We start from the raw sequence: 55,281 nt of genomic DNA, 5'->3' as shown, positions 1-55,281 counted from the left end.
GCCCGTGGCGCTGGCGAGGGCATCGTCGGTGCCGCCGATGTCGGGGGCGTCGATGCGCCGGTAGCGGGCCTGGATCAGGCCGAAGGCGCCGAAGGCGAAGTGACCCGCCGCCACGACGGCGAGCAGCACCGAGCCGTAGGGCTGACTCCTGAGGGCGCGGAAGGCGCCAGAGAGCCCCTCCGCCTCCGAGGAGGCTTGCGTCCATGCGGCGCTGAGCAAGAAGCCGCCGATGATCAGGAAGGCGATGCCGCGGGCCGCGTAGCCGAAGCGCCCGATGCGGCAGGGCCAGTCGCCGGCGGCCGGGGGCAGCGACAGGCGCTCGGCGACGTCGCCCTTCCAGGCCTTCACGCCGTAGCCGATGCCGGTGCCCGCGACGCCGAGCCCCACGAGGCCGACGAGCCAGGGTCCGAGGGGTTGCGAGAGCAGCCAGGCGGTCCAGTCCTTGACGCCGTCGCCGCCCGCCGAGGCGCGGCCGATGCCGAAGGCGAGCCGGCCGGCGGTGAGCGCGAGGCCTGCGTAGGCGACCGCGCTGACGACGTGTCCCGCGCGCACGAGCAGCGCCTTCGGGGAGCGTCCGCGCCGGTCGGCATCGGTGACGCCCTCCACGACGCGCCACACCGCGAACCCCGCCAGCCCCAGGGCGATGAGGCCGACGAGGACCACGCCGAACGGCCCGTGGAGGACGGTGCGCAGCGCGCTGCCGCTGTCGCCCGCCTGTCCGCCCCGGCCGAGCGCCGCGAGCACGGCGAGGCCGCCGACGAGGCAGTAGACGGTGCCGCGCGCGCCGTAGCCGACGCGGGCGAGATGCGTGAGGGCGTTGTCGCCGAGCTGCCAGCTCATCGGACCGCGGTCCCGGCCGTCACAGGGCCGCCCTCTCCTGCTTGCCGGTCAAGGCGACGTAGAAGCCGAGCCCATCCTGTGCGGGCAGCGTCTGGAGGCGCTCCAGCAGCCCCTTCCGCTTGGCCTCGAGGAGCAGCCGGCCCGCGGGCTGGAACAGGGTCTCGCCGCCGCCGTCCGGCGGCGCATCGAGGCGGATCGCGACGGTCTTGCCCTTGGCGAAGCGGCTGCGCTCCAGCATGTCCTTCAGCGAGGCCTCCGCCGTCGGGCGGTTGGTGCCGCGCAGGTCCAACACCGAGTCCGCGTCCGTCACGCCGAGGGCGCCGCGCAGCTTGGCGGCGTAGAAATCTTCGAAATGGGGCAAGGGCGATCCTTTAGGGGAAACGACCGGACGAAGGTTCAGCGAGCCAGGCCGGCATAGATCGAGGCGACCCGGAAGGCACCTTCGAAGCTGGGCAATGTAAGTGAATTCAGCGGACCGAGGGGCTGCATACTCCAACCCGTCTTGCTCTCGCGAAACCAGAGCTCGACTCGCTCTTCGTCCTCATAGACGATCAGGAAGGCGCGAAGGCTCGGCAGCGCGCGGTAGAAATCCGTCTTGCGGCCCCGGTCGACGCTTATGGTCGAGGGCGCGAGCACCTCGGCCACGATGACCGGATCAGAGGCGTAGCCGTCCGGCAGGGGTGGGCCGCAGCGGATTACGACGTCCGGAATCGGCGCGAAGTCGTCCATGGCCTCGCTGAGCACGGCGATGCCGGGGACCGCGAAGCAGCCTCTGGGATCGGCCAGATTGCCGAGATGCCGAATGAGGTTGGCGACGATCCTCTGATGCCGCTCGCTCGGAGGCGCCTCCAGACGCGGCTCGCCGCCCAGCAACTCCCAGCGCTCCTGTTCGGGCCGCGCGTCGAGCCAGTCCCGGTATTCCGGGACGCTCATGCGGCTCTCGCGTCGCAGGGCGACGGCCATCGCTCGACCTCCGGCTGGGAGGAGCGATGGTAGCACCGCCCCGCCGCCCCGCAACAGCGGAGCGGCGGGGGGATCGTGCCTTCCTCAGCCGTGCACGAGCACGTTGCGGAACTGCCAGGGGTCGCTGGTGTCGATGTCCTCGGGGAACAGGCCGGGACGGTCGGTGAGCGGCGTCCAGTCCGTGTAGACGCCGACGACGGGGCCGAGATACGGGGTCTGCACCTCGAGGCAGCGGCGGAAGTCGACCTCGTCGGCCTCCACGATGCCGGCCTCCGGGTTCTCCAGGGCCCAGACCATGCCGGCGAGCACGGCGGAGGTCACCTGAAGGCCGGTGGCGTTCTGGTAGGGGGCGACGCGGCGGGTCTCCTCGATGGAGAGCTGCGAGCCGTACCAGTAGGCGTTCTTCTTATGCCCGTAGAGGAGCACGCCGAGCTCGTCGATGCCGTCGACGATCTCGTTCTCGTCGAGGATGTGGTTCTTCTCCTGCACCTTGCCGGCGTTGCCCCACATCTCGTGGAGCGAGAGCACGGCGTCGTTGGCCGGGTGGTAGGCGTAGTGGCAGGTCGGGCGGAACACCGCCGTCTCACCCTCGCGGACCGTGTAGTAGTCGGCGATCGAGATCGCCTCGTTGTGGGTCACGAGGAAGCCGAACTGCGCGCCGGCCGTCGGCACCCAGGTGCGCACGCGTGTGTCGGCGCCGGGCTGGAGGAGGTAGATCGCGCAGCGCGAGCCCTTTTCCTGCTCGCGGGCGTTCTCGGGCTTCCAGGTCTCGTGGGTGCCCCAGCCGAGCTCGGCGGGCTGGTTGCCCTCGGAGACGAAGCCCTCGACGGACCAGGTGTTCACGAACACGCCCATGGGCTTGGGGTGCTTGGCGCGCTGGGTGTCGCGCTCGGCGATGTGAACGCCCTTGACGCCGAGCTCCCGCATCAGCGCCGCCCACTCCTCGCGGGTCTTCGGCTCCGGGGTCGCCGAGCCGGTGTCCTTGGCGATGTTCAGGAGGGCCTGCTTCACGAACCAGGAGACCATGCCGGGGTTCGCCCCGCAGCATGAGACCGCGGTCGGCCCGCCCGGCGACTGGCGGCGGGCCTCGAGGATGTTCTCGCGAAGCGCGTAGTTGGTCCTGTCGCCCTGGCTCTTGTCCTTGTCGAAGTAGAAGCCCGTCCAGGGCTCGGCGACGGTATCGATGTAGAGGGCGCCGAGCTCGCGGCACAGCTCCAGGATCGCCCGCGAGGAGGTGTCGACGGAGAGGTTCACGCAGAAGCCCTGGCCGCCGCCTTCCGTCAGAAGCGGAGTGAGCACGTCGCGGTAGTTGTCCGCTGTCAGCGCCACCTTTTCGAACCGCAGCCCGTGCTTCTCGGCGAGCCCCCTGTGGCTGTCGTCCGGGTCGATCACCGTGAAGCGCGACCGGTCGTACTCGAAGTGGCGCTCGATCAGGGGCAGGGTGCCGCGGCCGATGGAGCCGAAGCCGATCATCACGATGGGACCGCTGATGCGTCCGTGAACGGGCCAGGTCGTCGGCGTGTCGGTCATGATCGGTGGGATCCTCGCAAGTGTCGCGCGGCCAACAGGGCCGTCCGCGGGGTTAAACGGCGCGCTCTAGCGCGCCTCCGTGACGGTCGGGAGACGGGCTCAGTGGCGTCTCGGGCCCGACGGGTCAACCGCCGCACCGCGCCGCGCTTCGAGTCGGCATGAGCCCGGCGCATGTCGCGGATGCCCACAAGGCGTAGCACGCCGCCCCACGTTTACCGATACTGCACCGCAGCGTGCAATATTGCAGTGCAGTGCATTTGCAGAGAGGAGCCTGCCATGCTCGCCATCGTCGCCTCCCAGCTCGGTTCGCCCGTCCACGAGGCCGAGGACCGTGATCCCGGCATCGTCACCCTGTTCGCCCTGGTCGTAAGGGGCCTGCGCCGCGAGGCCCGCACGGCCTTCGCCCGGCGTTGCGCCCTCGTCCAGGAGGGCGGCTTCAACCCGGCGGCCTGATCCCCGGCCGCATCTGCCGCGCTCATTGCCAGGGGACCGGGCGGGCGCTAGGCGGCGTGTGCGATCTGCACCACGCCGGACGACCCCTCATGACCGATCCCCGCGCCGCCCGTCGGACACTCCTCAGCGCTGCCCTGATCAGCCTCGTGCTCGGCGCCGGGAGCGTGTCGGCGCAGGAGGCGGCGCCGGAACCCGAGGCCGCGGCGCCCGCGGAGAAGCCGAAGCCGAAACGTCCGGCCCCGAAACCGGTGGCGAAGTCCGCGCCGAAGGCCGAGGCGAAACCCACCGAGAAGGCCAAGGCCGCCTGGCCCGAGGGCGCCAGCGCCGTGAGCGAGGTCTACGGCGACTGGACCGTGAACTGCTCCCGCGCCGAGTCCGGCTCGACCTGTAGCCTGATGCAGTCGCAGGGCGACGCCAAGACCGGCCGGCGCAGCTTCGCCGTGGAGCTGAAGGCACCGAAGGAGGGCCGGGCCGAGGGCGTCATCCTGATGCCGTTCGGCTTCGCCATCGAGCCCGGCGTCGCCTTCAAGCTCGACGACACCAATCTCGGCAAGGGCGCGCCCTTCTCGACCTGCGCCGGCGACGGCTGCCTCGTGCCGATCAGCCTGCCGACGCTGGCGACCGACACCATGCGCACGGCCAAGACGCTCGCTATCGCCGCGCAGAAGCCCGGCGAGAAGGAGCCGACGGTGATCAACGTGCCGCTCGCCGGCTTCGCCCCGGCCTTCGACCGCATGATCGCGCTGGGCGGCTGAGCGCACGCCACTTCGGGACGGGCCGCGTCGTCCTCGGGTTAAGCGCCCGTTAGCCGCGTTTGGCCATGCTGGCCCCATTGTGTGGCCCTAGACGGCATTGCGCGGCGGCCCCGTTCGGCTCCGCGCTTCGCTCTCGTGTGTGGCGTTCGCGGATGAGAGCGTGTCTCGCAGAGGCGGGGAGGAAGCGGCGCGGGGACCCTCGCAGGGTCTTCGCGGGCGGCTTGCTGCGCGCCGTGGCGCGGTCCTTGTCTCCCTGCCTCGCCCTGCTCGCCCTCGTCTCGCCCGCGCTGGCCGCGAAGCTCCTCTCGATCGAGGGCGCGGAGACGGGCGGCTACGGCCGCATCGCGCTGACCTTCGATTCGCCCGTCACCGTCAAGGCGAAGATCGCCGGCTCCGTGCTCGTCATCGGCTTCGGTGAGACCGCCCCCGGCGGCTCGGAGCGGCTCGCCACCGCGATGCCGAACTACGTCTCCGTGCTCCGCCGCGACCCGGACGCCACCGGCCTGCGCATCGCGCTCCAGAAGCCCTACCGCCTGAACGTCCAACAGGCGGGCGAGCGCACCTATGTCGATCTCCTGCCCGAGACCTGGTCCGGCCTGCCGCCGCCGGTTCCGCAGGCGGTCGTCACCGACCTCGCCAAGCGCGCCTACACCGCCGAGCAGGTCATCAAGGCGGCGACCCCGGTGCCGGTTGCCAAGCCTCTGGCGATCGAGGTCGCGCACCTGCCGACGCTCACCCGGCTGACCCTGCGCCTGCCCGAGGACATCAAGACCAGCCAGCGCCGGGAGGGCCCGGCGACCCTCGTCACGATCCCCGGCGCCTGGAAGATCGAGCAGTCCGATACCCGCGGCCGGCTGAGGCCGGCGGTCGCGCGCTTCTCCGTCGACGGCGACGGGACCGCCTCGACGCTGACCGTCGAGCCCGCGGAGGGCTACACGGTCTCGACCGACCGGGACGATGAGGGGCTGTCGATCGATGTCGCTAAGCAGGAGATCGGCAGGAAGGACGCTAAGGCCGAGGCCGGCAAATCGGAGGCGCCGAAGCCCGAGACCGGCACGACCGAGCCCGCGAAGGCCGAGGCCGGCCCCGGCGATGCCAAGGCGCAGGCCCGCGGCGGCGCGTCCGGCCGCGCTTCGGAGGCAGGCTCGGCCAGGACCGACATGGAGGAGCGCTCCCGCGCAGGCGTTCCGTCGGGCGTGCGCGAGGCGGTGGGCGACCTCGTCTTCCCCTTCGGCAAGGCGCCGGCGGCCGCCCTGTTCGAGCGCGGCGGCACCACCTTCCTCGTCTTCGAGACCGCCGGGTCGGTGGCGCTGCCCGCGAGCGCGGCCACGGCCGGCATCGCCGGGCCGCCGAAGCGGGTCGGCAGCGTGCAGGTGCTGCGCTTCCCGGCGCCCGCCGGAAAGCTCCTCGACCTGCTCCCCGTGGGACCGCTCGCGGCGCCGACCGGGTGGGAGCTCCTCATCGGCGACTCCCTCGGGCCGAGCGACGCCCTCGTCGTCACGCGCGCGCCGCTCGGGGCGGGGCGCATCGGCCTCGGGGTGCGCCTGCCCGATCCCGGCGCCGCGACCTGGCTCGACCTCGACGGCGAGCGCGTCGCGGTCGTCACCACCCTCGGCCGGCGGCCGTCCGGCGTCGCCAAGCGCCAGCGCTTCGTGGATTTCGAGCTGCTTCCGAGCCGCCTCGGCGTCGCGGTGCTCGCCCAGGCCGACGACCTTCTCGTGCGTCCCGACCTCGACGGCGTCAGCATCGGCCGCGAGGGGGGTCTCGCGGTGTCGGCTGTCGAGCGGCCGGCGGAGACGGTGGCGAGCGACGTCGAGATGCTGGCCGTCGAACGCAAGACCTGGGACGAGGCCAAGCGCGGCGACGTGCGCGAGAGCCTGCGCCGCCTGTTCGAGGCGGTCGTCGAGCAACCCCTGTCGCTGCGCGGCCCGGCGCGGCTCGCCTACGCGCGCACCCTAATCGCCAACGGCTACGACCCGGAGGGCCTGACGGTCCTCGACGCCATCGCCGCCGACGATCCGGTTCTCGGCGCCCAGCGCGAGATCGCGATCCTGCGCGGCGCGGCCATGGCCCGCCTCGGCCGCACCGCCGAGACCCGCAAGATCCTCTCGACCAAGGCGCTGGCGCGGGACCCTGAGGCGGCGCTCTGGCGGGGCCTCGCCGAGGTCACGGCCGGGCTGTGGCTCGACGCGGAGGGGCTGCTGCGCGCGGGATCGCCGATCCTCGACCGCTATCCCGACGATCTCCAGGTGGTGCTCCGCACCGCCGCCGCCGAGGCTTCCGTGGAGACCGGCGACCTCGAGGCCGCCAAGCGCCAGATCGCGCTCGCCGCCCGGCTCACCCCCGATCCGCTCACCCGCGACCGGCTGAAGATGGTCACGGCGCGCATCGACGAGGGCATGGGCCAGACGGTGCCGGCGCTCGCCGCCTACGACAAGCTCGCGGAGAGTGCCGAGCAGCCCGTGGCGGCGGCCGCGACCCTGCGGGGAACGCTGCTCGCCCATTCGACCGGCCGCTTGAAGGCCCCCGACGCCATCGAGCGGCTGGAGCGGCTAGCCCTGATGTGGCACGGCGGCTGGATCGAGGCGGAGCTGTTCACCGGCCTCGCACGCCTCTATCGCGAGACCGGGCGCTGGCGGGAATCCTTCGTCGTCACCCGCCGCGTCGATCTCGCCGGCCCGGAATCGGCGACGGCGCGCGCGCTTCACAACGAGGCGCAGGCGATGTTCGACGACCTGTTCCTCTCCGACCTCGGCGCGAAGATGACGGGCGTCCAGGCGGTGGCCCTCTACTTCGACTTCAAGGATTTCGGGCCGGTGGGGCGCCGCGGCGACGAGATCGTGCGCCGCCTCTCCGACCGCCTGATCGCCCTCGACCTGCTCGAATCGGCAGCCGAGCTTCTCCAGCATCAGGTGGACCATCGCCTCGCCGGGCCGGCGCGGGCGAGCGTCGCCACGCGGCTCGCGGCGGTGCGCCTGATGGACGGGCAGCCCCTCAAGGCCCTGGAGACCCTCGACGCGACCTATCTCCCCGAGCTTCCGAGCGAGCTGCGCCGGGCCCGGATGCTGCTCAGGGCCCGCGCCCTCTCCGACCTCTCGCGCACCGATCTCGCCCTCGAGACCCTGGAAGGCGACGTGGGGCCCGACGCGCAGCGCCTGCGCGCGGACATCCTCTGGGCGGCGCGGCGCTGGCGCGAGGCCGGCGAATCCCACGAGATGCTGCTCGGCGAGGTCTGGCGGGGCGGCAAGCCGCTCGACGACGCGGCCCGCGCCGACGTCATACGCGCGGCCATCGCCTACGGGCTGGCCTCCGAGAGCCTCGGCCTGGAGCGCCTTAAGGCGAAGTTCGCCGGGCCGATGGCCGAGAGCGCCGACGCGCGCACCTTCGCCCTGCTCACCGCGCCGAACGCGATCCGCAACCCGGTCTTCCGCGAGATCGCCCAGCGTGCCTCGACCGCCCAGACCCTCGCCGCCTTCATGGACGAGTACCGCAAGCGCTACCCCGACATCGCGCTCCCCGAGCGCGGCCGCCGGGCCGCCGGCGCCGAGGCGCCGCCGCCGGGCTAGCGTCCCGAGGACGCGAGGGGCCGGGCCCGCCCGCGGCGCTTGCCGTGAGCCGCCGGCAACCCATCTCGTCCGGGGCCCGAATGCAGGGTCCCGTCGCGCGAGAACGCAGGCCGCCTTGACCCGTCGCATCCTCGTCACCGGCGCCAGCATCGCCGGCAACACCGCCGCCTGGTGGCTCGGCCGATCCGGCTTCGACGTGACCGTCGTCGAGAAGGCGCCGGCTTTCCGCGAGGGCGGGCAGAACATCGACGTCCGCGGCGTCGGCCGCGAGGTGCTCCGCCGCATGGGCCTGGAGCGGGCGGCGCTCGACCTCGGGACGGGCGAGGAGGGCACCGTCTGGATCGACGGCCGGGGCCGCGCCAAGGCGCGGTTCATCGCCGCCGAGCTCGAAGGGGAGGGGCCAACCGCCGAGATGGAGATCCTGCGCGGCGATCTCGCCCGCCTCGTCTACGAGCCCGCCCGCGCGCACGCCGCCTTCCGGTTCGGCGACGGCGTGGAGCGGATCGAGCCGGAGGGCGGCGGCGCCGTCGTCACCTTCCTCGGGGGCGGCCGCGAGCGCTACGACGCGGTGATCGTGGCTGAGGGCGTGGGCTCCGCGACCCGCGAGCGCGTCTTCCCCGGCGAGAACGACCCGCGCTGGATGGACCTCACCATCGCCTACTTCACGATTCCCGCCGTGCCCGACGACGACCGTTTGTGGCGCTGGTACAACGCGCCCGGCCGCCGAAGCGTGTCCCTGCGGCCCGACCGCCACGGCACGACCCGCGCGATGCTCTCGATCCAGAAGCCGCCGGAGGGCGAGCACCGCTGGGATGCGGACCGGCAGAAGGCGTTCCTGCGCGAGCGCTTCGCCGATGCCGGCTGGCAGACGCCGCGGGTGCTCGCCGCGATGGCCGACACCGACGACTTCTACTTCGACGTTCTGCGCCAGGTGCGGATGCAGCGCTGGTCCGCGGGGTGCGTCGCCCTTACTGGCGATGCCGCCTGGTGCGCGACGCCGCTCGCGGGCATCGGCGCGACGCTCGCCGTCACCGGCGCCTGCGTCCTCGCCTCCGAGCTGGCGCGGACCGATGACATCCCCGGTGCCTTCAGCGCCTACGAGCGGATCATGCGGCCGATGGTCGAGCAGGCCCAGGGCGTGCCCAAGATCGCGCCGCGGGTGATGCATCCGCAGAGCCGGCTCGGCATCCGACTGCTTCACGGCGTCCTGGATCTGGCGAGCAAGCCGCTCGTCCGCAGCGTGACGGCGAAGCTCTTCTCCGGGCGATCGGCCGAGCCCGACCTGTCGCGCTACGACGAGGCCGCCGCTTCGGCGCCGTGACCGGCGGCCCTCATGTCCCGTAGCTCTGCACCAGCGAGCCAGCGACGAGGGTCCAGCCGTCGACGAGCACGAAGAAGATCAGCTTGAACGGCAGTGCCACGGTCGCGGGCGGCACCATCATCATGCCCACCGCCATCAGTACCGAGGCGACGACGAGATCGATGATCAGGAAGGGGATGAACAGCAGGAAGCCGATCTCGAAGGCGCGCCGCAGCTCCGAGATCATGAAGGCCGGCGTGACGATCTCCAGGCCGATCGATTCCGGCCCCTGCGGCACCGGCGCCTTGGCCATATCGAGGAAGAGCTTGAGGTCCTTCTCGCGCACGTTCTTGAGCATGAAGGTCTTGAAGGGCGCCGAGGCCCGGTCGAAGGCGACGCTCTGCGTGATCTGGCCGGCGATCAGCGGCTCGACGCCCGCCCGGTAGGCCTCCTTGGCGGTCGGGGCCATCACGAAGGCGGTGAGGAACAGGGCGAGGCTGACGATGATGGCGTTCGGCGGCGCCGTCTGGGTGCCGAGCGCCGAGCGCAGGATCGACAGCACCACCACGATGCGGGTGAAGGAGGTCGCCATCACCAGCACGGAGGGCGCCAGCGCCAGCACCGTGATGAGCGCGACGAGCTGGAGCGCACGCTCGGTGGTGCCTCCCGTCCCGAGATCGAGATTCAGGCTCTGCGCGTGTGCCGCCACGGCGGTGAGCGGCAGCGCCAGGAGCGCCGCGGCGAGAGCGGCCCGGAAGCGTCGATTCGGGAGGGTCATCCTGCGGGCAACCTGCGGTGCGCGTCGGGAGGGCGCAAGCGGGGCGGAGGGCGTCATGGGCGGGACGGCGGCAGCACGGCGCCGCGCCGCGCCTCCAGCGTCTGCCAGACGAGGAGCGAGGGCAGGCCGAGCGCCACGTCGGGCACGCGCTTGGCGAGCGACAGGGCGATGGCGGTGCCCGGATCGATCCCGAACAGCGCGCCGATCACCACGAAGCCCCCCTCCTGCACGCCGAGCCCGCTGGGGACGGGGAAGGCGGCCGACTTCACCGCCTGGGTGAGCGCCTCGATGACGAGCGCCTCCTGGGGGCCGACGCCCTCGACGCCGATGCAGGTCAGGGCGATCCAGATCTCGGCGGCGCCGAGCATCCAGGCGAGGAGATGCAGGAGCGCCGACTGCACGATCCGCCCCGGCCGGCTCCAGACGCTGTCGAGCGCCGCGTGCACGCTCGGGCCGCCGTCCGTGGGCGCGTCCCGGTCGCGGATCAGGCGGCGCAGCAGCGCCGCGACCCGCGTCTCGATGTGCCGGGCGGCGCTGCTGCGCTGGATGACGAAGAACGCGCCGAGCAGCACGGCCGCGACGATCACCGCGTGAAGGGCCCATTGCGCGAGCTCCTGCGCCGGCGCCCCGTCGACCCGGGCGAGGAGGGCAACGCCGCACAGCGCCAGCACGAGCTGGGTGCCGGCCTGGATCAGGAGGTCGGCGAGGATCGAGGCGGCGGCGAGCGAGCCCGTCACGCCCCAGAAGGTGAGGAGCCGACCGCCGACCACCTCGCCGCCGACCGAGGCCACGGGCAGAAGCGTGTTGATGCCCTCGCGCACGAAGCGCAGGATGACGTAAGCGCCGGTCTCCGCAGGGCAGAGGCCGCGCAGCAGCCGCGCCCAGGCCAGCCCGCAGAGCAGGACCAGCCCGGCCCTGACCGCGACGATCGCCAGGAGCCCGGCCGCCCCGATCCGTCCGAAGGCGGCGGCGATGGCGGAGGCGTCGTTGCTCGCGACGAGCCAGGCGGCGAGCGCCAGCCCGACGACGGTGCCGGCGAGCGGCAGCCGGCGCAGGACGGCGCGGCCGAGCCCGCCCGTGGCCGGCGGCGCCTGTCCGCTCTCGCAGCCCCTGCTCATCGGATGCCCCGGCTCCGGGAGATGTCCCGACTCAGCCGGGCGTCCCGTCGGCCGGCGGCGGTTCCGCTAGGCGGTCATTGGGGCTGAATTCGGGGAGGATCGCCCGCGCGATCGCCTCCGTGGACGCCTCGGGCTCGATCAGCAGCACCCGGCCCGTCGCCACGCTGGCGCCGGTGGCGACGGCGAGGAGCCGCTTCGGGCAAGGGCCGAGGCAGCCGGTCTCGACGATGCGCAGCTTCGCCCGGCGGCCGGGCGCCGCCTTGCCCGCCGCCTTGAGGCGCGCGGCGACGCTGCGGGCGCGCAGGCCCTGGCGCTTCGCGCATTTGCGGCAGACCAGCACGACCTCGGCGAGCTTGGTCTTGGCCGAGCGGCCCTGGGATCGATCCTTCGGCATGGCGCGCTGTTACGCGCTCGACAGCCCGGCCGGCAAATGCCGCGGCGCCGCAAGCGGCCCTGTGCCGCGCCTTAAAAAGGGCCTAAAAACCGACCACCCGGACCGCTGAGACGAGACGCGCGGATCGGAACGACGGGCGGCCCGCCGGGGCCGGCTCTCACAGGCAGCGGATGGACGTCCAGGACCGAACGCAGGACCTCAAGCAGGGCGATCGGCTTCGCGGCATGATCGAGCTTGCGCGCCGCTCCGTGCCGGACCTGCGCCGCAACGCGGAGACGATCGAGCCCGTGGGGCGCGGCCGTGGGCTCGCGCTCTTGCGCCAGGCCCGCGAGCGGCTCGACTGGCGCCGCAAGCCCGGCGTGGTCGAGGCGGCCGACGAGGACGAGGGCTACCTCCACACGCGGCTCGTGAAGGGCTTCCTGGCCTTCGTGCTGGTGCCGACGGCGGTGATCGGCCTCTACCTCTTCGCCTTCGCCTCGAACCAGTACATCGCCGAGGCGCAGTTCGCGGTGCGCGGCAACGTCGAGCCGATGGGCGAAGTGATGCTCGGCGACTACACGAGCCTCATCCAGAAGCACAACAGCCAGGACAGCTTCATCGTCCGCGACTTCATCCTGAGCCAGACCCTGGTGCAGGGGCTGGAGAAGGATGTCGGCCTCTCGAAGCTGTTCTCCCGTCCGGAGGCGGATTTCTGGACGCGCTTCCGGCCGCCCGAGCCCGTCGAGGAGCTGACGAAGTACTGGCGCGAGCGGGTCGATGCACGCATCGACATCGTGTCGGGCGTCATCATGCTCGGCGTCCGCGCCTACACGCCCGAGGACGCGCTGATGCTCGCCCGCGAGGTGGTGCGGCGCTCCGAGAGCCTCATCAACGATATCTCGAAGCGGGCACAGGCCGACATGGTCACCCACGCGCAGAGCGACGTGGACAAGGCCGGCGAGCGCCTGCGCACGGCCAACCTGAACCTGCAGCGCTACCGCAACCGCTGGGGCATCATCGACCCGATCAAGGCGGCCGAGGCGACGCTCGCGCAGATCGCGACCCTGCGCAAGGAGAAGTTCAAGGCCGAGAACGACCTGCAGGTGCTGCGCGGCTCGAACCTCGACGAGAAGTCCCGCGCGGTGCAGGTCCTCGTGGCCAGCGTCGCGGCGCTCGACCAGCAGATCAAGCAGCTCCAGGACCAACTCACCAGCGAGACCGCGACCACCGCGGACGGGCGCAACATGGCCGAGGCGCTGCTCGAGTACGAGGGCCTCGTCGTCGAGCGCACCATCGCCGAGAAGCTCAACGAATCCGCGATCACCATGCTCGACCGGGCGCGGGTCGCGGCGAGCAAGCAGCAGATCTACCTGACCACCTTCGTGCCGCCGATGCTTCCCGACGACTCGCTCTACCCCCGGCGGGGGCGCGCGCTCTTCACGGCCTTCTTCGCGTTCTTCGTGGTGTGGAGCTCGTTCTCCCTCGTCGCCAGCGGCATCAAGGACCAGCGCGTCTGACGGACCTTTCGGGTCTCGCGGCCGCCTGCTAAGCGGCAGGGCCCGACGGCCGTTTCTCGGGTCCCTGTCCCTGCCGCCAGATCCCGTTCGGGAGCCGGGCGGCATGTCGTCTCGGTGATAGAAGCGTTCCTGCGACCGCGATGTCCGATTTCGCCGATCTCATCGCCCGCGCCGTGCATCCCGGCATGACCCGCGAGGAGCGGGAGGCCGTCTACACCGTCGTCCGCGACGCCGTGCTGAAGCTCCAGGACCGGGAGGGGACCTCGCCGGCGGACCCGCGCTTCGCCTATCAGCAGCACGTCATCGAGGAGACCATCCGCGACGTGGAGGCCGACCTCGCCCGGCACGAGGCCCTGCGCAAGCTGGAACAGGCGCTGGCGAGCCAGACCGCGGCCCATGCCAGCCAGCGGCGGCGCTAGCGCGCTTCGCCGCCCTCAGCCGTAGGCCGCGATCGCCCGCACGCTGCCGGGCTCCGCCACCTCCAGGCCGGAGGCGACGTACTCGTTGAGCTTGTTGCGCAGCGTCCGGATCGAGATGCCGAGGATCTTGGCCGCGTGGGTGCGGTTGCCGAGGCAGTGGTCGAGGGTGTCGAGGATGAGGTCGCACTCCACGTCCGCGACCGTGCGCCCGACGAGCCCGCGGGTCGCGGCCTCGGCGACCTGGGCGGCCCGGGCGGCCGGCCCCTGCGCTTGCGTGAAGGCCTCGCCCTCGGGGTTGAGGATTGCCTCGGCGCCGATCTCGGCGCCGCTCGCCAGGAGCACAGCCCGGTGGATCGTGTTCTCGAGCTCGCGCACGTTGCCGCGCCAGGGGTTGGCGCGCACGTTCGCCTGCGCCTCGCGGCTCAGTGCGCGCACGGGCAGGCCGTTCACCTCGGCGTATTTCCGGGCGAAGTGCGAGGCGAGTTCCGCGATGTCGGCCGGGCGCTCGCGGAGCGGCGGCAGGCGCAGGTTCACGACGTTGAGCCGGTAGAGCAGGTCCTCGCGGAAGGTGCCCTTGCGGACCTCCTCCGCGAGGTTGCGGTTCGAGGTCGCGAGCACGCGGATGTCGACCTTCACCGGCGCCGTGCCGCCGACCCGGTCGATGACCCGCTCCTGGAGGGCGCGCAGCAGCTTCGACTGCAGGCGCACGTCCATCTCGGAGATCTCGTCGAGGAGGAGCGTGCCGCCATTGGCCTCCTCGAAGCGGCCGATGCGGCGCGCGACGGCGCCGGTGAAGGCGCCCTTCTCGTGACCGAACAGCTCCGATTCGAGGAGCGCGTCGGGGATCGCCGCGCAGTTCACCGAGACGAAGGGCTTGCCCGCGCGGTTCGACTTGGCGTGGACGTGGCGGGCGAGCACCTCCTTGCCGGTGCCGCTCTCGCCGGTGATCAGCACCGAGGCCTCGGAGCGGGCGATCTGGTCGGCGAGCCGCACCACCTTCTCCATCGCGGCGTCGCGCCAGACGAAGGAGCGGCTGTCGGCGGCGACCGCCTCGATGACGGCGGCGATCAGCTCCGGGTCCGGGGGGAGGGGGATGTACTCCTTGGCGCCGGCCTGGATGGCGGCGACCGCGGCCTTGGCATCGGTGGCGACCCCGCAGGCGACGACCGGCGTGCGGATGCGCTCCTCGGACAGCGCTCCGACGAGGTCGCGGATCGCCAGCGCCACGTCGACCATCACGAGGTCGGCACCCTTGGCGCGCAGCACCGCGAGCCCTTGGGCGATGCCGTCGGCCTGAGTCACCGCCGCGCCGCGGCTCATGGCGATGCGCGAGGCGGTGACGAGCTCTCCGTTGAGCCGTCCGATCATCAGAAGCCGCATGGCTCACTCCGTGTCTGGCCTCGGGCAGCGCATCGTCGCGCCCGAGAAAATCGAGGGTGTCAGTGATCGCCCTTGACGATCTCGGTCATGGTCACGCCGAGGCGCTCCTCAACGAGCACCACCTCGCCGCGGGCGACGAGGCGGTTGTTGACGAAGATGTCGATGGCCTCGCCGATCTTGCGGTCGAGCTCGAGCACGGTGCCGGGGCCGAGGCGCAGCAGGTCGCCGATCGGCATCTGCGAGGCGCCGAGCACCGCCGAGACCACGACGGGCACGTCGAAGACCTGCTCGAGATCGGCGGCGCTCTTCGGGGAGGTCGGCCCCTCGCGGATCGATTCCGGGCTCTCGAAGCCGTCGCCGTCGCTGAGCTGGGGCAGGTTGAAGTCGTCGGACATCGGGCTCACGCTGCTGGATTCAGGCCGATTGCGTCGAGGAGGGCGGCCTCGATGCGGTGGCGCTCGCGCACGACGCCGCCATCCGCCCACTCGATGCGGGCGTCGCCGGGGAGCATGTCGGGGTCGCCGAGCACCACGAGGCGGCCCTCGAAGCCGCGCTCGCGGGCGAGCCCCTTCATCAGGGTCTCGGTCTCGTCGACGAGGCCGTCGCCGACGCGCACGACGAGGTGGGGCACGCCGCGCAGATGCTGGAGGGCGGTGCGGGCGGCCTCGCCGATGGCGGAGAGCGGGTTGCCGTCGATGGCGTCGCCGGCGACGCGGCGGGCGAGCATCACGGCGAGCTCGACGGCCTGGGCCTCGCGCTCCGCGTCCGCTTCGTCGGCGCGCGACAGGAGCCCGGCGGCGGCGAGACCGAGGCGGGTGATCGCGTCGGCCATGCGGGCCTGGACCTGAGCCTCGGCCTGCGCGCGTCCTTCCTGGAGGCCGCGGGCATGGGCCTCGGCGGCGGCCTCGGCGATCTGCTCCTGCGCGCGCAGCGCCGCTCCGCCCATGTGGGGGCGGCGGAAATCCGTGTCGAAGAGGAAGGGCCGGGCGTTCAATAGACCAGCTCCTCTTCGGCGCTGTTCTTGGCGATCATGATCTCACCCTTGTCGGCGAGGTCCTTGGCGAGCTCGGTCATCTTGGCCTGCGCCTCGTCGACGTCCTTGAGGCGGATCGGGCCGATGGAGCCCATCTCGTCGGTGAGGTTCTTGGCGGCGCGCGTCGACATCTGGCCCATGAAGAAGCCGCGCACGCGCTCGTCGGCGCCCTTGAGGGCGCGGCAGAGGGTCTCGTTGTCGACCTTGCGCATCAGCGTCTGGACGCTGCCGGGGTCGAGCTTGAGCAGGTCCTCGAAGGTGAACATCAGCTCGCGGATGCGCTTGGCGGCGCCGCGGTTGCCCTGGTCGAGGGCGGCGAGGAAGCGGCCTTCCGTCTGCCGGTCGAAGGCGTTGAAGACGTCGGCCATCAGCTCGTGGGCATCGCGCCGGGTGGTCTGGGCGATGGTCGAGACGAACTCGACGCGCAGCGTCTCCTCGATGTGGCGCAGGGCCTCCTTCTGGACGGTCTCCATGCGCAGCATGCGGTTGAGCACGTCGATGGCGAACTCCTCCGGCAGGATGGTGAGCACCTTGGCCGCGTAGTCGGCCCGCACCTTGGAGAGCACCACGGCGACGGTCTGCGGGTACTCGTTGCGCAGGAACGAGGCGAGGATCTCGGGGTCGATCTGGGCGATGCTCGCCCAGACCCGCTTTCCCGAGGCGCCCTTGATCTCCGCCATGATCGAGGAGACCTGCTCGGACGGGAAGATCTTGAGCAGCAGCGATTCCGTCCGCTCGAAGTTCGAGGTGATGCCGCCGCCCGACGAGAGCCGGGAGACGAAGTCGATGATGAGCTTCTCGACGGTCTCGGCCTCCAGTGAGCCGAGCTGCACCATGGCGTGAGAGACCTTCTTGACCTCCTCCTCCTCGAGGAGCTGCCAGATGGGGGCGCCCTCGGCCTCGCCGAGCAGCAGCAGCAGCGCGGCCGCCCGCTGCGGTCCGGGCATCGCCGCGAAGGCCGCGGCGCCGGCGCCGCTGAGGGCCGCAAGGGGTCCCGCCGACATCCTAGCGCGCTCCCATCTCGTTCGAGGCTGCGGTCATCGCGCTCACGATTCCTGGATCCAGTTGCGCAGCACCTCGACGGTCTCGGACGGGCTCGCCCGCACCATGTCGACCACCCGCTGCACGGTCTCGGCCTGAACCTGGCCGTTGATCTTGGCGAACTCGACGAGCTTCGCGGTGGTGTTCTCCCGAGGCGCGATGGTCCCGTCAGGGCCCGCCACCGCGCCGAGCGCCGCCTCGAGCGCCGCCACGCCGCCGGGCACCGCGATCGAGATCGGCGCCGGCGGATCGGCGGTGATCACCCGACGCACGAGGGGCCGCACCACGGTCAACACGACGATCAGGGTCAGGACCGCGAGCACCGCGAGCTCGATGAAGCGCAGCAGGTCCTCCTTCGTCGGCGTGAGCATCGACTGGATCAGGCCGGGCTCGGTGAACTCGGGCACGGAGGGCGCCTCGGCGAAGCGCAGGTTGACGACCTCGATCTGGTCGCCGCGGGCCTTGTCGAAGCCGACGGCGGTGCGCACCAGGGCGGCGATGCGCTCGATCTCGGCGGCCGGGCGGGGCTGGTAGGCGGTCTTGCCGTCGGCACCCGGCGCGTAGACGCCGTCGACGAGGACCGCCACGGAGAGGCGCTTCACGCGGCCGCCCTCGACCACCTCGGTCTTGGTGACGCGGGAGATCTCGTAGTTCGTGGTCTCCTCGGTCTTGTTGGAGGTGTCCTTCTGCGAGGCCGGCTTGTCGCCGCCGCCAGCCCCGGGCAGCTCGTTGCCGACGCTGACCTGCCCTTCCGAGCCCCCGGTGAGCGCCTGCTCGTTGCGGGTCTGGCTGGAGCGGACCACCCGGCCCTCCGGGTCGAAGGTCTCCGAGCGGCTCTCGATGCGGTTCATGTCGAGATCGGCGCGGACCTGCACGCGAGAGCGGCCCTGGCCGACGACGCCGGCCACGATCTCCTCGATCTGGCCGCGCAGACGCCGTTCCAGCGCGGTCTGCTTCTCCTCGGCGTCGGCGCCGGGCTGCTCGCCGCGGGCGCCGTCGGCCAGCAGCCGGCCCTTCTCGTCGACGATCGAGACCCGCTCGGGCTTCAGCCCCTCCACGGAGGAGGCGGCGAGGTGGCGGATGGCGCGGACCTGTCCCGGATCGAGTTCGCCCATCAGCTTGAGCACGATCGCCGCGCTCGGCGGCTCGCGGTCGCGGGAGAACAGACGCTTCTCCGGCAGCACGAGGTGGACGCGGGCGGCCTGGACTTGGCCGATGGAGCGGATCGAGCGGGCGAGCTCGCCCTCCAGCGCGCGGAGGTGGTTCACCCCCTGCACGAAGTTGGTGGAGGAGAAGGCGTCGCCCTTGTCGAAGATCTCGTAGCCGATGCCGCCCTGGGCCGGGACGCCCTTGCCGGCGAGGTCCATGCGGATGCGGGCGATGTCCTTCCTCGGCACCAGGATGGTCTGGCCGATGTCGCCGCGGGTCTCGTAGGCGATGCCCCGCGATTCGAGGTCGCGGACGATGCTGGCCGAATCCTGCATCGCGAGGTCGGAGAACAGCACGCCCATGTCGGGCCGCGACACCCGCAGGATCACGAAGGCGAAGAAGCCGATCATGGCGAGCGTCACCGCCACCATCGCGGCGAGCCGCGCCGGCCCCAGCTTCGTCACCAGATCGAGGACCGGCTTCACCGTTCGACGCGCCCGAACACCGCGGCCCTGCCCGGCGGGCGGCTCGCTCGGCAAAAACTGCCCGGTGCGTGGTTAGCGGCCGGTTAACGAAGCGTGACCTTCGGCATCGATAGGGCCTGAAATGGCGAAGGCCGCGCCGGTGGGTCCGGCGCGGCCTTCCAGGAAGCCGTCGATTCTGTCGCGGGCTGCGCGAGGGCCCGCCCGCCTCAGTGGCGGTAGTGCTGGATGCGCGTGGTGCGCAGTCCCGCGAGCCCGTGCTGGTCGATGGAGAACTGCCAGCTCAGGAATTCCTCGGTCGTCAGCGTGTAGCGCTGGCAGGCCTCCTCGAGGCTGAGGAGACCGCCTCGGACCGCAGCGACGACCTCGGCCTTGCGGCGGATCACCCAGCGGCGGGTGCTCGGCGGCGGGAGATCGGCGATGGTGAGGGGGCTGCCATCGGGCCCGATAACGTATTTGACTCTCGGGCGGTGCGGTTCGGTCATGATACGCTCTACACTCGACTGACCTGTCGAGCCTGACGCTACGTGAGGCCGCTTAAGAGAGTTTGAAACGCACCTCTCGACTTCGATCCAATGCATGGGCGTTCATGTGGATAAGCCCGAGCTGATCGAGCGGACGCTCGACACCGGCACCTTGGAGGAGCCGATCGCCAGCACCGGTTCGCTGCCGCTGAGATCGACGCTGGTGACCGTGCCGGAGACCGCGGTGTCGACGGCCACGCTCGATCCCGTCGCGTCGAGCGCGTCGATCTTGATCGAGTACTTGCCGTCCGAGGAGGTCATGCCGGAGGCGTTCTTGCCGTCCCAGGTGAGCGTCTGAGAGCCCGCGGTCAGCGCCTTCGTGAGCGTGCCGACGACGTTGCTGTTCGCGTCGAGGATGGTGATCGTCGCCTTTGTCACCGCGCGGGGCGCGGTGAGGTTCCAGGTCGCCGAGCCGTTGGCGAGGGTCGCCGTCTTGCCGTCCGCGGTCACGGTCTGGCCGATGAAGCCCGTGGCGGAGGCCGCGCTCGACGCCTTGGCGTTTGTCAGGATCGAGTCGAGCCGGTCGTTGGACTTGAGCTGCTGCTCGACGCCGGCGAACTGCACCAGCTGCTGCGTGAACTGGTTGGTGTCCATCGGGTCGAGGGGGTTCTGGTTCTGGAGCTGCGTGGTGAGCAGCGTCAGGAACTGCTGGAAGTTGCCGGCGATCTGCTGGCTGCTGCCGCCGATCGAGGTCGTCGAGGACGCGTTGGTCGAGGTCGTGGTGCCGGTGATGCCCGAGGCCATGGCGCGAGGCTCCCTGCTCAGATGCGGATGTCGAGGCCGCCGAGCCCGCGCAGGATGCGCAGGGGCACGGCCTCGGTGATGGTGCGGGTCTCGCCGATCTCGGCGGTGGCGCGGCGCCCGTGGCTCCGGTCGTCGCCGCTGGTGTCGCTGCGGCCGCCGGCCTCGTCGCCGCGCAGGGAGAAGCTGATCCCGGCCTCGCTCGCGTCGAGCCCGGCCTGGGTCAGCGCCTGCTGGAGGCTGCCGGCGTCGCGCTGGAGCAGCGCCAGGGTCTCCGGCCGGTCCACCACGACGCGGGTCGCGACGGTGCCGGTGTCCTTGTCGATGTCGAGGGTCACGTCGATGCGGCCGAGCTCGACCGGGTCGAGGCGCAGCTCGAAGCGGCTCGACCCGCCGAGAGAGCGCAGGCCGATGGTCATCGGCACCTGCCCGATGGGCACCGCAGGCGCCGGAGCGGGAGCGGCCTGCGCGCTCGGCGCGGCATGGACCGGCGCCGCTTGCGGCGTGCGGATCTCGGGCTTCGCCTGCGCCTCGGTGAGGGCGGTGCTGAACGCGGCGGGCGCCTCGACCTTGCCGGTCTCGTCCTTGCTTCTGTCCGGCGGCTCGCCGCTGCCGGCAACCGCGGCCGCGACCTCCGCCGGTCCCGCCACGCGCGTCGGGGGGCTGGCCGCCTCGCCCGGAGCGGCGGCGGAGGCAGCCGTCGGCGCCGCCTTCGGCGCGGGCGCCGGCTGTGGCAGCGCGAGAAGCGGGATGGCATCGCTCTCGGCGGAGGCGGTCTCAGGGGCCGACTCCTTGGTCTCGGGCTCCGATTCGATCGCGTCCTGTGCCAGGGTGACGCCCTGCGCCTCCGTCGCGGCCTGGACCTGCTCGGGAGCCGACGCGGCCGGCTTCGAGGGGATCGGCTGCGGGGCCAACTCCGTCTCCTCGACGGTGCGGGACGGGACGGTCTTGGCATCGGCGATGCGTTTCACCGCGGTGTTCGACGGCGTGGCGGTCTCGCCGAGCGAAGCGGTTTCGGCCGGTCGCGTGGGCAGCGCCTTCGGCTGAGCCTGTGCGGGCTTCGGCGGCGCCTTGTCCGCCTCGATCGTCGCCTGCCGCCGCGCAGCGGTGGCGTCGCGGGCCTCGTCCGCCTTCTCGGCCCGCGCCTCCACGGAGAAGCGCTCCTCGGTGTCGCGCTGCCGCTGCCGCTGGGCGTCCCGCGCCGTCTCAAGACGGCGGGCCGCGGCGCGGTCGGCGGTGTCCAGGGTGGATAGGGCCATGGGGCAAAAGCTCCTCGCCCGGTCTCGAGCAAGCCGCGAGCCACGCACTAACGAATTGATTTTTCTCGGCTTGTCCGCGCGAGATCGGTCTCCGGCCCGGCCGATGCTGCCGCCGTCCCGGCAGCATTTGCCGGGCCTGCGCCGATTGCACGCCCCGGCGTCGCTGGCCCTCGCGCGCGAGTCCTCCTATAGAGGCGCCTGACGGTCGCGCCCTTCGACGGCGCGGCGCGTGATGCGGCCCGATGAACTCGCTCGACCTTCCGAAATCTCCCCACGAGACACGGGTCGTCGTCGCCATGTCCGGCGGCGTCGATTCCTCCGTCGTGGCCGGGCTGCTGGCGCGGCAGGGCTACGACGTGGTCGGCATCACGCTCCAGCTCTACGACCACGGCGACGCCACGCACCGCAAGGGCGCCTGCTGCGCCGGCCGCGACATCCACGACGCCCGGCGCGTCGCGGAGACGCTGGGCATCCCCCACTACGTCCTCGACTACGAGGACCGGTTCCGGGAGTCGGTGATCGACCGGTTCGCCGACAGCTACCTCGCCGGGGAGACGCCGATCCCCTGCGTCGAGTGCAACCGCTCGGTGAAGTTCCGCGACCTTCTCGCCACCGCCCGCGACCTCGGCGCCGACGCGCTCGCCACCGGCCACTACGTCGCGAGCCACGCCGTCGACGGCAGCGGCCGCCGCGCCCTGTTCCGCGCCCTCGATCCCGCCCGCGACCAGAGCTACTTCCTCTACGCGACGACGCAGGCACAGCTCGACTTCCTGCGCTTTCCCCTGGGCGAGCTGCCCAAGGACGAGACCCGTCGGCTCGCCCGCGACCTCGGCCTCACAGTCGCGGAGAAGCCCGACAGCCAGGACATCTGCTTCGTGCCGCAGGGCCGCTACGCCGACGTGATTGCGCGGCTGCGCCCGGACGCGGCGCGGGCCGGGGAGATCGTCCATCTCGACGGCCGCACCCTCGGCCGGCACCAGGGCGTGCTGAACTTCACCGTCGGCCAGCGCCGGGGGCTCAAGCTCTCCACGGGCGAGCCCCTCTACGTCGTGCGCCTCGAGCCGGAGGCCGCCCGCGTCGTCGTCGGCCCCCGGGAGGCGCTCGCCACCCAGCGCATCCGCGTCGACGGGCTGAACTGGCTCGGCGCCGAGCCCGCCGGTGCGGTCGCCGACCGGCCCGTCGCCGTGCGCGTGCGCTCGACCCGCGAGCCGCGCCCCGCGCGCCTCACCTGCGACGCGGCCGGCGAGGGCGCCGAGATCGTGCTGGAGGAGGCCGAGGACGGCGTCTCGCCGGGGCAGGCCTGCGTGATCTACGCCGATGCCGGCCCCCGGGCGCAGGTACTCGGCGGGGGCACCATCCGCCGGATCGACACGAGCCAAGACCGCCCGGCGCACGCCGCCTGACCATCGAGAGAGCCCCGAGGACGACATGCTGAGCGAGCGGCCCGAGGCCGGCCCGACGACCGCCCTGATGCGCAAGGCCTACGCCCGCTGGGCGCCGGTCTACGACATCGTCTACGACAAGCTCACCGAGCCCGCCGCCCGCGCCGCCGTCGACGCGGCCACCGCCAGCGGCCCGCGCATCCTCGAGGCCGGCGTCGGCACCGGGCTGTCGCTCGGCTACTACCCGTCGGGCAGCTTCGTCTGCGGCGTCGACCTCTCCGAGGACATGCTGAAGCGCGCCCGCGCCAAGGTCCGCCGCCGCCGTCTCTCCCACGTCCGCGGCCTCCAGGTGATGGATGTCTGCCGCCTGGGCTACGCCGACGAGTCCTTCGACGCGGTGGTGGCGCAGTTCCTCATCACCCTGGTGCCGGACCCGGAAGCCGCGCTCTCCGAGTTCCTGCGGGTGGTGCGCCCCGGCGGCGCCATCGTGCTCGCCAACCATTTCGGCCAGACGGACGGGCCGGTCGCCCGCGTCGAGGAGATCGTGGCGCCGATCTGCACCAAGATCGGCTGGTCGTCGGCCTTCAAGTCGACCCGGATCGAGGCCTGGGCGCGGCGCAACGGCGTCGAGTTCGTCGGGGTCGCGCCGACCTTCCCGGGCGGCTTCTTCAAGATCCTGCGGATGCGCAAGCCCGCGTGAGCGGACCGGTGCGGACGAGGGGACGCTGGCGCGTCGCCCTGCGCTGGCTGCCGCTCGCCGTCCTGGTCGCGGCCTCCGTCGCGGCCATCGTCTCGGGCGCCTACCATCTCCTCAGCCTCGACCGGCTGCTCGAATCCCGCGCCTGGCTCCACGCCGCCGTGGCCGAGGACCGGCCCCGGGCCATCCTCCTCGGCGTGCTCTTCTACGTCGGCGCCGTGGTGCTCTCGGTGCCCGCGACGCTCGTCCTGACCATCGTCTACGGGTTCCTGTTCGGGGTCGTCACCGGCGCCCTCGTCGCGGTGACCTCGGCGACCACGGGAGCGGCGATCGTCTTCACCATCGGCCGCGCCGCCGCCGCCGACCTCCTGCGCCGCCGGGCCGGGCCGAGGCTCGCCACCTTCGCGGAGGGCTTCCGGCGGGATGCCTTCTCCTACATCCTGCTCCTGCGGCTGCTGCCGCTCTTCCCGTTCTGGATGACCAATCTCGGGCCGGCGGTCTTCGGCGTGCGGCTGCGCAGCTTCGTGCTGGCGACCTTCCTCGGTCTCCTGCCGGGCGCCTTCATCTACGCGGCGACGGGGTCGGGGATCGAGGACGTGGTCGCCGCCCACGAGAGCGCCCGCGCCGAATGCCTCGCCGGCGGCGGCAGCGATTGCGAGAACGCGCTGACGCTGCGCTCCCTCGTCACGCCGAAGCTCGTGGCCGGGCTCGGCTCCCTCGCCGGCCTCGTCGCGCTGTCCATGGCGATCCGCCGCCGGGCCGGCCGCAGGCGCGAAAGTCGACTTTCGGACGCCGGCTAGCATCCCTGCGTTGTCGGCCCTCTCGACGGGCGGAGGGCGCGCGCGCTACCAGTGGCGGACGGTCGCACCGGGAAACCGGCCGGGGCCGGGATTCGAACCAGCCTGAGCCGGGTGCCTGTCTTCGGCCCTCCGGTCACCAGAGGCGGCGGCTCGGCCGCCGGGGATACGCTGACGCGGGCGTCGGACTAGTCGAGGGATGAGTGAGCGTTCCATCCGGCGGGGCGAGATGCCGAAGGCGACCGTCCTGCCCGCGGAGGCCCCGGTCGCGAAGCCTCGCAAGAGGCGCTTCGGCCTCTCCCTGCGCGTGCTCCTCATGGCGACCGGCGTCGGCGCGCTGGCCGAGCTGCTGATCTACGTCCCGTCCCTGTCGAGCCACCGGATGAGCTGGCTCTCCGACCGGATCGCGGCGGCCAACGTCGCCGGCCTCGTCCTCGACGCCAGCCCCACCCACGCCGTCTCCGAGGAGCTCGCCACCCGTCTCCTGCAGGGCGTCGGCGCCCGCGCCATCGTGATCCGCGACGGCGAGGCGAGCCGGCTCCTGTCCATGGAGACGATGCCGGAGACAGTGGCCTACACGGTCGACCTGCGCACCGACACGCAGCTCCACGAGATCTACGGTGCCTTCCGCACCATGGTGATCCCGACCTCGGACCCAATCCGCATCGTCGATCACGGCAGCGACGGCTTCGACGTGGTGGAGGTGCTGGTCTCGGAGAAGCCTCTGCGCGACTCGATGGTGGCCTTCTCCATGACGCTGCTGCTGTGGTCGCTCCTGGTGGCGGCGGCGGCCACCGCGGTCGTCTTCGCGCTGCTCCAGCAGACGATCGTGCGGCCGGTGGGGCGCCTGGCGGGCAACCTCATCGCCTACGCCGCCCAGCCCGACGACGTCAGCCGCATCATCGTGCCCACCCGGCGCACCGACGAGATCGGCGATGCCGAGGTCGCCCTGGCGCGGACCGAGCGGGCGCTCGCCGACGAGCTGCGCGAGAAGCGGCGGCTGGCCGAGCTCGGCCTCTCCGTCAGCAAGATCAACCACGAGTTGCGAAACCTGCTCGCGACCGCCCAGCTCCTCGGCGATCGCCTGGGCGACGGCGGCGACCCGAACACCCGGCGCCTCGCCCCGCGCCTCGTCGCGACCCTCGACCGGGCCGTGCGCTTCTGCGAGGCGACCCTCGCCTACGGACGGGCGACGGAGCGCCATCCGCAGCGGCGCCTGACCCTGATCGCGCCGATCCTGGCCGAGCTGCCGGATATCGGCGCTCTTGCCGTCGGCAACACGGTCCTCGTGACGACCGAGGCGCCGTCGGGGATGCAGGTCTGCGCGGACCCGGAGCAGCTCTCGCGCGCGCTGCACAACCTCGTCCGCAACGCCGTGCAGGCCTGCGACCGCGAGGCCGCCCCGTCGGTGCCGGGCGTGGTGCGGATCGTGGCCGAGCGCGAAGGCGGCGTCGGCTCGGGGCGCGTGGTGATCCGGGTCTCCGACAACGGGCCGGGCCTGCCCTACCGGGTGCGGCAGAACCTGTTCACGCCCTTCAAGGGCAGCGCCTCGGGCGGGGCGGGGCTCGGCCTCGCCATCGCCTACGAGCTCATCGAGCTGAACGGCGGCAGCCTTTCCCTGGAGCGCTCCGAGCAGGGCACGACCTTCCGGATCGACCTGCCGGACGTCGCCCCCAACCGTCCCCGCGCAGCCTGAACCGTCTGGCTACTCCGCGGCGGCGAGCGTCGGCCGCGCCACCGGGATGCCGAGATCGGCGAGCAGCGCCTCGTCCTCGTCCTCTCCGTTGTTGGCGGTGGTGAGCAGGCGCTCGCCGTAGAAGATCGAGTTGGCGCCGGCGAGGAAGCACAGCACCTGCGCCTCCCGCGTCAGGGACTTGCGGCCGGCGCTGAGGCGCACCCGCGCCTTCGGCATCACGATGCGCGCCGTCGCGCACATGCGCACGAGATCGAGCGGGTCGACCGGCGGGCGATCCTCCAGCGGCGTGCCGCCTACCGCGACGAGGGCGTTGATCGGAACGCTCTCGGGGTGGGGGGCGTGGTTGGCGAGCACCTGGAGCATCGCGGCCCGGTCGCTCACGCCCTCGCCCATGCCGACGATGCCGCCGCAGCAGACGCCAATGCCGGCCTCGCGGACGTTGGCGAGCGTGTCGAGCCGGTCCTGGTAGGTCCGCGTCGAGATGATGTCGCCGTAGAAGTCCGGCCCGGTGTCGAGGTTGTGGTTGTAGGCGGTGAGCCCGGCCTCGGCGAGGCGCTGCGCCTGCGAGGGCGAGAGCATGCCCAGCGTCACGCAGGCTTCCATGCCCATGCCGCGCACGCCGCGGACCATGGCGAGCACGGCGTCGAACTCCGGCCCGTCCTTGGGCTGGCGCCAGGCCGCACCCATGCAGAAGCGGTGGGCGCCGGCCTCCTTGGCGGCGGCGGCCTCCCGCAGCACGGTGTCCACGGCCATCAGCCGCTCGCGGGGCAGGCCGGCCTCCTTGTGATGGGCCGATTGCGGGCAGTAGGCGCAGTCCTCCGGGCAGCCGCCCGTCTTGATCGAGAGCAGGCTCGCCCGCTGGATGTCGGAGGGGTCGTTATGCGTCCGATGGATCGCGGCGGCGCGGTGCACGAGGTCGAGGAGGGGCATGTCGTGGACCGCCCGCACCTCGGCGAGGGTCCAGTCGTGACGGATGTCGGGCGTCTGAGCGGCGAGGCGGGTTCTCATGCCGCCATCAGGCGAATCTCCTTCAGAAAATCAAGGCGCCGCGGCCGAGGTCGACGGAATGCCACCTCGCGTCAGTTCGTCGGCTCGCCCGCCGAGACCTTCGCCGTCCAGTCGTCGAAGGCGACGACGCGCTGGCGCTGCTCGCCGAGACTGTCGATGCCGAGCCGCATCTCGTCGCCGCTCCTCAGGTAGCGGGGCGGCTTGCGGGCCATGCCGACGTCGGGCGGCGTCCCCGTGGTGATGATGTCTCCGGGCTCCAGCATCATGAAGTGGGAGACGTAAGCGACGAGCTGGGCGAGGTCGAAGATCATCCGGCCCGTGGAGCCCGACTGCATGCGCTCGCCGTTGAGGTCGAGCCAGAGGTTCAGCGCCTTCGGGTCGGGGATCTCGTCGAGGGTGACGAGCCAGGGGCCGAGCGGCCCGAAGGTCGGGCAGCCCTTGCCCTTGCTCCAGGTGCCGCCCCGGTCGAACTGCCACTCCCGCTCCGAGACGTCGTTGCAGATCGTCAGCCCCGCCACGTAGTCGAGCGCCTCGTTGGCGTGGACGTAGGAGGCGCGGGCGCCGATGACGATAGCGAGCTCCACCTCCCAGTCGGTGCGGTTCGAGCCCTTCGGGATGATGACCGCGTCGTCCGGCCCGCAGAGGCAGGAGGGCGCCTTCGAGAACAGGATCGGCTCGGCCGGCACCGGCAGGCCTGCCTCCTCGGCATGGTCGGAGTAGTTGAGGCCGACCGCCACGACGTTGCGCGTGCCGCCGACGCAGGGGCCGAGGCGCCGGTCCTCCGGCACGACCGGCAGGCTCTCCGGATCGATGCGGCGCAGGCGATCAAGCGATTCGCGGCTCAGCGCGGGACCGGCGATGTCGCGCAGGATCGCCGAGAGGTCGCGGCGGATTCCGCGGCCGTCGACGAGGCCGGGCTTCTCGTCGCCGCTGGCGCCGTGCCGGATGAGCTTCATGTCGCGTCCCCCCAACGATCGTCCCGGCGAAGGTGGGAGAGGCGCCTGTGGGGTCAAGAGTCGAGGGGAGGGCGGAAGGATGTTGCCGAAATCCCACACGACCTGCACAAAAGTGCGAAGCGTCCCCTTGGGCCGGGTGATGAATGTTTAAGCAGAGGAAAGTTCAGGTGTGAACCAATCTTGGCGAGGTGCTGCTTTGCTTGGCCCTCGACGCGAGCGTCATGAAAACCACAGTCATTCGCAAACAAATCTCAGTCGATCTCGCCGGCCGGGGCGACCATTGATCGATGATCCGACCACAGGCACAGTGTCTCTCGAAGGTGCTGCGCCCGCGCTGGGGTCGGGAAGTCGGGACCGCGAAACAAGGCTGGAAGCGTCATGTTGGGGAATTTTCGGGCCATCGCCCTCGCCGGTGCCTCTCTCGCCGCCGTCGCGCTCGGCACCGCCTCGGCCGAGGCCGGCGCCTTCGGCCTGCGCGACCAGAGCGCGATCGGCCTCGGCATGTCCTTCGCCGGCGCCGGCGCCGGCGCGGCGGGCGTCTCCTCCATGTTCTGGAACCCGGCCACGGTGACGATGCGTCCCGGCTGGGTCTCCGAGCAGAACCTGACCTTCATCAACCTCCAGGGCGACATCCGCACGCTGCCGGGCACGAGCGCCCCGTACTCGGCGCTGCCGGGCAGCGGCGACATCGGCCAGGGCGCGGTGCTGCCCTCGGGCGCCACGTCCTACCAGCTCAACGACCGCCTCTGGATCGGCATCCAGACCGGCGCGCCCTTCGGCCTCGTGACGAAGCCCCGCGACGTCTGGGCCGGTGAGGCCTACGGCCGCTCGAACCGCATCTTCTCCCTGGCCTTCAACCCGGTGGTCGGCTTCAAGGTCACCGACTGGCTCTCGGTCGCGGCGGGCCCGAACATCGAGTATTTCCGCCTGACGCTGCGCCAGGCGGTGCCGCTGACGCCGCTGCTGCCGGCGACGGCCCTGCCGAGCTCCTTCATCAAGGGCGATTCCTGGGGCGTCGGCTTCACGGCGGGCGCGCTGATCACGGCGCCGACCGGCACCACGCTGGGCGTCGGCTACCGCTCGTCGGTCCATCACGACATCGACGGCTCCATCGGCGTGCCGCTGCTGGCGCTCGCCCCGCTCGCCGGCCAGGTCCGCGCCAAGCTCAACACGCCCGAGAAGGTCACGGCCGGCATCACGCAGGTGATCAGCCCGGTCTTCCGGATGAGCCTCGGCTTCGAGTGGGACAACTGGTCCCGGCTCGGCGATGTCGGCATCGTCTCCAAGACGCTCGGCGTGACGGTCAACCATCTGCCGCTGCGCTACAAGGACGGCTACACCTACTCGCTGGGCGGCGAGTACGACTGGTCGCCGAACCTGACGCTGCGGGCCGGCGTCTCCTACGAGCAGTCGCCCATCGACTTCGAGAACCGCTCCGTGCGCCTGCCCGACGCCGACCGCGTCGGCCTCTCGATCGGCGCGAGCTACCGCTGGAACGAGAAGCTCCTGCTCACCGCCGGCTACCAGCATCTGTTCGTGGAGCGCGGGCGCATCCTCGCCGGCGCCGGCCGCGACTACAACGTGAGCAACGCGCTGGGCCAGAGCATCGCCTTCGCCGGCGTCGCCGACGGCAGCGCCGACATCGTCTCGGTGGGCTTCCGCTACCAGTTCGGCGAGCCGGCCGTGGTCGCCGCCCCGGCGCCGCTGGTGCGCAAGTACTGAGGAGCCCCGCTCCCCGCATCGAAACGAAAGGGCGCCCCAGCGGCGCCCTTTTCTTTTCCGGCAGGCCCCTCAGGCCTTCATACGCACGTAGGTGCCCGGTGCCGGGCCGAGGGAGGTCAGCGCGCCCTCGCCGGGGATCCGAGCCGGTACGCGCTCGGGCGCCTGCGCCTCCAGCCACTGGAACCAGTAGGGCCACCAGGAGCCCTTGGTCTCGGTGGCGACCGCGATCCAGTCGGCGAAGCGGCCCTTGGCCGGGCCGCCGGTCCAGAACCCGTACTTCGCCTTGGCGGGCGGGTTCACGACGCCGGCGATGTGGCCGGAGCCGGCAAGCACGTAATCGACCTTGCCGCCGAACTTGGACGAGCCCTCGAAGACCGAGAGCGCCGGGGCGATGTGGTCCTCGCGGGTGGCGAGGTTGAAGATCGGCACCTTCACCTTCTTTAGGTCGAGCCGGACGTTCCCCAGCACCATCCGGCCCTGCGCGAGCGTATTATCGAGGTAGCAGTTGCGCAGGTAGAAGGAGTGGTTGGCCGCGGGCATCCGCGTGGCGTCGGCGTTCCAGTAGAGCAGGTCGAAGGCGGAGGGCGCCTTGCCCTTGAGGTAGTTGTTGACGACGTAGGACCAGATCAGATCGTTCGGGCGCAGCATGTTGAAGGCGCCGGCCATCCGCGACCCGTCGAGATAGCCCTTCTCGCTCATCCGGGCCTCAATGCCCTTGATCTGCTCCTCGTCGGCGAAGACCTTGAGGTCGCCCGCATGGGTGAAGTCGACCTGGGTGGTCAGCAGCGTCGCGCTCCTGATGCGGGTGTTGCCGGTGGCCGCCTGGTAGGCGAGCGTCACGGCGAGCAGCGTGCCGCCGACGCAGTAGCCCGCCGCCGAGACCTCGCGCTCGCCGGTCGCGGCGCCGATCGCGTCGATCGCCGCCTCGACGCCCTCGCGCATGTAGCTCTCGAAGTCCTTGTCGGCGTGGCGCATGTCCGGGTTGACCCAGGAGATGCAGAACACCGTCAGTCCCTGCGAGACCATCCAGCCGATGAGACTCTTCGAGGGGTTGAGGTCGAGGATGTAGAACTTGTTGATCCAGGGCGGCACGATCAGGAACGGCCGCTTCAGCACCGTCTCGGTGGTCGGCGCGTACTGGATCAGCTCGATGAGGTCGTTGCGGAACACGACCTCGCCGGGACTCACCGCCACGTCGCGGCCGACCTCGAAGGCGGTGGGATCGGTCTGGCGGACCCGCAGCTCGCCCTTGCCCGCCTCGATATCCTCCTGAAGCATCCGCATCCCGCGCACGAGGTTGGCGCCGTTCTCGGACAGTGTGTGCCGGATCAGCTCCGGGTTTGTCATCAGGAAGTTCGAGGGCGAGAGGGCGCCCGAGACCTGCCGCAGGTAGAACTGCGCCTTGTGGCGGGTGTGGTCGTCGAGCCCTTCGGCGTTGTCGACGAGGTACTCCGCCCAGCGGGTGGTGATGAGGTAGCCCTGCTTCAGGAAGTCGAAGACCGGGTTCGTGGACCACTCGGCGTGGCTGAAGCGGGCGTCCTTCGGCTCGGGCTCGGCGATGGCGGGCGCGCTCTGGCCCTGGAGGCGCAGCCAGGTCGCGCCCCAGAGGTCGACGAACTCCTTGGCGATCCTCCCCTGCGCCTCGCTCGCCTTCTGCGGATCGGCGAACCACTTCTCGGCGACGCCCGCCAGCGTGCGGACGATCTCGGCGACCTCCTCGTTCATGCCCTTCGGCGGGGCACCCCCTTCCGCCGGCTGGAAGTAGCGGGCGGCGGCCCGGCCGATCTCCTCGGCGAGCAGGCCGGCATTGCGCGAGAGTGCCTCCGGGTCCGGCAGCGCGGTTGCGGCTTCCGCCCGGTCGAGCCGGTCACGCGTGGCCAAGAGCCTCTCTCCCTGCATGCTTCGGGCTGCCCGATTCCGGGAGCCTCGTTTAAGACAAAGTAACGCGCGAGGCGGAAGTTTCGCCATCGTCCCGTCCGTCCTTCGAGACAGACATGAACCGCTTGTCCGCTGCCAATCTCCCGCGCTGCCTCGCCGCGGCCGTTCTCGCGGCCGGGGTCTCCGCCTGCTCCGGCGACGTCAGCCCGCTTCGCGGGCCCCTCGGCCTCGGCGGCGCCCCCAAGACCGCCGAGGCACCGGAGTTCGTGGCGGCGTCCCGCCCCGCGAGCCAGGAGTTTCTACCCGTGGGCGTGTCGGCGCCGAAGCGTCCGGTGCGGGCGAAGTCCAGCGAGGGCCAGAAGGCGCTCGAGGCCGAGCTCGAAGGCGCCCGCAGCCGCAACGAGGCCAAGGGCCGCGCCGCCGAGGGCGCCAGCAAGGCGGCCGCCAAGGGCGCGCCGGCTTCGGCGGCCCAGTAGCGCTTTTCGGGGTCCCTTGCGGCGCCCGAGGTGCTAGAGAGGGCGATCAAGCCACTCCGGGACGAAGCGGGCCGCCGAGCCTCGCATGTCCCGTTCCATCCGGCACGGACACGGGCCATGACCGATTTTCACCGCATCAAGCGTCTTCCCCCCTACGTCTTCGAGCAGGTGAACCGCATCAAGGCCGCCGCCCGCGCCAACGGCGCCGACATCATCGATCTCGGCATGGGCAACCCGGACCTCGACGCTCCGAAGCACGTCATCGCCAAGCTGGTCGAGACCGCCGGCCGCCCGCGTACGGATCGCTACTCCGCGTCCAAGGGCATCGCGGGCCTGCGCCGCGCCCAGGCCGCCTACTACCAGCGCCGCTTCGGCGTCACCCTCAACCCGGACACGCAGGTCGTGGCGACGCTCGGCTCCAAGGAGGGCTTCGCCAACATGGCGCAGGCCATCACGGCGCCGGGCGACGTGGTGCTGGTGCCGAACCCGAGCTACCCGATCCACGCCTTCGGCTTCCTGATGGCCGGCGGCGTCATCCGCTCCGTGCCCGCCGAGCCGACGCCGGCCTTCTTCCCGGCGCTGGAGCGGGCGATGCAGCACTCGATCCCCAAGCCCGTGGCGCTCGTGGTCTGCTACCCCTCGAACCCGACCGCCTACGTCGCGAGCCTCGACTTCTACCGGGACCTCGTCGCCTTCGCGAAGCGCCACGAGATCATCCTGCTCTCGGACCTCGCCTACGCCGAGGTCTACTTCGACGGCGTGCCCCCGCCCTCGGTGCTGGAGGTGCCCGGTGCCATCGACGTCACCGTCGAGTTCACCTCGATGTCGAAGACCTACTCTATGGCCGGCTGGCGCATGGGCTTCGCGGTCGGCAACGAGCGGCTGCTTGCGGCGCTGACGCGGGTGAAGTCCTATCTCGACTATGGCGCCTTCACGCCGATCCAGGTCGCGGCCACCGCGGCGCTGAACGGGCCGGACGACTGCATCGCGGAGATGCGGGGCATCTACAAGAAGCGCCGCGACGCCCTGGTCGAGTCCTTCGGCAAGGCCGGCTGGCCGATCCCGACGCCGGCCGCCTCGATGTTCGCCTGGGTGCCGATCCCGGAGCGCTATCGCTCGCTCGGCAGCCTGGAGTTCTCGAAGCTGCTCTTGGAGAAGTCCGACGTGGCGGTGGCGCCGGGCGTCGGCTTCGGCGAGTTCGGGGACGACTACGTGCGCATCGCGCTCGTCGAGAACGAGCAGCGCATCCGGCAGGCGGCCCGCAATGTGCGCCGCTTCTTCGACGGCACCGACAAGACGCTCCACAACGTCGTGCCGATCGCCAAGGCCGGCTGAGCGCTGGGACGGATCATGTGGCGGGGGGGAGACACGGGCCGCCAAACCGGCCTCGTCTCCCCGTCGGCGCTTGCCACGGGCGGGGGGCGTCCCCAGGATTTGGCGACGTGTTCGCTTCCGGAAATCCCATGCGCCGCCTGATCCTGCCCGCCGCCCTCGTGCTCGCGGCGCCGCTCGCGGCCTGCGCCCCGAACCCGATCGTCGCCCGCGATCCGGTGCCGGCGCCGGGCCCCGACGCGGCCTTCACCTGCAACTCGAAGCCGCTGGTGCTGAACGCCTTCACCACCAACTGCACCCCCGCCCCGGTCGCTCCGCAGGTCGTGCTTCGCGCCAAGGGCTGAGCCGCCCGCCCGTGACGGCGACCGCCGCTTGAGGTAGGGTCCCGGCCAAGCTTGAGGGAGCGGGACCCGTCGGTCCGTCCCAGGGAGGATCACCGCGTGTCGCGTAAGGCCACCACCACGGCGCTCGTCGCCCTCGTGCTTCCCGCGCTCGCGGCGCCGGCCCTCGCCCAGGGCGTGCCCTCCTACTATACCTACCCCAACGGGCCGACCGTGCTGGAGGTCGACCGCGACAACGGGCGGCCGGTGGTGCCGGCCTCCCGGCCGGACCTCGCCGCCGTGCCGGCGATCCCGGTGCCGCAGGTCATGAACGGCGGCGGCTTCGGCCTCACCGGCTTCGCCTACTACAACGACGGGCCGGGCGAAGGTCAGCTCGGCAAGGGCCATCGGCCGCGGGAATACGTGCTGAACCCCGCCTACAAGGGGCCGCTGGGCCCGTTCGCCCCGCGCTGAGCGCACACACCTCCCTGCATTCGTGATCGGGCCCGGCGCGTTTACACGCCGCCGGCATCGCCCTATCACCCCCGCACGTCACCGACACCGGACCTGAAACACCAGATGCGCGCCGAGATCGAGCAGAGCTCGGATGCCGCCAAGCAGTCGATCGGACTGCTGAGGAGGCATCTTTGACTGGGATACCGTCGAGAAGCGCCTCGCGGAGCTGAACGCGGCCTCCGAGGACCCCGACCTCTGGAACGACGCCGAGGCGGCGCAGCGCGTCATGCGCGAACGCCAGCAACTCGATGAGGCCGTGGCCGCCATCAAGCGCCTGGAGCAGGAGCTCGAGGACGCCGCGACCCTGATCGAGCTCGGCGAGGCCGAGGGCGACGCCGACACCGTGCGCGAGGGCGAGAACGCCGTGCGCGCCGTCGAGAAGGAGGCCGCGAGCCGCCAGATCGAGACGCTGCTCTCCGGCGAGGCGGACGGGTTCGACACCTATCTCGAGGTGCATTCCGGCGCCGGCGGCACCGAGAGCCAGGACTGGGCCCTGATGCTCCAGCGCATGTATGCCCGCTGGGCGGAGCGCCGGAAGTACAAGGTCGACGTGGTCGAGTGGTCGGACGGCGAGGAGGCGGGCATCAAGGGCGCCACGCTCCTCATCAAGGGCCACAACGCCTATGGCTGGCTCAAGACCGAGTCCGGCGTGCACCGGCTCGTGCGCATCTCACCCTACGATTCGAGCGCCCGGCGGCACACGAGCTTCGCGTCGGTCTGGGTCTATCCGGTCATCGACGACCGGATCGAGATCGAGATCAAGGAATCCGACTGCCGGATCGACACCTACCGCTCGTCCGGCGCCGGCGGACAGCACGTGAACACGACGGACTCGGCGGTGCGCATCACCCACAACCCGACCGGGATCGTGGTCGCCTGCCAGCAGGAGCGCTCGCAGCACAAGAACCGGGCGACCGCCTGGAACATGCTGCGCGCCCGCCTCTACGAGGCCGAGCTGAAGAAGCGCGAAGAGAAAGCCAACGCCGAGGCCGCCGCCAAGACGGATATCGGCTGGGGCCACCAGATCCGCAGCTACGTGCTCCAGCCCTATCAGCTGGTGAAGGACCTGCGCACGGGCACCCAGTCCACCGACCCGGACGAGGTGCTCGACGGCGACCTCGACCCGTTCATGGAGACAGCGCTGGCCCAGCGCGTCTACGGCGGCGGCGAGACGGTCGAGGACATCGACTGATCCGCCCGCCGGTCCGACAGGTTGCTGTCAGGTCGGTGCCGCACCCTGCCTCCCGGGTTCGATCCGGGAGAGCCGGCCATGAGCAGCGGCACCAACTTCGCCTACATCCCGCCGGTTTCGACGGCACCGCTGTCGATCAACCTTCCGACGATCAGCGTCACGGCGGGGCCGCCTGATCCGATCGGGGGCGGCGGGGCTCTGCCTGGCGACGGCAGCTACGGCGATCCGATCGCCGGCTTCCACCAGATCAACCAGCAGTTCGCGGACAACCAGCGCGCCTTCTCGGAGCGCATGGACGCGCAGTCGGCCGCCTTCAACGCGGCGCTCACGGAGCAGGCCGCGGCCCGCTCGGCGCAGATGCAGTCGCAGACGGACGCCAACCTCGCGAGCATGAACGCGCAGCGTGCGGCGATGTCCGCCCCGCCGATCACCGGGCCGATCCTGCCGCCGAGCTTCCTCCGGGCAGCTCAGGCCGCGCTGCCCCCGGTCGCGCCGGGGCTTCTCGCCTTCGATCAGGCCCCGCCGCCGGCCATCCCCGCCGAGGCGCCGCCACAGGCACCCGATCCGGCCCTCGCGGCGGCCGGTCTCGCGGCCGCGCCCGGTGCGACCTTCGGCGAGGGCCTGCTGGCGGGCGCCGAGGTGATCGGCGCGGCGCTGCCCTCCGCGGCGCGGATCTTGCCGGCGGCCACCGGCGTCGGCGCCTTCCTCTACGGACTGTTCGGGAACACGGGGACCATCCCGAGCGACGCGGCCGAGACGCAGATGCGCCTCGAGAGCGAGGCACGGATGCAGGCGCTGGGCCTGCGCCCCGGCCAGACCGTGCCGGATGCGGCGCCTCCGGAGGGCGGGACGGCGCCGGAGGCACCGGCTGATGCGGTCCCCACGCTTCCGGGCGCCTTCGGCCCCGTTCCCGCCTTCGCCGGCCTCGATCCGGCGCTCTTCGCCGCGGGTGGCCCGGCGCTCGGGTTCGCACCGCTGCCGGACGGCGCCTTCGCGCCCCTGCCGGGCTTCGCGCCCGCCGTGCCGAATCTCGGCCCGGAGGGCTTCACGCCGGCCCTGCCGGGATTCGGCGCCCTGCCGGGCTTCGCGGCGGCGCCACCGCAGGGTCTCGCGCTGCCGGGCCTGACGCCTGCACAGCCGATGCCCCCCCTGCCCGGTTTCGGGCCGGTCGACCCGGCGATGACGGGTGTCGTGACGCTGGAGGCTCGCTCGCTCGGCGATCTGCGCGGCGATCTCACGGACACGATCGGGCTGCGCGCCCGCCAGTTGGAACTCGGCGACGATCCCGCCCTCGGCGGCTACCGGCAGGCCGAGGGGATCGCCGGGGTCCGGTTGGAGCAGGCGCTCGGCCGCCGGATCGATCGAAGCGCCGACCCGGCCTACGATTTCGTCGACCGCATCCTCGGACCGATCAGCCTGAAAGGGCCGTTGCCGGAGCGCGGCAGCTTGGAGGGCCTCCGGAACTCGGTCATACGCGACGCCATGGGCGGCAACACCGCGACGCGGGTTCTCGTCGTCGATACCCTCGGTCTCTCGGACCAGCAGTTCGAGACGCTGCGCAACGACGTCGCGAACGGCACCCAGGGCACGCAGAAGACCATCATCTTCTTGAGGTAGAGCCGAGATGGCCCATTCCACGCAGGCGTTCCGCGGCGGTACCGCGACCCTGAACGACCGCTCGCTGCTGGCCCTCGTCGCTCTCCTGCGCCGGCTCGAGGAGCGGGAGCCCGACGCGCGGCTCTCCGCGATCGTGGCGGCATGGTACCGGGCGGCGGAGGTCAGCGGTCCAGGGACGATCGACCTGACCCTCGACACGCTGCTCACCGACGACGCGGCCGCGGATTTCCTGGCGGAGAGGTTGCGCCGGGTCGCGCAGGAGGCCGGCGACGTGGTTCCGGGGGCCGAGCTCAACGGTGCCGCGCTGCCGACCGGGATCGTATTCAGCGACTTTCCCGCCGATGCCCTGCGGGAGGGCATCGACGCGCTACTGGCGTTGATCGCCCGCGACGGGCGGTGATCGCAGCGGCGCCGATCCCATGCCGAGCGGCGCCGTCGCGACCGTCCTGCGGCTCCCGGCGCCCGTGAGCGAACGCCGGGCCGCGAGGGTGGCATCGGCGACGCCGGCGGGGGCTCCGGCGCGGCGGCGCCGATCAGGAAAGCGCCCTGGCGGCCTCCAGCACCTCCTCCGCGTGGCCGGGGACCTTCACCTTCGGCCAGACCCGCGCGACGCGCCCCTCCCGATCGATCAGCACCGTGGTGCGCTCGACCCCCATGTACTTGCGCCCGTACATGCTCTTCTCGACCCAGACGCCGTAGGCGCCGAGCATGTCCTTGCCCTCGTCGGAGGCCAGCGGGAAGGTCAGGCCGTACTTGGCGCGGAACTTGTCGTGGCTCTTCACGGAGTCCGGCGAGACGCCGATCACATCCGCGTCAGCGGCGGCGAAGGCCTCCGCCAGGCCGTTGAATGCCTGCGCCTCCAGCGTACAACCGCTCGTGTCGTCCTTCGGATAGAAGTAGAGCACGACCTTGCGGCCCTTCAGCGCGGAAAGCGCCAGCGTCTGCCCTCCCGCTCCGGGAAGGGTGAAATCCGGAGCCGGGTTGCCGGGTTCGAGGCTCATCGTGCCTTCCTTTCGGCCGATTGGTGATGTGTCTGCCGGGATAGCCGCCCGGCCGGGACCGCGCGGTTTCTAGGTGAGCGCTGCGACCCGATCCAGATCCCAGGGTGCGAATGGTTGAGGACAGGGCCCTGATACGGCGGCCGGCCCGGCGATGGCGCGGGCTCTGCTTCCTGTCGGCCGGCGTTCTGCTCCTCCTGGCCGTCTCCCTCGTCGGCGCCGGCATCCTGCGCCTGACCTACGGGCCGCTGCGCATCGACGGGCTCTCGGAACGGGTCGGCGCGGCGCTCGCCGAGCGCATCGGCCCGGGCTGGACCGTCACCCTGCGCGACAGCGCCCTCGAGCTCGACAACGAGAACTCCCTGGCGCTGCGCGTCACCGGCCTCGACATCCGCAACCCCGAGGGCGCCACGGTGGTGCGCGCCCCGCTCGCCGTCGTCAGCCTCGACACCTGGGGGCTCGCTCGGTTCACGGTGCAACCCCGCTCCATCGAGTTCCGCGACGTGCAGATGACCGCCCTGGTCCACCGGGACGGCTCGATCGCCTTCGCCGCCTCCGAGGCGGCCAATCCGAAATCCGCGAGCCCCCACACCCTGCCGAGCGTCGATACGGCGCGCGGCAGCGTCTCGCCGGTGTCGGCGGCGGTGGGCTCGATCTTCGGCGTGGTGCTCGACTCGGCGGGCGTCGTCGGCGCCCTCGACCGGGCGCGGATCACCGATGCCCGCCTCACCCTCGTCGACGAGGAGGGGCACGAACGGGCGGTGTTCGAGCACGTCAACGGCCTGTTCGGCCGCGACGCCACGCAGGACGCCCGCCTGTTCGAGCTGCGCATCGACGGCCCGCACGGCGAGTGGCGCTTCGGGGGCACCCTGCGCGAGGCGGGGGGCAGCCGCCGCACGGGCGTCATCACCCTGGACGACCTGCCGCTCGCCGACCTGTTGCTCCTCTCCGGCAAGTCGGCCCTGCCGATCCTCACCGACCTGAAGCTCTCCGCCCGCGCGGACGTCGCCCTCGACGGCAGCCGCATTGAGGACATGAAGGCGAGCTTGCGCACCAGCGACGGCAACGTCCTCATCCAGGAGAAGGACTTCAACCCTGTCACCATCGAGAGCATCACCGCGAGCGCCCGGTGGGACGAGGCGGCCCGCGCCCTTCACCTCGACGCGCTCGACTACCGGGGGGCCGGCAACGAGGTGCACCTCACCGGCGCCTGGACGGAGAGCCCGGCGGGCTCCGACACGGCCTGGACGGCGACGCTCTCGGGTCGCGACGCCGTGCTGCGCGGCGCCGCGCCGGCGGACACCGCGGTCCCGATCGGCAGCCTCGAGGCCCGGATCTCGGGCAAGGGCGGCGGCGTCTCGATCGACGATTTCAGCCTGAAGGGGCCGACCGTGACCGGCCGTATCACCGGGACGCTGGCGACGGCGGGCGACGACGAGGGGCTGACCCTGCGCGTCGTCGCCTCCGACAGCGACCTGCGCACGGCGCTGCGCCTCTGGCCGGAGCATATCGCGCCGGGAGCCCGCAACTATCTCGTCGACGAGCTGCGGGGCGGCCGCCTCGACTCGGTGGACCTCACCGTCGACATGTCCGCGGGCGAGCTCGCCGCCGCCACCCGCGGCGATCCGATGCCCGACCAGGCCCTGCGCATCGCCTTCGCGGTTTCGAACGCCACGCTCGCGGTCTCGCCGGACGCGCCCCCGCTCAGCCGCGGCCGCGTCGCCGGCACCGTGACGGGGCAGAGCACGACGATCCGGGGCGTCACCGCCGAGATCCGGAACGAGGACGGCCGCACCCTCGCGGTCAACGACGGCAGCTTCGTCATCGCCGAGATCACGCCGGAGAAGGTCCAGGCGCAGATCGGCCTGCGCCTCACAGGCGGCGCCGACGCGCTGGCCTCGCTCCTCCAGGCCAAGATGTTCAAGAGTCTCGTCGGCGCCGAGATCGACCCGGCGACGGTGAAGGGTGCGGCCGACCTGCGCATCGACTTCCCCCTCAACCTCAAGCACGTGCCGGAACTAGTTGACCTGCCGGTGACGCTCAACGGGACGCTCGCCGACCTCGCCGTCGAGAAGGCCATGGGCAAGGATCGGCTGGAGGGCGGCAGGTTCGCCCTCGCCTACGACCGCTCCGGCTTCTCCATGAAGGGCGAGGGCCGGCTTGCCGGGGCGCCCATCGCCGCCGAGATGAAGGGGCTCAAGCCGGGCGTGCCGGGCGAGCTGAACCTCGCCATGACGCTGGACGAGGCCTTCCGAGCCCGCAAGGGCCTGCCCGTCGCGCCGCAGCTCACGGGCCCGATCACGGCCAGGGCCGTGGTGCCCGTCGGCCGGAGCGGCCAGGGCAAGCCGCCGGTGCGGGTCGAGGCCGATCTTGCCCGCGCGGGCCTCGACGGCGTGCTGCCGGGCCTCGTGAAGGCTGCCGGCCGGCCGGGACGCCTCGGCTTCACCTACGCGGAAGGCGCCGGGGGTGCCGCCGAGTTGCGCGACATCGCCTTCGAGGCGGGATCGGCGAGCGGCCGGGGCAGCGCCGTGATCGGGCCTGAGGGCGCCCTCGACCGGGCCGAGTTCGCCAGCCTTAAGCTCTCGCCGGGCGACGACATGCGCGTCGCCGTCGATCGCAACGGCAACGCCTATCGCATCGCCGTGAAGGGCGCGGTGGCCGATGCGCGCCCCTTCCTGAAGGCGATGAACGCGCCCGACGCGAAGGGCGCCAAGGAGGCGAGCCCGAAGGAGATCGAGGCCGACATCGCGCTCAGCATCCTCACCGGCTACAACGACGAGGCCCTCACCAATGCTGCCGTGAAGCTGAACCTGCGCGGCAAGGACGTGCGCGGGGCGACGATCTCCGGCCGATTCCGCTCCGCGCCCTTCGCGGCGACGGTGACGCGGGGCGAGCGCGGCGTGCCGGTGCTCTCGATCGAGTCGCAGGATGCCGGCGCGACGCTGCGCTTCGCCGACGCCTACAAGCGGATGCAGGGCGGCCGCATGGCCATGAGCATCAACCTCGCCGATGGGCCGCAGGCCGGCGTCGTCCAGATCCGGAACTTCGCGCTGCGCAACGAGCCGGCGCTATCCAGCATCGTCTCCCAGGGCGGCGAGGGGGCCGACCCGACCGGCCGCCGCCGCAACCTCGACGCCAGCGGCGACGTGGGTTTCGACCGGATGCGCGCCAACTTCGTCCGCACCGGCGGCCGCTTCGACTTCCGCGACGCGGCGATCTCCAACGCCGCCATGGGCTTCACCCTCGGCGGCTACCTCGACACCACCCGCGAGCGCCTCGACATCTCCGGGACCTTCGTGCCGCTCTACGGGCTGAACAACGTCGTCTCGCAACTGCCGCTGTTCGGCCCGCTGCTGGGAGGCGGGCACAACGAGGGCCTGTTCGCGGTCAATTTCCGCGTCGCCGGCAAGCTCGGCTCGCCGGACGTGAGCGTGAATCCGCTCTCGGCCATCGCGCCGGGCATCCTGCGCAAGCTGTTCAGCGCCGGCGGCGGAGACTCCTTCGCCGACGGCGTGCCGCCGGCGACTTTCCCCGACCGCTGATTGATATTAGCGTGCTTCGGCACTGACTGCGTCAGTGCCGAAGCGTTCCGCGCATGAGCGCGGGCGCCCGTTCGGGCTTGCCTTGCGTCTTCGAACAGGTAGTTCGAAGACGCGGCGGATTTACTCGGCCCGCAGCAGCACGTGCTTCTTGCGGCCGAAGGAGAGCTTCACGACGCCCTCAGGCGTCAGGTCGGCCACGCTCAGCACCGCCTTCTCGTCGCTCACCGGCACGTCGTTGACGCGCAGGCCCCCGTTCTTGATCTGGCGGCGCGCCTCGCTCGTCGAGGGCACGAGGCGGGCATGCTCGGCGAAGGCCGAGAGCACGCCGAGACCGGCGGCGAGCGTCGCGCGAGGCACCGACACGCTCGGCAGGTCCGCCGAGAGCGTGCCCTCCACGAAGGTCTTGCGGGCGGTCTCGGCGGCGGCCTCGGCCGCCTCCCGGCCGTGCATCAGCGCTGCGGCCTCGGTGGCGAGGACCTTCTTCGCCTCGTTGATCTCGGCGCCGCCGAGGCTCGCGAGCCTCTCGATCTCGGGCAGCGGCAGCAGCGTGAACAGCTTGAGGAAGCGGCCGACGTCGGCGTCCTCGGTGTTCCGCCAGAACTGCCAGTAGTCGTAAGGGCTGAGCATCCCGGCATCGAGCCAGACGGCGCCGGCGGCGGTCTTGCCCATCTTGGCGCCCGACGCCGTGGTGAGCAGCGGGCAGGTCAGCCCGTAGAGCTGCGGCGTGCCGAGCCGCCGGCCGAGGTCGATGCCGGTGACGATGTTCCCCCACTGGTCCGAGCCGCCCATCTGGAGCGTGCAGCCGTGGCGGCGGTTCAGCTCGGCGAAATCGTAGGCCTGGAGGATCATGTAGTTGAACTCCAGGAACGACAGCTCCTGGTCGCGCTCCAGGCGCATCCGCACGCTGTCCATCGACATCATGCGGTTGACGGAGAAGTGCCGGCCGATGTCGCGCAGCATGTCGATGTAGTTGAGCTTCGTCAGCCACTCGGCGTTGTCGACCATCAGCGCCTCGCCGGGTTCCTCACCAAAGGTGAGAAACCGGTCGAAGGTCTTGCGGATGCCCTGCTTGTTGATCTCGATCTGCTCGAGCGACAGGATCTTGCGGCTCTCGTCGCGGCCGGAAGGATCGCCGACGCGGGTGGTGCCCCCGCCCATCAGCGCCACGGGCTTTCCGCCGGTCGCCTGCAGCCAGTGCAGCATCATGATCGACAGCAGGTGGCCGACATGGAGCGAGGCCGCGGTGCAGTCGTAGCCGACATAGGCCGTGAGACGCCCCTCCGCCGCGGCGGCGTCGATGCCGGCGAGGTCCGAGGCCTGGTGGATGTGGCCGCGCTCGGCGAGAGTCCGGACGAAGTCGGATTTCGGGGCGAAGCTCTCAGCGATCATCACGGGGTCCCGGCGGGTCGGCGGCCGCCGCGACAGGGCGGGGCGCGCGTGCTAGCTCCCCGAAGCACGGGGAATGCGGGCCGCCTTTAGCAGGGCGTCCACGGAAAGGCACGGGGCAGGGGCGGATGGCGGCGATGCGCGCGATCGGGCTGATGAGCGGCACCTCGCTGGACGGCGTCGACGTGGCGCTCATCGAGACGGACGGCGAGGCCGTCACCGTCACGAAGGGCCACAACAACTTCCTCGAACCCCTCGGGCCGACCGGATATCGCGGCTATTCCGACGAGGAGAAGGCACTGCTGCGCGCCGCCACCAAGGACGCCGAGAGCGTGGTGATGCCCGGCGACCGGCCGGGCCGCCTGCCGGAGGCGGAAGCCCTCGTCACCGAGGCTCATGCCGAGGCGGTGGAGCGCTTCCTCGCGGATCACGGGCTCAAGCCCTCCGACATCGACGTGATCGGCTTCCACGGCCAGACCGTGATCCACCGGCCGGACCAACGCATCACCATTCAGGTCGGCGACGGGCAGGCGCTGGCGGACCGCCTGGGCATTCCCGTCGTCTCGGATCTCCGCCGGGCGGACATCGAGGCGGGCGGACAGGGGGCGCCGCTGGTGCCCGTGTTCCACAAGGCGCTCGCCGAGGCTTCGGGCTTCGAGGGGCCGTTCGGCATCCTCAACATCGGCGGCGTCGCCAACGCCACGCTGATCGATTCGAAGGGCGGCGTCATCGCCTTCGACACGGGGCCTGGCAACGCGCTCATCGACGAGTGGATGCAGGAGCGGGAGAACAAGAACCTCGACGACGGCGGCCGCACTGCCGCCCGCGGGCGGCCCGACGAGCAACTGCTGGCTTGGCTCCTCACTCACCCGTTCTTCTTCCGGCGACCGCCGAAGTCGCTCGACCGGAACTGGTTCTCCCACAAGCTCGCCGGCCAGCTCTCGACGGAGGATGGCGCCGCGACGCTCACCGCCTTCACCGCCCGCGCCGTCGCCCGCGCCCTCGACCACGCCCCGGAGGTGCCCGTCCGCTGGATCGTCGCCGGCGGCGGCGCCAAGAACGGTGAGCTGGTGCGCCTTCTGAACTACCATCTGCGCGCCGAGATCACGACCGCCGACGCCATCGGCTGGTCCTCCGCCTACCTGGAGGCGCAGGCCTTCGCCTACCTCGCCGTGCGCTCCCTCAAGGGCCTGCCGAACACATTTCCCTCCACGACGGGCGTGCGCGAGCCAACGGCCGGCGGGGTTCTGTGGGAGCCGCGGCTGCCTGGAGGCGTGGTGAGTTTGTGACTCCGCGCATCCCGCGCTAGAGCGGGTCGGCGATGTCCCACAATACGTTCGGCCACCTGTTCCGCGTCACCACCTTCGGCGAGAGCCACGGCCCGGCGCTGGGCTGCGTGGTCGACGGCTGCCCGCCCGGCCTGGCGCTCGAGGCCGAGGACATCCAGGCCGAGCTCGACCGGCGCAAGCCCGGTCAGTCCCGCTTCACCACGCAGCGCCGCGAGCCCGACCAGGTGCGCATCCTGTCGGGCGTGTTCGGCGACGACCGCACCGAGGGGCGCCAGCTCACGACGGGCACGCCGATCGCGCTGATGATCGAGAACACCGATCAGCGCTCGAAGGACTATTCCGAGATCCGCGACAGCTACCGGCCGGGCCATGCCGACTACGCCTACGAGGCCAAGTACGGCATCCGCGATTATCGCGGCGGCGGCCGCTCCTCCGCCCGCGAGACCGCGGCGCGGGTGGCGGCCGGCGCCGTCGCCCGCAAGGTGATCCCCGGCATCACCATCCGCGCGGCGCTCGTGCAGATGGGCCCGCACGCCATCGACCGGAGCCGCTGGGACTGGGACGAGACCGCCCGCAATCCGTTCTTCTGCCCGGACGCGCAAGCCGCCGCCCGCTATGAAGGCTATCTCGACGGCATCCGTAAGGATGGCTCCTCCATCGGCGCGGTGATCGAGGTCGTGGCCGAGGGCGTGCCGCCGGGCCTCGGCGCCCCGGTTTACGGCAAGCTCGACGCCGATCTCGCCGCGGCGATGATGTCGATCAACGCGGTCAAGGGCGTCGAGATCGGCGACGGCTTCGCCAGCGCGGCGCTCCGGGGCGAGGACAACGCCGACGAGATGCGCGCCAGCAACGACGGTCGCCCGGCCTTCCTCGCCAACCACGCCGGCGGCATCCTCGGCGGCATCTCGACGGGCCAGCCCATCGTCTGCCGCTTCGCCGTGAAGCCGACCTCCTCGATCCTGACGCCCCGCCGCACCGTCACCCGCGACGGCCAGGACGCCGAGATCGTCACCAAGGGCCGCCACGACCCCTGCGTCGGCATCCGCGCGGTGCCCGTCGCCGAGGCGATGATGGCGTGCGTCCTCGCCGATCACTATCTGCGCCATCGCGGGCAGGTCGGCAGCGTCTGAGCCGCCCCGCGCATCCCGAGGCTTCCCGTGTCCCATACCTGCGTCACCCAGGCCATCGAGGCCTTCGCCCGCGGCGAGATCGTCGTCGTCACCGATGATGACGACCGCGAGAACGAGGGCGATCTCGTCGTCGCGGCCTCTCTCTGCACGCCGGAGAAGATGGCCTTCATCATCCGCAACACCTGCGGGATCGTCTGCGCGCCCCTGACGCTGGCCGAGGCGCGGCGCCTGCGCCTCGATCCGATGGTCGCCTCGAACGATGCGCCGCTCGGCACCGCCTTCACAGTGACGGTCGACGTGCGCCACGGGCTCACCACCGGCATCTCCGCCGAGCAGCGCTGCAACACTGTGCGGGCGCTCGCCAACGGCAACATGGGCGCGGCCGATTTCGTGCGCCCCGGCCACGTCTTCCCGCTCATCGCCAGGGACGGCGGCGTGCTCATGCGCTCCGGCCACACCGAGGCCGCCGTCGATCTCTGCCGGCTTGCCAACCTCCCGCCGGTCGGCGTCATCTGCGAACTCGCCAACGACGACGGCACGGTGATGAAGGGGCCGCAGATCACGGCCTTCGCCGAGACGCACAGGCTCGCCCGCGTCTCGGTGGCCGACCTCATCGCCTACCGGCAGGCCCGCGACCGGCTGGTCGAGCGGGTCGGGCAGTTCCCGGTCAAGACCGAGTTCGGGCCGATGACGGGCTATGCCTACGTCACGCCCTTCGAGACCATCCAGCAGTTCGCCTTCGTGCACGGCCCGATCGGCGACGGACGCGACCTGTTGGTGCGGCTCCACCGCTCCAACGTCGTCGCCGACGTGATCGAGGGCGGCCGGCAGATCGAGCAGGTGATGCGCCGCTTTGCCGCCGAGGGCAGGGGCGTCCTCGTCTATCTCCGCGACGGCACCGCCGGCGTGCCGCTGTCGCGCTACGCGGAAGGGAGCGCGGAGGAGGGCGCCGAGGCACAGCGGGTGCGGGCCTGGCGCGAGGTCGGCCTCGGCGCGCAGATCCTGCGCGACCTCGGCGTGGTCTCGATCCGCAACCTCTCGACCTCGTCGCGGGCCTATGTCGGCCTCTCGGGCTTCGGCATCGAGATGCTCGGCGAGGAGCCGCTGGAGTAACCCCTCGCCGGGTTTTTCCTACCGCCCCATCAGCGCGTCCATGTGCGCGGCGACCGACTTGCCGAGGCCTTCCAGCGAGTAGCCGCCCTCGAGGATCGACACGACGCGCCCGCCCGCGTGCTTGTCGGCGAGTTCCATCAGCTTGCGGGTCGCCCAGCCGAAGTCGGCCTCGTCGAGGCGCAGGTTGGCGAGCGGATCGAGGCGGTGGGCGTCGAAGCCGGCCGAGATGATGATCAGGTCCGGCGCGAAGGCGTCGACGCGGGGCAGGACGCCGTTCTCGAACGCCTCGCGAAACACCTCGCCGTCATCGTTCGGGCGCAGGGGCACATTCACGATGGTGTTCTTGCTGCCCCGCTCGGAGGGGGCGCCGGTGCCGGGATAGAGCGGCATCTGGTGGGTCGAGGCGTAGAGCACGTCTTCGTCGTCCCAGAAGATGTCCTGCGAGCCGTTGCCGTGGTGCACGTCCCAGTCGACCAGCGCCACGCGGGACAGGCCGTGCGCCTTGCGGGCGTAGCGCGCCGCGATGGCCGCGTGGTTGAACAGGCAGAAGCCCATCGCCCTGGTCTTCTCCGCATGGTGGCCTGGCGGCCGCATCCCCACGAAGGCGTTGGCGCACTCGCCCTTCATCACCGCGTCGACGGCGTGGTTGGCGCCGCCGATGGCGTGGAGGGTGGCGCCGAGACTTCCCGGCGAGAGCAGCGTGTCGGAGTCGATCGCCACGATGCCGCTCGCCGGCACCGCCGAGACGATCGCCTCCACGAACTCCGTCGGGTGGGCGAGGGTGGCGACCTCCGGCTCCGCGCGGGGCGCCTGCACCCGCACCAGCCCGGCGAAGCGCTCGTTCTCCAGCGCCCGCTCGACGGCGCGCATGCGATCGGGACGCTCGGGATGGCCCGAGGGCACCTCGTGCTCCAGGGCCGCGGGATGGCTCACGTAAAGGGTGGTCACGTCGTTCTCGTCCTCCCGAGGTCCGGCCGTTCTCGACCGGATCATGTCGCGCCGTCGCTCAAGGTAGCGCGGACCGAAGCTTCGTGACGTGTTCGCTTAAGGGCGAACGACGCGCGCTCCTATCCTGGCATGTTGTGCGCCAGTCCGACAGCCGCGCCTTCGGGCCCCTCGCATCGGGCGGGCCGTTGCGACGGTGCCCGGCAACCTCTCCGTAATCCTGGTTCGTGAGCACGCTTTAACCTGAACGCCAGTTCAGATTTCGCCATTAACCGCGAAAGGAGCGGCGCCGATCATAGTGGAGACACACGGGGTTCAAGACCGGCGCAAGCAAAAGCCGGGGAGGTATCAAGAGATGATCAACGCAACGCTGCAGCACTTCTGCAACCATGTCGCCGCCGCCGGCCGCATCGAGGCCCGCGACGTGGCGCATCTCTCCCGCGACATCCTGCCGGACGGCATCATGGAGCGCGACGAGGCCGACATGCTGATCGCGCTCGGCCGCGCCGTCACGGATGCCGACGGCGCCTTCGGCGACTGGCTCGTCGCCGCGATCGTCGACTTCTCGGTGTGGGGCGAGCGCCCGACCGGCCGGATCGAGCGCGAGACCGCCGCTTGGCTGCGCGCCTCGCTCACCGGCCGCGACGGCCCTTCCGAGCTCTCCGCGCGCATCGCCATCGCCGTGGTCCGCGAGGCACAGGCCAGCGACGAGAGTCTCGTCGCCTTCGCGCTCGACGCCAACCGCCGCAGCCAGGGCCTTCCCGCGGTGCGCGAGCAGGCCTTCCCGCTCGCCGCCTGACCGGCTCGGCTCGGCCCGTCAAAATCGCTTCACGAGGCTCTCAAAGCGATTTGCGCCGGGATTCCGTGGTCGACCAGGGTACAGCTTTCGCCGGCTTCTCGACTGCTTTAACGGGGTCCTCCACCCGGTCCTTCCGGGACGAGTAAGCACCCGGAAGCAGGCGCACGCGATGTTCGACAAGATCCTGATTGCCAACCGCGGCGAGATCGCCTGCCGCATCATCAAGACCGCCCGCCGGATGGGCATCAAGACGGTCGCCGTCTACTCCGACGCCGACCGGGATGCGGTGCACGTCGCCATGGCCGACGAGGCCGTGCATATCGGCCCGGCGCCGGCCGCGCAGTCCTACCTCGTGATCGAGAAGATCATCGATGCCTGCCGGCAGACCGGCGCGCAGGCGGTCCATCCCGGCTACGGCTTCCTCTCGGAGCGCGAGGCCTTCCCGCGGGCGCTGGCCGAGGCCGGCATCACCTTCATCGGCCCGAACCCCGGCGCCATCGCCGCCATGGGCGACAAGATCGAATCGAAGAAGGCGGCGGCTGCCGCCAACGTCTCGACCGTGCCCGGCTTCCTCGGCGTCATCGAGAGCCCGGAGCAGGCCGTGACCATCGCCGACGAGATCGGCTACCCCGTGATGATCAAGGCGTCGGCCGGCGGCGGCGGCAAGGGCATGCGCATCGCCCACTCTGCCGACGAGGTCGCGGAAGGGTTCGCCCGCGCCAGGTCGGAGGCGTCCTCCTCCTTCGGCGACGACCGGGTGTTCGTGGAGAAGTTCATCACCGATCCGCGCCACATCGAGATCCAGGTGATCGGCGACAAGCACGGCAACGTGATTTACCTCGGCGAGCGCGAGTGCTCGATCCAGCGCCGCAACCAGAAGGTCATCGAGGAGGCGCCCTCGCCGCTGCTGGACGAGGCGACCCGCCGGAAGATGGGCGAGCAGGCCGTCGCGCTGGCGAAGGCCGTGAGCTACGACTCCGCCGGCACCGTCGAGTTCGTGGCGGGTCAGGACAAGTCCTTCTACTTCCTCGAGATGAACACCCGCCTCCAGGTCGAGCACCCGGTGACGGAGATGATCACCGGCCTCGACCTCGTGGAGCTGATGATCCGCGTCGCGGCGGGCGAGCGGCTGCCGCTGGCGCAGTCCGACGTGAAGCTGAACGGCTGGGCGGTGGAGAGCCGCGTCTACGCCGAGGACCCGACCCGCAACTTCCTGCCCTCCATCGGTCGGCTGACGGTCTACCAGCCTCCGGAGGAGGGGCCGGAGGGCGACGCCATCGTGCGCAACGACACCGGCGTGGAGGAGGGCGGCGAGATCGCCATCCACTACGATCCGATGATCGCCAAGCTCGTCACCTGGGCCCCGACCCGGCTCGCCGCGATCGAGTCGCAGGCCCGTGCCCTCGATGCCTTCGCCATCGACGGCATCCGCCACAACATCCCGTTCCTCGCGGCCCTGATGGCCCACCCGCGCTGGCGGGAGGGCAACCTCTCGACGGGCTTCATCGCCGAGGAGTTTCCGGAGGGCTTCACCGCGCCCGAGCCCGAGGGCGAGATCGCCCGGCGCATGGCGGCGGCGGCGGCGGCCATCGACCACAAGCTCAACCAGCGCAAGCGCGGTATCTCCGGCCAGATGCGCGACCCGAGCCTTCTCCATTTCGAGCGTGACCGCGTCGTGCTCCTCGCCGGCCGCAGCTATCCGGTGACGGTGGAGGCGCGCGCAGATGCGATCCTCGTGACGGAGGCGGACGGCACCGCCCTCGAGGTCGCGAGCGAATGGCGGCCCGGCGAGCCGGTCTGGACCGGCACCATCGGCGGCAAGGTCGTGGCGATCCAGGTCCGCGGGCTCCTCAATGGCGTGGCGCTCCAGCACGCGGGCGCGGCGGCCGAGGCCCGCGTCTTCACCCGCCGCGAGGCCGAGCTGGCCGCGCTGATGCCGGTGAAGGAGCAGGCGGGCTCGGGTAAGCAGGTGCTCTGCCCGATGCCCGGCCTCGTGAAGTCGATCCTTGTCAGCGAGGGCGCCGAGGTGAAGAGCGGCGAGCCGCTCGCCGTCGTCGAGGCGATGAAGATGGAGAACGTGCTGCGCGCCGAGCGCGACGCCACCGTCTCCAAGATCCACGCCAAGGAGGGCGACAGTCTCGCCGTCGACGCGGTGATCCTGGAGTTCGCCTGACGCGCAGGCGCGGCGGTGAGCGCGGTCCATAACGAGCAGACCAAGCTTCTCGCCACCGCGCTCAACAACGTCGCGGTGGCCTTCGTCGTCGTCGGCTTCGTGACGCCGGTGATCGCGCTGAGCTTCGGCGTTTCCAACGCGCCGCCGTTCCAGTCGGCGACCGCGCTGTTCGTCGTCCTCTGGCTTTCCACGGGCGTCTGCTTACATTGGGCGGCAAGGCGCGCGCTTCGGAGCCTCAAGCCATGAGTTCGGGCGAGATCTTCGTGATCTTCGGGATTCCGGCCATCGCACTGACGATGGCCTACGCGGCCGTGCGCGCCAACGAGTGGGCCGTGAAGCGCGCCGAGGAACGGGGCGAGCTGAAGTAGCCGTCCGCCGCCGGAGCCGATGCCCCTCTACTTCGCCTACGGCGCCAACATGGACGCCGCCGCCATGGCGCTGCGCTGTCCGAACTCCAGGCTGATCGGCCAGGGCCGGCTTCTGCGCCATCGCTTCATCATCATGAAGGAGGGCTACGCCTCGGTGCTGCGCGACCCCGCCCGCTCGGTCTGGGGCGTGGTCTGGGACCTGGCGCTCGGCGACGTGCCGGCGCTCGACCGCTACGAGGGTGTGGCCGGTGGGCTCTACGTGAAGGCCGCGCAGCCGGTGGCGATGTCCGGTGGCGCGAAGCGGGCGCTGATCTATCTCGGGCGCAGCACCGCGAGCGGCGCCCCGCGGCCGGGCTACATGGAAGGCGTGCTGCGCGCGGCCGAGGCGGCGCAGCTTCCCGGCCCGTATCGCCGGGAGATGGCGGGCTGGCTGCGCCGGCCGGCGGCCTGAGGGAGATGCGGAATTGAGCGATCGCACGGTCGAGGCGGTGATCACCGGGCGGGTGCAGGGCGTCGGCTACCGTGCCTGGACGGAGCGGCGGGCGCTTGCCCACGGCCTTTGCGGCCACGTCCGCAACCGGGAGGACGGATCGGTCGAGGCGGTCTTCTCCGGATCGTCTGAGACCGTCGAGGCGATGCTCGCCGAGTGCCGCGAGGGGCCCTCGGGAGCCCGAGTCGACGGGGTGCAGGTAACCGAGCGCGGGGAGCGGCCGGCGGACGGGTTCGTCATCCGCTACGGCTGAATCGCCCTCGACAGGGCGCCGTCCCCCGCGCTAGCGAGCCCATGGATCGGCGCCGGGCTCCCTCCGGCCTTCAGCTCTCGGCCGCGAGGACCATGGACAGCCTGACGAGCCGGATCGGCCTCGCCTATGCCGATCTCGCGGCGCTCGCCTACTTCATCGCCGCCTGGGTCGGCTACGGCCTCTCGGTGGGGCGCCTGCGCGGGCGGGCGGTGTCGCTGACGCAGATCATGAACGAGCAGCGCCGGGTCTGGGCGGAGCAGATGCTCGTGCGCGACAACCGGGTTGTCGACACCACCATCAACGCCTCGCTCCAGAACGGCACCGCCTTCTTCGCGTCGACCTCGCTGCTGGCGCTCGGCGGCGTCCTCACCCTGTCGCGCTCGGGCGACGACGTGCTGACCCTGTTCGGCGCGCTGCCCTTCGGCACCATCGCGAGCCGTGCCACCTGGGAGATGAAGGTCGCGGGCCTCGCGGTGGTGTTCGTGTACGCGTTCTTCAAGTTCGCCTGGGCGTATCGCCTGTTCAACTACGGCGCGATCCTGATCGGCGCGATTCCCCCGATGGGGGCCGGCGTCCCCCGCGAGGAGATGCTGAAGGCCGCCCACCGCGCTGCGGCGATGAACACCGCCGCCGGCCGGCACTTCGCCAAGGGGCAGCGGGCCTTCTTCTTCGCGCTCGCCTATCTCGGCTGGTTCGTGAGCGCCTGGCTGATGATGGCGACGACCACCGCCGTGGTGCTGGTGATGTGGCGGCGCCAGTTCGCCTCGCCGATCCGCGCCTCGCTGCTGCGGGACGAACCCTGGAGGCGAGGTTGAGCGAGGCGGAGATCGAAGAGACGATGCTGCGGCTCGTCGCGGAGCGGGGCGCCGGCAAGACCGTCTGCCCCTCCGAGGTCGCCCGCGCGCTGGGAGGCCCGCATCCGGACGGCTGGGGGCCGCTGATGAAGCCGGTGCGCCGGGTCGCCGAGCGGCTGATGCGCGAGAACCGCGTCGCGATCCTGCGCAAGGGCCGGGTCGTCGATGATCCCGAGACCTTCCGCGGCATCTACCGGCTGGCGCTGCCCGCCGACGGCGCCTCTGGCGCGGGAAACAGCGCGTCGGTGTAGCCCGACAGCCGGTAGGCGACGAGGCCGATCCACTCCTTCACCGCGAGGTCGAGGGTGAGGAGCCCGTCCGAGGCGAAGCTGTTGACGCGGGTCGCGTCCATCCAGCCGCGGGCGCGGTAGTCGACTGGATGGGCGATCACCTCGAAGCCCGCCTCCCGGAAGCAGCCGACCGAGCGTGGCATGTGCGCGGCCGAGGTCACCAGGATCCAGCGCTCGCCGGGCTTCGGCTGGACGATGCGGGCGCTGAACAGGGCGTTCTCGCGGGTGTTGCGCGACTGGGTCTCGAGGATCAGGCGGCTGCGCGGCAGGCCCAGCACCTCGGCCTGCCGGCTGACGATGTTGGCCTCCGCCAGGGTGCCGTCGCGGAGCGAACCGCTGCCGCCGGAGAACACCAGCCGCGTCTGCGGATAGCGGCGGGCGAGGTCGGCGAAGTAGATCGGCCGCTCGCCGGCATCGTTGACGACGACCTGATCGCGGGCGCTCGACAGGCCCGCCTCGATGCCGCCGCCGAGCGCGATGATGCCGGCAATCGGGCGCCCGTCGTCGACGAAGGCGGGGAAGCGCTGCTCCAGGGGCAGGACGACGAGGTAGCAGAGGGGGCTCAGGCCCGCGACGACGAGACCGCCGCCGCCGAGGACGGCGAGCGCCGCGCCCGTGCGGCGGAAGCGCGTGACGGCGATGAGCGCCCCGAGGACGGTTGCGAAGATCAGCAGGTTCGAGGGGGTGATCGCGAAGAAGATCACCTTCGAGAGCGGGAAGAACATGGAAGGGGCGCTCTCAGCCGAAGGGGATGCCGGTCCGGCGCGAGTGCGCGTCGGGACCGGAACGCGGGACGTCGTGACGACGAGGCGGCCGGGGACGCGTCAGGCCTGCCCGGTCTCGGTCCGGTAGCGCTCGAGCGTTTCCGCATCGGGGGGCAGCAGGCCGGAGAGGGGGCGGCCGGAATCGACCTCGCGCTGGAGCCAGAGGTCGAGCCGCTGCTGGTCGACGGCCTCCAGCGCCACCTCCTCGGTGATCTCGGCGGGGATCGCGAGGACGCCGTCCGCGTCGCCGACCACGATGTCGCCGGGATGCACCGCCGCGCCGCCGCAGGCCACCGGCTGGTCGTAGCCCGCCAGGATCAGGCCCGGCCCGTGTCCGGCCCCGGCCCCGTGCCAGACCGGCATCACGTTCGGCCCGGCGAGGGTGCCGTCGGTGACGAAGCCCGCGGCGCCCCGGTTTGCGAGGCGCACGCTCAGCATCGCCGCGAAGGGCAGGGGCTCCCGCGCGCCGCCGGTGTCGGCGACCACCACCGCGCCGTGGGGTACCGCCTCGATCGCCTCGGCGAGCGACACGCCGGCATCGCCCCGTGCCGGGATGAAGCGCAGGGTGAAGGCCGGGCCGGCCGCCACCGCGCCGGTGCGGGCGCGCAGGCCCCGCAGGGCGCAGGCCGAGAGGCCGCGCCGTGCAAGCACCCGCGCCAGCCCGGAGGACGGCACGGCGAGAAGGGCGTCGCGCAGCGTCGGATCGATCGACATCGGGCTCAAACACTTTCGATGGGTCGGTGGAGCGGGGCGAACCTGTGGCGCGGCGCGCCCCGCGGCAAGGTCTTTCCGGTCAGCTCAGGGGCTGGCCGAGCACGCAGGCCGAGGCCGGGCGCTCGGCGAGGCGATCGAGCCAGCGGGCGACGTTGGGGCGCGGCTTCGGATCGACGGGGATGTTCAGCCAGCGATAGGCCGCGCAGGCCACCGCGATGTCGGCGATGCCGAAGCGCTCGCCGACCATGAAGTCGCGCCCATTGAGGTGCCGGTCGAGGATCTCGGCGCAGCGCTCGCTGCGGGCGGCGGAGGCGGCGATGAGGGCCTGGTCGCGGTCGGCCGGCTTGAAGCGGAAGCTCTGGAGGAAGGCGTCGCGCATGGCGAGGGTGAAGGCCGTCGCCTGCCAGTCGAGCCACTGATGCACCCGGGCGCGCTCGCGGGGCGCCTCGGGCAACGCCAGCGCTGCGCCGCCGGTCTCGGCGAGGTGACGCAGGATGGCGTTCGATTCCCAGAGCGCGAAACCGTCCTCCTCCAGCACGGGCACGAGGCCGTTGGGGTTGAGCGCCAGGAAGGCGGGATCGTTCACGACGCCGAAGGCGCCGCCCGCCTCGACGCGTTCGTAGGGCTCGCCGAGTTCTTCCAGCGCCCAGAGCGCCTTCTGCACGTTGACGGAGTTCGCCCGTCCCCAGAGCTTGCGCATGCGTCCTCTCAGGCCTCTTCCTCGGGCGGGTAGGGGTGCTCGATCCCGGACGGATCGGTGACGACGGACCGCCCGGACCCGGTGCGGAGATAGCCCGGCCCCACCGGCACCTTGCCGTGGCCGCCGGGGATGTCGAGCACGTAGGCCGGCTGCGCAAGCCCGGAGAGCTTTCCGCGCAAGGTCCGCATCAGCGCCTGCCCTTCATCGAGACCGGTGCGCAGGTGCGCCGTGCCCGGGGCGAGGTCGCCGTGGTGGAGGTAGTAGGGCTTCACGCGGTTCTCGACGAAGGCCCGCATCAGCGCCTCCAGCGTCGGCGCGTCGTCGTTGACGCCCCGCAGCAGCACGCTCTGGCTCACCATCGGGATGCCGGCATCCACGAGCCGGGCGATGGCCGCGCGGGCCGCAGGCGTGAACTCGCGGGGGTGGTTGGCGTGGAGCGCCACGAACACGGCCCGTCCGAACCCTCTGAGCGCCGCGACGAGGTCGCCGCCGACGCGGCCCGGATCGACCACCGGCACGCGGGTGTGGACGCGCAGCACCTTCACATGCGCGATCCCCGAGAGCGCGCTCGCGATGGCGCCGAGCCGGCGCGGCGACAGGGCGAAAGGATCGCCGCCCGTCAGCACCACCTCCCAGATCGCGGGACGCTCCGCGATGTAGGCG

55 protein-coding genes (2 of these 55 running past the window's edge) are annotated in these 55,281 nt (G+C 71.5%); 30 read left to right on the top strand and 25 right to left on the bottom strand.

All coding sequences use genetic code 11. From position 1 onward, the window contains the following. The 4 genes from MFF04_RS09930 to MFF04_RS09915 form a co-directional block, all read right to left on the bottom strand. Positions 1-840 carry the 5' portion of a DUF1206 domain-containing protein gene (locus MFF04_RS09930; protein ID WP_238275467.1) on the bottom strand. The gene continues 33 nt to the left of window position 1, outside the view, so 840 of the gene's 873 nt are visible here — the first part of the coding sequence; it begins with the start codon at positions 838-840; the stop codon falls past the left edge of the window. Between the two features lie 19 nt (positions 841-859). Further along, on the bottom strand, positions 860-1,201 hold the full coding sequence (locus MFF04_RS09925) for a hypothetical protein (protein WP_238275466.1): 342 nt from the start codon (positions 1,199-1,201) through the stop codon (positions 860-862). A gap of 35 nt (positions 1,202-1,236) precedes the next feature. Beyond that, positions 1,237-1,803, bottom strand: coding sequence for a Uma2 family endonuclease (locus MFF04_RS09920; RefSeq protein ID WP_238275465.1), 567 nt, complete (start codon positions 1,801-1,803; stop codon positions 1,237-1,239). Between the two features lie 84 nt (positions 1,804-1,887). Next, positions 1,888-3,333: a homospermidine synthase gene (locus MFF04_RS09915; protein WP_238275464.1), complete on the bottom strand. Its 1,446-nt coding sequence runs from the start codon at positions 3,331-3,333 to the stop codon at positions 1,888-1,890. A 276-nt stretch (positions 3,334-3,609) separates the two neighbouring features. Between MFF04_RS09915 and MFF04_RS09910 the strand changes: the two genes are divergently transcribed. From MFF04_RS09910 to MFF04_RS09895, 4 genes are all read left to right on the top strand, one after another. Then, positions 3,610-3,786, top strand: coding sequence for a hypothetical protein (locus MFF04_RS09910; protein WP_204281042.1), 177 nt, complete (start codon positions 3,610-3,612; stop codon positions 3,784-3,786). Positions 3,787-3,875: 89 nt separating this feature from the next. Continuing rightward, positions 3,876-4,541, top strand: a complete 666-nt coding sequence (locus MFF04_RS09905; RefSeq protein ID WP_238275463.1) for an invasion associated locus B family protein — start codon at positions 3,876-3,878, stop codon at positions 4,539-4,541. Between the two features lie 152 nt (positions 4,542-4,693). Continuing rightward, the gene (locus MFF04_RS09900; RefSeq protein ID WP_441338599.1) at positions 4,694-8,107 is read left to right on the top strand and encodes a tetratricopeptide repeat protein; all 3,414 of its coding nucleotides are present in this window, start codon (positions 4,694-4,696) and stop codon (positions 8,105-8,107) included. Positions 8,108-8,222: 115 nt separating this feature from the next. Further along, positions 8,223-9,428, top strand: coding sequence for an FAD-dependent monooxygenase (locus tag MFF04_RS09895; RefSeq protein ID WP_238275460.1), 1,206 nt, complete (start codon positions 8,223-8,225; stop codon positions 9,426-9,428). A gap of 10 nt (positions 9,429-9,438) precedes the next feature. On the opposite strand, the gene fliP is transcribed toward MFF04_RS09895, so the two are convergent. Genes fliP through MFF04_RS09880 form a run of 3 tightly spaced genes read right to left on the bottom strand, consistent with a single transcriptional unit; the run spans position 9,439 to position 11,697 of the window. After that, complete coding sequence (fliP, locus tag MFF04_RS09890; protein WP_238275458.1) at positions 9,439-10,185, bottom strand: flagellar type III secretion system pore protein FliP; 747 nt, start codon at positions 10,183-10,185, stop codon at positions 9,439-9,441. 53 nt (positions 10,186-10,238) lie between these two features. Further along, entirely contained in the window at positions 10,239-11,303 is a 1,065-nt protein-coding gene (locus MFF04_RS09885) for a lysylphosphatidylglycerol synthase domain-containing protein (protein ID WP_238275456.1), read from the bottom strand. A 31-nt stretch (positions 11,304-11,334) separates the two neighbouring features. After that, entirely contained in the window at positions 11,335-11,697 is a 363-nt protein-coding gene (locus MFF04_RS09880; protein WP_238275454.1) for a hypothetical protein, read from the bottom strand. Between the two features lie 224 nt (positions 11,698-11,921). Here MFF04_RS09880 and MFF04_RS09875 point away from each other — a divergent pair, with 224 nt between their 5' ends. Further along, a complete protein-coding gene (locus MFF04_RS09875) occupies positions 11,922-13,193 on the top strand; it encodes a KpsE/RkpR family capsule polysaccharide export protein (RefSeq protein ID WP_238275452.1) in 1,272 nt (423 codons plus the stop codon). A 140-nt stretch (positions 13,194-13,333) separates the two neighbouring features. Then, positions 13,334-13,612 carry a hypothetical protein gene (locus MFF04_RS09870; protein ID WP_238275450.1) on the top strand — a complete coding sequence of 93 codons (279 nt, stop codon included), beginning with the start codon at positions 13,334-13,336 and terminating at the stop codon, positions 13,610-13,612. Positions 13,613-13,627: 15 nt separating this feature from the next. Here MFF04_RS09870 and flbD read toward each other — a convergent pair whose 3' ends face one another. The 8 genes from flbD to MFF04_RS09830 form a co-directional block, all read right to left on the bottom strand. Continuing rightward, the gene (flbD, locus tag MFF04_RS09865) at positions 13,628-14,992 is read right to left on the bottom strand and encodes a sigma-54-dependent transcriptional regulator FlbD (protein WP_238275448.1); all 1,365 of its coding nucleotides are present in this window, start codon (positions 14,990-14,992) and stop codon (positions 13,628-13,630) included. Between the two features lie 59 nt (positions 14,993-15,051). Next, the gene (gene fliN, locus MFF04_RS09860; RefSeq protein WP_238275447.1) at positions 15,052-15,387 is read right to left on the bottom strand and encodes a flagellar motor switch protein FliN; all 336 of its coding nucleotides are present in this window, start codon (positions 15,385-15,387) and stop codon (positions 15,052-15,054) included. A gap of 5 nt (positions 15,388-15,392) precedes the next feature. Then, positions 15,393-15,986 (bottom strand): FliH/SctL family protein, encoded by a 594-nt coding sequence (locus MFF04_RS09855; RefSeq protein WP_283206357.1) that lies wholly within the window; start codon positions 15,984-15,986, stop codon positions 15,393-15,395. Beyond that, positions 15,983-17,029, bottom strand: coding sequence for a flagellar motor switch protein FliG (locus tag MFF04_RS09850; protein ID WP_238275445.1), 1,047 nt, complete (start codon positions 17,027-17,029; stop codon positions 15,983-15,985). Before MFF04_RS09850 ends, MFF04_RS09855 begins: the two co-directional genes overlap by 4 nt. A gap of 42 nt (positions 17,030-17,071) precedes the next feature. Then, positions 17,072-18,700 (bottom strand): flagellar basal-body MS-ring/collar protein FliF, encoded by a 1,629-nt coding sequence (gene fliF, locus MFF04_RS09845; protein ID WP_238275443.1) that lies wholly within the window; start codon positions 18,698-18,700, stop codon positions 17,072-17,074. Positions 18,701-18,906: 206 nt separating this feature from the next. Then, positions 18,907-19,182, bottom strand: coding sequence for a CtrA inhibitor SciP (sciP, locus tag MFF04_RS09840; RefSeq protein WP_238275441.1), 276 nt, complete (start codon positions 19,180-19,182; stop codon positions 18,907-18,909). 102 nt (positions 19,183-19,284) lie between these two features. After that, positions 19,285-19,965: a flagellar hook assembly protein FlgD gene (locus MFF04_RS09835; RefSeq protein WP_238275439.1), complete on the bottom strand. Its 681-nt coding sequence runs from the start codon at positions 19,963-19,965 to the stop codon at positions 19,285-19,287. Between the two features lie 17 nt (positions 19,966-19,982). Continuing rightward, on the bottom strand, positions 19,983-21,221 hold the full coding sequence (locus MFF04_RS09830; protein WP_238275437.1) for a flagellar hook-length control protein FliK: 1,239 nt from the start codon (positions 21,219-21,221) through the stop codon (positions 19,983-19,985). A gap of 242 nt (positions 21,222-21,463) precedes the next feature. Here MFF04_RS09830 and mnmA point away from each other — a divergent pair, with 242 nt between their 5' ends. The 4 genes from mnmA to MFF04_RS09810 all read left to right on the top strand — a co-directional run bounded on the left by mnmA (position 21,464) and on the right by MFF04_RS09810 (position 25,793). Then, positions 21,464-22,624, top strand: coding sequence for a tRNA 2-thiouridine(34) synthase MnmA (mnmA, locus tag MFF04_RS09825; RefSeq protein WP_238275435.1), 1,161 nt, complete (start codon positions 21,464-21,466; stop codon positions 22,622-22,624). Between the two features lie 25 nt (positions 22,625-22,649). Continuing rightward, positions 22,650-23,303, top strand: a complete 654-nt coding sequence (locus tag MFF04_RS09820; RefSeq protein WP_238275433.1) for a methyltransferase domain-containing protein — start codon at positions 22,650-22,652, stop codon at positions 23,301-23,303. Further along, the gene (locus MFF04_RS09815; protein WP_238275430.1) at positions 23,300-24,100 is read left to right on the top strand and encodes a TVP38/TMEM64 family protein; all 801 of its coding nucleotides are present in this window, start codon (positions 23,300-23,302) and stop codon (positions 24,098-24,100) included. The genes MFF04_RS09820 and MFF04_RS09815 overlap by 4 nt, the downstream gene beginning before the upstream one ends. A 196-nt stretch (positions 24,101-24,296) precedes the next feature. Then, on the top strand, positions 24,297-25,793 hold the full coding sequence (locus MFF04_RS09810; protein WP_238275429.1) for a sensor histidine kinase: 1,497 nt from the start codon (positions 24,297-24,299) through the stop codon (positions 25,791-25,793). Between the two features lie 9 nt (positions 25,794-25,802). On the opposite strand, the gene bioB is transcribed toward MFF04_RS09810, so the two are convergent. After that, positions 25,803-26,801, bottom strand: a complete 999-nt coding sequence (gene bioB / locus MFF04_RS09805) for a biotin synthase BioB (RefSeq protein WP_238275427.1) — start codon at positions 26,799-26,801, stop codon at positions 25,803-25,805. A gap of 71 nt (positions 26,802-26,872) precedes the next feature. Continuing rightward, on the bottom strand, positions 26,873-27,757 hold the full coding sequence (locus tag MFF04_RS09800) for a fumarylacetoacetate hydrolase family protein (RefSeq protein ID WP_238275425.1): 885 nt from the start codon (positions 27,755-27,757) through the stop codon (positions 26,873-26,875). A gap of 378 nt (positions 27,758-28,135) precedes the next feature. Here MFF04_RS09800 and MFF04_RS09795 point away from each other — a divergent pair, with 378 nt between their 5' ends. Continuing rightward, on the top strand, positions 28,136-29,479 hold the full coding sequence (locus tag MFF04_RS09795; RefSeq protein ID WP_238275423.1) for an OmpP1/FadL family transporter: 1,344 nt from the start codon (positions 28,136-28,138) through the stop codon (positions 29,477-29,479). Positions 29,480-29,548: 69 nt separating this feature from the next. Here the strand turns inward: MFF04_RS09795 and MFF04_RS09790 are convergent, their stop codons facing one another. Beyond that, complete coding sequence (locus MFF04_RS09790; RefSeq protein ID WP_238275421.1) at positions 29,549-31,360, bottom strand: PHA/PHB synthase family protein; 1,812 nt, start codon at positions 31,358-31,360, stop codon at positions 29,549-29,551. Between the two features lie 113 nt (positions 31,361-31,473). Between MFF04_RS09790 and MFF04_RS09785 the strand changes: the two genes are divergently transcribed. From MFF04_RS09785 to MFF04_RS09755, 7 genes are all read left to right on the top strand, one after another. Beyond that, positions 31,474-31,833, top strand: a complete 360-nt coding sequence (locus tag MFF04_RS09785; RefSeq protein ID WP_238275419.1) for a hypothetical protein — start codon at positions 31,474-31,476, stop codon at positions 31,831-31,833. Positions 31,834-31,950: 117 nt separating this feature from the next. Further along, positions 31,951-33,168 (top strand): LL-diaminopimelate aminotransferase, encoded by a 1,218-nt coding sequence (locus MFF04_RS09780; RefSeq protein ID WP_238275417.1) that lies wholly within the window; start codon positions 31,951-31,953, stop codon positions 33,166-33,168. Positions 33,169-33,296: 128 nt separating this feature from the next. Next, on the top strand, positions 33,297-33,509 hold the full coding sequence (locus MFF04_RS09775; protein WP_238275414.1) for a hypothetical protein: 213 nt from the start codon (positions 33,297-33,299) through the stop codon (positions 33,507-33,509). A 96-nt stretch (positions 33,510-33,605) separates the two neighbouring features. Continuing rightward, positions 33,606-33,959: a hypothetical protein gene (locus tag MFF04_RS09770; RefSeq protein WP_238275412.1), complete on the top strand. Its 354-nt coding sequence runs from the start codon at positions 33,606-33,608 to the stop codon at positions 33,957-33,959. A gap of 105 nt (positions 33,960-34,064) precedes the next feature. Further along, positions 34,065-35,193 (top strand): peptide chain release factor 2 gene (gene prfB / locus MFF04_RS09765; protein WP_238275410.1). Its coding sequence is split into 2 segments (ribosomal slippage): positions 34,065-34,133 and positions 34,135-35,193, totalling 1,128 coding nucleotides; the frame shifts between segments, so codons are not numbered across the junction. Positions 35,194-35,271: 78 nt separating this feature from the next. Further along, entirely contained in the window at positions 35,272-36,810 is a 1,539-nt protein-coding gene (locus MFF04_RS09760; RefSeq protein ID WP_238275408.1) for a hypothetical protein, read from the top strand. 7 nt (positions 36,811-36,817) lie between these two features. Then, positions 36,818-37,210, top strand: a complete 393-nt coding sequence (locus MFF04_RS09755; RefSeq protein WP_238275407.1) for a hypothetical protein — start codon at positions 36,818-36,820, stop codon at positions 37,208-37,210. 133 nt (positions 37,211-37,343) lie between these two features. Here the strand turns inward: MFF04_RS09755 and MFF04_RS09750 are convergent, their stop codons facing one another. Beyond that, complete coding sequence (locus MFF04_RS09750) at positions 37,344-37,811, bottom strand: peroxiredoxin (protein ID WP_238275405.1); 468 nt, start codon at positions 37,809-37,811, stop codon at positions 37,344-37,346. A gap of 110 nt (positions 37,812-37,921) precedes the next feature. Between MFF04_RS09750 and MFF04_RS09745 the strand changes: the two genes are divergently transcribed. Further along, the gene (locus MFF04_RS09745; protein WP_238275403.1) at positions 37,922-41,350 is read left to right on the top strand and encodes a YhdP family protein; all 3,429 of its coding nucleotides are present in this window, start codon (positions 37,922-37,924) and stop codon (positions 41,348-41,350) included. 120 nt (positions 41,351-41,470) lie between these two features. On the opposite strand, the gene tyrS is transcribed toward MFF04_RS09745, so the two are convergent. Then, positions 41,471-42,739 (bottom strand): tyrosine--tRNA ligase, encoded by a 1,269-nt coding sequence (gene tyrS, locus MFF04_RS09740; protein WP_238275401.1) that lies wholly within the window; start codon positions 42,737-42,739, stop codon positions 41,471-41,473. Positions 42,740-42,864: 125 nt separating this feature from the next. Between tyrS and MFF04_RS09735 the strand changes: the two genes are divergently transcribed. Genes MFF04_RS09735 through ribB form a run of 3 tightly spaced genes read left to right on the top strand, consistent with a single transcriptional unit; the run spans position 42,865 to position 46,268 of the window. Next, positions 42,865-44,025, top strand: coding sequence for an anhydro-N-acetylmuramic acid kinase (locus MFF04_RS09735; RefSeq protein WP_238275399.1), 1,161 nt, complete (start codon positions 42,865-42,867; stop codon positions 44,023-44,025). A 32-nt stretch (positions 44,026-44,057) separates the two neighbouring features. Next, entirely contained in the window at positions 44,058-45,155 is a 1,098-nt protein-coding gene (aroC, locus tag MFF04_RS09730; protein ID WP_238275398.1) for a chorismate synthase, read from the top strand. A gap of 27 nt (positions 45,156-45,182) precedes the next feature. Continuing rightward, the gene (ribB, locus tag MFF04_RS09725) at positions 45,183-46,268 is read left to right on the top strand and encodes a 3,4-dihydroxy-2-butanone-4-phosphate synthase (RefSeq protein ID WP_238275396.1); all 1,086 of its coding nucleotides are present in this window, start codon (positions 45,183-45,185) and stop codon (positions 46,266-46,268) included. An 18-nt stretch (positions 46,269-46,286) separates the two neighbouring features. On the opposite strand, the gene MFF04_RS09720 is transcribed toward ribB, so the two are convergent. Beyond that, positions 46,287-47,216, bottom strand: a complete 930-nt coding sequence (locus MFF04_RS09720) for a histone deacetylase family protein (RefSeq protein WP_238275394.1) — start codon at positions 47,214-47,216, stop codon at positions 46,287-46,289. Between the two features lie 352 nt (positions 47,217-47,568). Between MFF04_RS09720 and MFF04_RS09715 the strand changes: the two genes are divergently transcribed. From MFF04_RS09715 to MFF04_RS09685, 8 genes are all read left to right on the top strand, one after another. After that, positions 47,569-48,012, top strand: coding sequence for a hypothetical protein (locus tag MFF04_RS09715; protein WP_238275392.1), 444 nt, complete (start codon positions 47,569-47,571; stop codon positions 48,010-48,012). 169 nt (positions 48,013-48,181) lie between these two features. Next, the gene (locus MFF04_RS09710; protein ID WP_238275390.1) at positions 48,182-50,185 is read left to right on the top strand and encodes an acetyl-CoA carboxylase biotin carboxylase subunit; all 2,004 of its coding nucleotides are present in this window, start codon (positions 48,182-48,184) and stop codon (positions 50,183-50,185) included. A gap of 15 nt (positions 50,186-50,200) precedes the next feature. Continuing rightward, the gene (locus MFF04_RS09705) at positions 50,201-50,431 is read left to right on the top strand and encodes a hypothetical protein (protein ID WP_238275388.1); all 231 of its coding nucleotides are present in this window, start codon (positions 50,201-50,203) and stop codon (positions 50,429-50,431) included. After that, positions 50,428-50,553 carry a hypothetical protein gene (locus MFF04_RS21925; RefSeq protein ID WP_283206356.1) on the top strand — a complete coding sequence of 42 codons (126 nt, stop codon included), beginning with the start codon at positions 50,428-50,430 and terminating at the stop codon, positions 50,551-50,553. Before MFF04_RS09705 ends, MFF04_RS21925 begins: the two co-directional genes overlap by 4 nt. A 19-nt stretch (positions 50,554-50,572) precedes the next feature. Then, the gene (locus MFF04_RS09700; RefSeq protein WP_238275386.1) at positions 50,573-51,004 is read left to right on the top strand and encodes a gamma-glutamylcyclotransferase family protein; all 432 of its coding nucleotides are present in this window, start codon (positions 50,573-50,575) and stop codon (positions 51,002-51,004) included. 13 nt (positions 51,005-51,017) lie between these two features. Beyond that, complete coding sequence (locus MFF04_RS09695) at positions 51,018-51,296, top strand: acylphosphatase (RefSeq protein ID WP_238275385.1); 279 nt, start codon at positions 51,018-51,020, stop codon at positions 51,294-51,296. A 92-nt stretch (positions 51,297-51,388) separates the two neighbouring features. After that, positions 51,389-52,111: a DUF599 domain-containing protein gene (locus MFF04_RS09690; protein WP_238275383.1), complete on the top strand. Its 723-nt coding sequence runs from the start codon at positions 51,389-51,391 to the stop codon at positions 52,109-52,111. Positions 52,112-52,134: 23 nt separating this feature from the next. After that, complete coding sequence (locus MFF04_RS09685; RefSeq protein WP_238275508.1) at positions 52,135-52,401, top strand: DUF3253 domain-containing protein; 267 nt, start codon at positions 52,135-52,137, stop codon at positions 52,399-52,401. On the opposite strand, the gene MFF04_RS09680 is transcribed toward MFF04_RS09685, so the two are convergent. The 4 genes from MFF04_RS09680 to MFF04_RS09665 form a co-directional block, all read right to left on the bottom strand. After that, complete coding sequence (locus MFF04_RS09680) at positions 52,341-53,165, bottom strand: YdcF family protein (RefSeq protein WP_238275382.1); 825 nt, start codon at positions 53,163-53,165, stop codon at positions 52,341-52,343. The two genes, MFF04_RS09685 and MFF04_RS09680, sit on opposite strands and share 61 nt — an antisense overlap. A 99-nt stretch (positions 53,166-53,264) precedes the next feature. Then, positions 53,265-53,918: an RraA family protein gene (locus MFF04_RS09675; RefSeq protein WP_238275380.1), complete on the bottom strand. Its 654-nt coding sequence runs from the start codon at positions 53,916-53,918 to the stop codon at positions 53,265-53,267. Positions 53,919-53,997: 79 nt separating this feature from the next. Beyond that, positions 53,998-54,618, bottom strand: coding sequence for a glutathione S-transferase family protein (locus MFF04_RS09670; RefSeq protein WP_238275378.1), 621 nt, complete (start codon positions 54,616-54,618; stop codon positions 53,998-54,000). An 8-nt stretch (positions 54,619-54,626) separates the two neighbouring features. Further along, a protein-coding gene (locus MFF04_RS09665; protein ID WP_238275377.1) for a lysine-2,3-aminomutase-like protein crosses the window boundary here: on the bottom strand, positions 54,627-55,281 show its 3' portion. Its footprint extends 395 nt past the window's final position; only the last 655 of its 1,050 coding nucleotides appear in the window; its start codon lies beyond the right edge, outside the window; its stop codon occupies positions 54,627-54,629.

The sequence above is a fragment of the Methylobacterium jeotgali genome (genome assembly GCF_022179345.1).
Classification (GTDB): Bacteria; Pseudomonadota; Alphaproteobacteria; order Rhizobiales; family Beijerinckiaceae; genus Methylobacterium; species Methylobacterium jeotgali.
This window is presented reverse-complemented; position numbering and strand designations above follow the sequence as displayed.

Excerpts from the sequence above, each read along its gene's own strand:
- MFF04_RS09920 (WP_238275465.1), bottom strand. The coding sequence starts at position 1,803 with ATGGCCGTCGCCCTGCGACGCGAGAGCCGCATGAGCGTCCCGGAATAC.
- MFF04_RS09915 (WP_238275464.1), bottom strand. The coding sequence starts at position 3,333 with ATGACCGACACGCCGACGACCTGGCCCGTTCACGGACGCATCAGCGGT.
- MFF04_RS09910 (WP_204281042.1), top strand. The coding sequence starts at position 3,610 with ATGCTCGCCATCGTCGCCTCCCAGCTCGGTTCGCCCGTCCACGAGGCC.
- MFF04_RS09905 (WP_238275463.1), top strand. The coding sequence starts at position 3,876 with ATGACCGATCCCCGCGCCGCCCGTCGGACACTCCTCAGCGCTGCCCTG.
- MFF04_RS09900 (WP_441338599.1), top strand. The coding sequence starts at position 4,694 with ATGAGAGCGTGTCTCGCAGAGGCGGGGAGGAAGCGGCGCGGGGACCCT.
- fliP (WP_238275458.1), bottom strand. The coding sequence starts at position 10,185 with ATGACCCTCCCGAATCGACGCTTCCGGGCCGCTCTCGCCGCGGCGCTC.
- MFF04_RS09885 (WP_238275456.1), bottom strand. The coding sequence starts at position 11,303 with ATGAGCAGGGGCTGCGAGAGCGGACAGGCGCCGCCGGCCACGGGCGGG.
- MFF04_RS09880 (WP_238275454.1), bottom strand. The coding sequence starts at position 11,697 with ATGCCGAAGGATCGATCCCAGGGCCGCTCGGCCAAGACCAAGCTCGCC.
- MFF04_RS09875 (WP_238275452.1), top strand. The coding sequence starts at position 11,922 with ATGATCGAGCTTGCGCGCCGCTCCGTGCCGGACCTGCGCCGCAACGCG.
- MFF04_RS09870 (WP_238275450.1), top strand. The coding sequence starts at position 13,334 with ATGTCCGATTTCGCCGATCTCATCGCCCGCGCCGTGCATCCCGGCATG.
- flbD (WP_238275448.1), bottom strand. The coding sequence starts at position 14,992 with ATGCGGCTTCTGATGATCGGACGGCTCAACGGAGAGCTCGTCACCGCC.
- fliN (WP_238275447.1), bottom strand. The coding sequence starts at position 15,387 with ATGTCCGACGACTTCAACCTGCCCCAGCTCAGCGACGGCGACGGCTTC.
- MFF04_RS09850 (WP_238275445.1), bottom strand. The coding sequence starts at position 17,029 with ATGTCGGCGGGACCCCTTGCGGCCCTCAGCGGCGCCGGCGCCGCGGCC.
- sciP (WP_238275441.1), bottom strand. The coding sequence starts at position 19,182 with ATGACCGAACCGCACCGCCCGAGAGTCAAATACGTTATCGGGCCCGAT.
- MFF04_RS09835 (WP_238275439.1), bottom strand. The coding sequence starts at position 19,965 with ATGGCCTCGGGCATCACCGGCACCACGACCTCGACCAACGCGTCCTCG.
- MFF04_RS09830 (WP_238275437.1), bottom strand. The coding sequence starts at position 21,221 with ATGGCCCTATCCACCCTGGACACCGCCGACCGCGCCGCGGCCCGCCGT.
- mnmA (WP_238275435.1), top strand. The coding sequence starts at position 21,464 with ATGAACTCGCTCGACCTTCCGAAATCTCCCCACGAGACACGGGTCGTC.
- MFF04_RS09820 (WP_238275433.1), top strand. The coding sequence starts at position 22,650 with ATGCTGAGCGAGCGGCCCGAGGCCGGCCCGACGACCGCCCTGATGCGC.
- MFF04_RS09810 (WP_238275429.1), top strand. The coding sequence starts at position 24,297 with ATGAGTGAGCGTTCCATCCGGCGGGGCGAGATGCCGAAGGCGACCGTC.
- bioB (WP_238275427.1), bottom strand. The coding sequence starts at position 26,801 with ATGAGAACCCGCCTCGCCGCTCAGACGCCCGACATCCGTCACGACTGG.
- MFF04_RS09800 (WP_238275425.1), bottom strand. The coding sequence starts at position 27,757 with ATGAAGCTCATCCGGCACGGCGCCAGCGGCGACGAGAAGCCCGGCCTC.
- MFF04_RS09795 (WP_238275423.1), top strand. The coding sequence starts at position 28,136 with ATGTTGGGGAATTTTCGGGCCATCGCCCTCGCCGGTGCCTCTCTCGCC.
- MFF04_RS09785 (WP_238275419.1), top strand. The coding sequence starts at position 31,474 with ATGAACCGCTTGTCCGCTGCCAATCTCCCGCGCTGCCTCGCCGCGGCC.
- MFF04_RS09780 (WP_238275417.1), top strand. The coding sequence starts at position 31,951 with ATGACCGATTTTCACCGCATCAAGCGTCTTCCCCCCTACGTCTTCGAG.
- MFF04_RS09775 (WP_238275414.1), top strand. The coding sequence starts at position 33,297 with ATGCGCCGCCTGATCCTGCCCGCCGCCCTCGTGCTCGCGGCGCCGCTC.
- MFF04_RS09760 (WP_238275408.1), top strand. The coding sequence starts at position 35,272 with ATGAGCAGCGGCACCAACTTCGCCTACATCCCGCCGGTTTCGACGGCA.
- MFF04_RS09755 (WP_238275407.1), top strand. The coding sequence starts at position 36,818 with ATGGCCCATTCCACGCAGGCGTTCCGCGGCGGTACCGCGACCCTGAAC.
- MFF04_RS09750 (WP_238275405.1), bottom strand. The coding sequence starts at position 37,811 with ATGAGCCTCGAACCCGGCAACCCGGCTCCGGATTTCACCCTTCCCGGA.
- MFF04_RS09745 (WP_238275403.1), top strand. The coding sequence starts at position 37,922 with ATGGTTGAGGACAGGGCCCTGATACGGCGGCCGGCCCGGCGATGGCGC.
- tyrS (WP_238275401.1), bottom strand. The coding sequence starts at position 42,739 with ATGATCGCTGAGAGCTTCGCCCCGAAATCCGACTTCGTCCGGACTCTC.
- MFF04_RS09735 (WP_238275399.1), top strand. The coding sequence starts at position 42,865 with ATGGCGGCGATGCGCGCGATCGGGCTGATGAGCGGCACCTCGCTGGAC.
- aroC (WP_238275398.1), top strand. The coding sequence starts at position 44,058 with ATGTCCCACAATACGTTCGGCCACCTGTTCCGCGTCACCACCTTCGGC.
- MFF04_RS09715 (WP_238275392.1), top strand. The coding sequence starts at position 47,569 with ATGATCAACGCAACGCTGCAGCACTTCTGCAACCATGTCGCCGCCGCC.
- MFF04_RS09710 (WP_238275390.1), top strand. The coding sequence starts at position 48,182 with ATGTTCGACAAGATCCTGATTGCCAACCGCGGCGAGATCGCCTGCCGC.
- MFF04_RS21925 (WP_283206356.1), top strand. The coding sequence starts at position 50,428 with ATGAGTTCGGGCGAGATCTTCGTGATCTTCGGGATTCCGGCCATCGCA.
- MFF04_RS09700 (WP_238275386.1), top strand. The coding sequence starts at position 50,573 with ATGCCCCTCTACTTCGCCTACGGCGCCAACATGGACGCCGCCGCCATG.
- MFF04_RS09690 (WP_238275383.1), top strand. The coding sequence starts at position 51,389 with ATGGACAGCCTGACGAGCCGGATCGGCCTCGCCTATGCCGATCTCGCG.
- MFF04_RS09685 (WP_238275508.1), top strand. The coding sequence starts at position 52,135 with ATGCTGCGGCTCGTCGCGGAGCGGGGCGCCGGCAAGACCGTCTGCCCC.
- MFF04_RS09680 (WP_238275382.1), bottom strand. The coding sequence starts at position 53,165 with ATGTTCTTCCCGCTCTCGAAGGTGATCTTCTTCGCGATCACCCCCTCG.
- MFF04_RS09675 (WP_238275380.1), bottom strand. The coding sequence starts at position 53,918 with ATGTCGATCGATCCGACGCTGCGCGACGCCCTTCTCGCCGTGCCGTCC.
- MFF04_RS09670 (WP_238275378.1), bottom strand. The coding sequence starts at position 54,618 with ATGCGCAAGCTCTGGGGACGGGCGAACTCCGTCAACGTGCAGAAGGCG.